Genomic DNA, 43,407 nt, shown 5'->3' with positions numbered 1-43,407 from the left:
CGGGCCATGCCCGGCGATGCTTCGCGGAAATCCGCCGGGCATGGCCCGGCGCGACCCCGTTCCGGCCTGCCCTCAACCGCCCGGGAATGCCTGGCGCAGTTCGTCCACCAGCACCCGCTCGTTTTCCGAATAGTCGATCGGCACCGATACCAGGTGCACGCCGCCCGCGTTGAACGCCGCTTCCAGGGTGGGAATGAACTGTTCGATGGCGCTCACCTCATGGCCCTGGCAGCCATAGGCCTGTGCGTACTTGACGAAATCCGGGTTGCCGAAGGTCATGCCGTAGTCGGCGAAGCCGTCCACCGCCTGCTTCCAGCGGATCATGCCGTAGGCGCCATCGTTGAGGATCAGCACCACCAGGTTCAGGCCGAGCCGACGTGCGGTCTCCAACTCCTGGCTGTTCATCATGAAGCCACCGTCGCCACACACCGCCAGCACCCGCCGCTGCGGATACAGGATCGAGGCCATGATCGCCGATGGCAGGCCCGCCCCCATCGTCGCCAGCGCATTGTCCAGCAGCAGCGTGTTGGCGACCTGGGTGCGATAGTTGCGCGCGAACCAGATCTTGTACATGCCGTTGTCCAGCGCCACGATGCCGTCGGCCGGCATCACCTTGCGCACGTCGTGTACCAGCCGCTGCGGCGTGAAGCCGGCCTCCTCGGCGCGGTCGGCGATGTGGTCCAGGATCGTCGCGCGCAGCGGCAGCAGCGCATCGGCGTTGGTCACCTTGCCTTCGATGCGGTCGGCCAGCAGGGTCAGCGAACGACCGATATCGCCGATCACCTCCACCTGCGGGAAATACACCTGCTCCACCGCCGCCTGCGCGTAACCGATATGGATGACCGTCGGGCCGCCCGGATGCATCACGAACGGCGGCTTCTCGGTCACTTCATGGCCGATGGTCACGATCACGTCGGCCTGGTCGATGGCCATGTGCACGTAATCGCGCTCGCTCAGTGCCGCCGTGCCCATGTACAGGCCCGAGCCCCCGGCCACCGCGCCCTTGCCCATCTGCGTGGTGACGAACGGAATGCCGGCGCGCAGCACGAACGCCGACAGCGCCTCGCTCGACTGCGGCCGCGAGGCCGCCGAGGCGATCACCAGCAGCGGGCGCTTGGCGTCGCTGATGATCTGCGCCGCGCGGTCCAGCGCGCCCGGGCTGGCGATCGGACGGTCGACCGCATGCGGCGGGATCAGCGCGACCCCGTCCACCTCCATCGCGGCGATGTCTTCGGGCAGCTCCAGCAGCACCGGGCCGGGTCGCTCTTCCTGCGCGGTACGGAACGCCTCGCGCACGATGGTCGGGATCGTCCGCGCCGAGACGATCTGCCGCGCGGACTTGGTCAACGGCTTCATCGTGCTGACGATGTCCACGATCTGGAAGCGCGCCTGCTTGCTGGCGACGATGCCCTTCTGCCCGGTGATCATGATCACCGGCCACGCCCCCAGCAGCGCGTAGGCCGCACCGGTGGTGAAATTGAGGGCGCCCGGGCCGAGCGTGGCCAGGCACACGCCGGGCTTGCCGGTCAGGCGGCCGTAGGTGGCGGCCATGAACACCGCCGCCTGCTCATGGCGGGTGATGACCAGCTCGATGCTGGAATGGCGAAGCGACTCGACGACGTCGAGGTTCTCCTCGCCGGGAATGCCGAAAATGCGCTCGACGCCCTCGTTTTCGAGTGCGGCGACGAGCAGGTCTGAACCCTTGGACATGGAATGACGTCCTTCTCGCTGGACTTGATGATGGATCGTTGCAGGTAAGGAGGATGCCCGGCGTCAACGCCGGTCGAACCACACCGTCTGCGCGTTGACGAATTCGCGGATGCCGAAATGGGAGAGCTCGCGGCCGAAGCCACTCTTCTTTACGCCACCGATCGGCACACGCGGGTCGGAGGCGGAGAAGCCGTTGACGAACACGCCGCCGGTCTGCAGCCGGCGCGCCAACTGCATAGCACGGGCGTGGTCGCCGCTCCACAGGTTGCCGCTGAGACCGAATTCGCTCTGGTTGGCCAGTTCCACCGCATGGTCGGCATCGCGGGCACGGCTGATCGACGCCACCGGCCCGAAGGTCTCGGTATCGAAGGCCTGCATGCCCGGCTCGACCCCGGCCAGCACCGTCGGCGCATAGAAACTGCCCGGGCGATCCAGCTGCTTGCCGCCCACCAGCAACTGCGCACCGGCATCCACCGAGGCACGCACCTGGGCATCCAGCTGTTCCAGCAGGTCCTGGCGGGCCATCGGCCCGATGCGGTTGCCCGCCTCGCGGCCGTCGCCGATCGTCAATGCCTGCACCTTGCCGCTGAACAGCGCCACGAAACGCTCGTAGACCGCCTCCTCGACGATGATGCGCTTGCCGGCGATGCAGACCTGCCCGGTGTTCTGGAAACGCGAGGCCACCGCCGCGTCGGCGGCAGCCTCCAGGTCGGCGTCGGCCAGCACGATGAACGGGTCCGAGCCGCCCAGTTCCAGCACCACCTTCTTCAGCGCCTGCCCGGCCTGGGCGGCGATGCTGCGGCCGGCGGCCACGCTGCCGGTCAGGGTCACCGCGGCGATGCGATCGTCGGCGATGGCCGCACTGGTGCCCTCGCGGCTGATGTTGGCGGCGATGAAGGTACCCTCCGGCAGGCCGGCCTCGCGCCAGGCGGCGTCCAGCAGCTTGGCGGTACCCACGATGTTCTCGGCCGGCTTCAGCAGGAAACCGTTGCCGCCCATCAGGATCGGCACGGCGGCGCGCATCACCTGCCAGTACGGGAAATTCCACGGCATGATGCCCAGCACCACGCCCAGCGGCAGGTAGGACACATACGCCTTGTCGTCGGCAACCTGGGTCGGTTCGTCACGCAGCCACTGCGCACCGTTGTCGGCGTACCAGTCGCACAGCACGGCGCACTTCTCGATCTCGGCCAGCGATTCGGCGTGGACCTTGCCCATTTCGGCCGTGGCCAGCGCCGCCAGCGCATCGCGGTCGCGGCGCAGCACGGCGGCCATCGCATGCAGCACGGCAGCGCGCTGTTCCAGCGACTGCGCGCTCCAGGCGGCAAAGCCGGCCTGGCCGCGATCAAGGATCACGTCCAGCTCGGCCCCGGTGATGAACGGATGGCTGGCGATCTGCTGGCCGGTGGCCGGATCACGGGAAATGGCGGGGGGTACGGCGGGGAAAGCGGACATGCAGGTCTCCTGTCGTCTCGACAACGGGCCGGCGACCCGTTTCCTGATCACGAATGTGGACTCGTTGTCGCAGGGTAACAAGGCATCCACTCATCCTGTGACCCGGACTTACCTGCCTGAACAGGTGTTCTGCCGGGCTGCGCCCGGCACCCGCAGAAGCGTTGAAGCAACAGCCGGAGCAACAGCAACAGCAAAAGCTGGGTTCCAGTGGGATGGCGTGGTGGATCCGGTGGCGGGGGACGCCGTGAATCCGTCCATGGAGGCTTGGTCGCCGCATCCATGCGGCTCACACCCCCGCCACCGGACCCACCACGCCTTCGACAATCTCCCGCGATCTGCAGTAGATCCAAGCCATGTGTGAATGACTTTCTCCAATCGATTCGATGATTCCGAATGAAGAAATGAAGAAATGAAGAACAGCCGAGCACGGCTCGGCTCAACAGATCGCAGGAAACTGTCGAAGGCGGGGTACTGTGGGTTTGCGGGGTGTGAGCCGCAGGATGCGGCGACCAAGCCTCCATGGACGGATTCACGGCGTCCCCGCAAACCCACAGTACCCCGCCATCCCCAGGAAGCCCGCGGTTGCTGTTGCTCCGGCTTTTGCTGTTGCTTCAACGCTTCTGCGGGTGCAGGGCGCAGCCCTGCCGATACCCCCTACTTGCGTGGCAGGTAGGTCACCAGCGACAGGTCATGCCGGCTTTCCGGCACCAGCGCCACATATTGCAGGTCAAGCAGGCCACGGGTGGGGTGATTGAGCCGCTTGGCGCCTTCGTCGAAACGGCGTACATCGTGCTCCGGCCACCACTGGCGGAACTCCTCGCTGTGCGCGGCGATATCCTCGGCCAGCGCCAGGAAGGGTGCCTTGTCCGGTGCCTGCGCCATCGCCGCACGGAATCCGGCCAGCAGGCCACGGGCCATCTCTTCCCAGTTCAGGATCAGCGTGCGGTACGGCGCATACAGGAACACCAGCCGCAGCGTGTTGCGTTCATGCGGTGCCAACTGGCTGTAATCGACGAACAGCTCGGCGATGGCCGGGTTCCAGGCCAGGATGTCGAAACGGGTATTGCGCACATAGGCCGGGATCGGCTGGATCGCCTCGACCAGTTGGCACAGGCCGTCGGTGACCGATTCATCCGGAGACTCCAGCGGCACCCCATAACCGGACAGGGCGAACGCATAGGCACGCTCGTCGTCGCTCATCCGCAACACCTGTGCCAGCCGTTCCAGCACTTCGGGCGAGGCGCGCACTTCGCGGCCCTGCTCGATCCACGTGTACCAGCTGACACTTACCCCGATCGCCAGCGCTACTTCCTCGCGCTTCAGGCCGGGGGTGCGACGCCGCCCGGCCGGCAAGCCGAGCGTGGCAGGGTCGACACGGGCGCGGCAGGCCTTGAGGAAGCCGCCCAGTTCCTTGCGTTCACTCTCACTGCGCATCATCGCCCCGCCCTGCAGCTGTCAGCAGCGGTGGGGAACGCCATCGACGTCCCCCATCCGGTGGCCCGGGCAGCAGGCTTGACGGCTGCCACTGGCCTGGCCTCAGGCATCGATACGCTTGGCGCCAGCTTCCAGGCCGGACTTCAGGCTGGCCTCGATGAACTCATCCAGGTCGCCATCGAGCACCTTCTGCGTGTCCGTGCGCTCGATACCGGTGCGCAGGTCCTTGATACGGCTCTGGTCGAGCACGTAATTGCGGATCTGGCTACCCCAGCCGATGTCGGACTTGGTCGCCTCGAGGGCATCGCGCTCGGTATTGCGCTTCTGCACTTCCAGCTCATACAGCTTGGCCGCCAGCATCTTCATCGCGGTGTCGCGGTTCTGGTGCTGGCTGCGGCCGGTCTGGCACGCAACCACCGTATTGGTCGGGATGTGCGTGATGCGCACCGCCGACTCGGTCTTGTTGACGTGCTGGCCACCGGCACCGGAGGACCGGTACACATCGGTGCGCAGGTCCGCGGGGTTGATGTCGATTTCGATGTTGTCGTCCACTTCCGGCGACACGAACACCGAGGTGAAGCTGGTATGGCGGCGGTTGTCCGAATCGAACGGCGACTTGCGCACCAGGCGGTGCACGCCGATCTCGGTCTTCAGCCAGCCATAGGCGAAGTCCCCTTCGACGCGGAACGTGGCCGACTTGATGCCGGCAACGTCGCCACCGGACACTTCCATCAGTTCGGTCTTCCAGCCGCGTGCTTCGCACCAGCGCAGGTACATGCGCAGCATCATTTCCGCCCAATCCTGGGCTTCGGTGCCGCCAGCGCCGGCCTGGATGTCCACGAAGGCGTTGCAGTTGTCCATCTCGCCGGAGAACATGCGCTGGAATTCCAGCTGCTCGACGTGCTTCTGGAACTTGTCCAGGTCGGCAACCACCGCCAGCGCGGTGTCTTCGTCCTGCTCGCCTTCGGCCAGCTCCAGCAGTTCGGTCGATTCCACCAGGCCGTCAAGGATGTTGGCGATGCCACCAACGGTCTTGTCCAGCTGGGAACGCTCGCGGCCGAGGTTCTGCGCGTATTCGGGATTGTTCCAGACGTCCGGGTTTTCCAGCTCCCGGGTTACTTCTTCCAGGCGTTCTTTCTTGACGTCGTAGTCAAAGATACCCCCTGAGCGACACCACCCGATCGGTCAGATCGGCGATGCGCTGGCGGACAGGATTCAGCTCGAGCATGTCGGCGGTTTCGTGTTCGAAAAATGACCTCGAATTATAGCAAAAGCATCGACCAACGCGGCCCGGGCCCCTAGCGGCACCGCCCCCGGTGTGTCGGGCGACCCTTCCCCGGTAGTGACGGGCCATGCCCGTCACCCACCACCCGTCACCCACCCGTCACCCACCCAGCGCCTGCCGCAACACCGGCAACTGCCGCCGGCTGCACGGCACCCTGCCCCCGTCGGCCATGTGCAACAGGGCCTCCCCGCCTTCCAGCGGTTCGATCGAACGCAGGCAGGTCCGGTTGACCAACCAGCTGCGGTGGCTGCGCAGGAATACGTCCGGATCCAATCGCTGCTCCAGCGCGGCCATGGTGATGCGCAGCGGATAGTCATGCCCGCGCACCCTCAGGTTGACGTAATTGCTGGCGGCCTGGGCGTACTCGATGTCGGCCGTTGCCACCAGGAACTCCTTGCCCAGCTTGCGCACCAGGAAGTGCGCCGGGCGCTGCACCGCCTCCTCTGGCGGGCTGTCGTCGGGGACGGCCAGCAGGTGCGCCTCGCCCTGGCGTCGGCGCCCGAACCAGCTGAAGAAATGCTCGATCGCCACGAAGATGAAGAACGCACGCACGTCCTTTAGGTATTCATAGAGCAGGCGCGACGCCCAATGCGTGTCGTCGACATAGTGGTAGCCCAGTGCGGCATAGGCGGCGTGCCGAAGCGCCAGCATTCCGGTCACGTGGACCAGTGACCAGCCGACACTGGCCAGCAGGTACAACGGCAGGCGCCGCTTCCAGGTATCGGCATGCAGCGGCCAGCGTTGGCAGCCCCACCACAGCACGGGCAGGGTCAGCAGGATCAGGCAGACGCTGCTCAGTTCCCAGATCAACGGCTCCCACAACTCCAGGCCATCGCCGCGACGCTGCGCGTCCATGATCTCGACGAAGGCGTTGGCCACCGCGGTAACCAGCAGGATCGACGTCCAGACCAGCAAGCGCGTGGTGGGACGCCAGCGAGCGCGCGCAAGGGTCATCGTGTCGTCCATGCAGGGGGCCGAAGCGTGCATCAAGGTCGCATGGTAGCGGCCGCACCCCGTCCCCGGGCAACCGCCATTGGTCACTTTTTCCCGGGGTTCCGGCCCTCGGCCAGGCCCATCCCGGCGTGCCGCATGCACGCTGCAGGCCTGTTCCCGCACAGCCAGCGCCATGAACCGACGCCACGACATCGACGCACTCCGCGTATTCGCCTTCGCCCTGCTGATCCTCTACCACACGGCCATGGCCTACGTGGACGACTGGGGCTTCCACCTCAAGAGCAGCTACACCAGTGAATGGTTGCAATGGCCGATGCTGTTCGTGAACCGCTGGCGGATGGCGCTGCTGTTCCTGCTATCCGGTATCGCCATCGCCCTGATGGGGCCTGGACAGCAGATCGGGCGCTTCGTGGCAAAGCGAAGCTGGCGCCTGCTGCTGCCGCTGCTGTTCGGCATGTTCGTGGTCGTGCCTGTCCAACCCTACTGTGAGGCCGTCGCCAGTGGCCATGCCGCGCCTGGGTTCTGGGCCTTCCTGCTGCGCTATTGGCAGGTCAGTCCGTGGCCGCAGGACAGCTTTACCGGTTGGCAGTTCGGCATTACATGGAACCACCTGTGGTACCTCGCCTATCTCTGGGTCTATACCGTCCTGTTGGCGCTGCTGATGCCGTTGCTGGGCAGCGCGACGGTGCGGAGTGCCATGCAACGCTTCGCCTGCGCGCCGGCACTGGTGCTGGTCGGCGTGCCCAGCGTGGTGCTGTTCATCTGGGTAGCCTGGCTGGACCCTCGGTATCCTTCCACCGGCGCGTTGTTCGACGATTGGTACCAGCACGCCAAGTATGGCTCGGTATTCCTGGCGGGCTACCTGCTCGCCCGCCAGGCGTCCTTCTGGGATCGCGTGGTCGCGCTGCGCTGGACCACCCTGTGGATGGCCCTGGTTGCGATCAGCTGGTACTTCGGCATCCGCGTGCTCGGGCGGATGCTGGCGGAAGATTCCGCCCTGCGGCAGTGGCCGGACGCATTCTGGACCGCACAGGTGATGGCAAGCCAGTCGCTGTACCTGTGGGCGATGCTGTTGACGCTGCTGGGCTGGGCCAAGACCTGGCTGGACCGTCCATTCCGCTGGCTGCCGTACTGCACCGAGGCGATCTTCCCTTGGTACATGCTGCACCAGAGCCTGATCATCGTGTTGTTGTTCTGGCTGAAGCCACTGCAGTTGGGGCCTTGGTGGGAGCCTCTGCTGGTGCTGGCCGGGACGGTCGCCGGCTGCCTGCTGCTGCACGAACTGCTGATCCGTCGCATCCCGGTGCTGCGCCCCCTGTTCGGCATGCCGGCGCGCGGGCGTTCTTCGCGGACATCGCCCATTGCCATCGCCCAGGAAGGCGCGCGCGGGTAGTGACGGGCCATGTCCGTCACCGGCAGAAGCAAGCGGGTCATGGACCCGCTCTACCAGTCAACGCCAGCGAACGACAGCGCTTGGTCCGCGCGCTGCCATGCGCGACCATGGTCCACCCATTCGCTACAAGGATGTTCCATGCGCCTGCTTTCCCTCCTGCCGCTGTTGTTGTTGGCGCCACTGCCTGCATTGCAGGCTGCCCCCGCCACGGTCACCGGTGTGGCCTTCACCCACAACGACTGGACCCTGGCCTGCGACAACACCCGCACCTGTCGTGCGGCCGGTTACCAGCCCGACGACGACAGCGACAGCCTGCCGGTGTCGGTGCTGCTGACCCGCCACGGCGGCCCGGATCAACCGGTCAGCGCGGAGCTGATGCTGGGCCAATATGATGAAATCGTCCTGCCTGCGCGGTTGAGCCTGCAGATCGATGGCGCCGACCAGGGCCCATTGGACTACGACGCCGAGGCCGGCACCGCCACCTTGCACGCACCGCAGGTGGCGGCACTGCTCGCTTCGCTGGCAGGCACCCGCCGCATCGTACTGGCCGGCGACGACCAGCGGCAATGGACGCTGTCCGGCAGCGGTGCATCGGCCGTGCTGCTGAAGATGGATGAGTTCCAGGGCCGCCTGGGTACGCCCGGCGCGTTGATGCGCAAGGGCAAGCGCGCCGAAGCCTCGGTGCCGCCGGCGTTGCCGGTGCCGGTGGTGGTGCCTGGAAAGATCGTTGCCACCCGCCCAGCGGATGAAGCCCTGGCCGGCTCGGCCGCACTGCGTGCCGCATTGACCGCTGCCACCTCGGTCGACGACTGCCAGGCGCTCGGCCCGGGAGAAGGCCTGATGGCCGACGAGGGCCCGCAGGAAATCACCGTGAAGCGCCTGAGCGCGGACAAGCTGCTGGTCTCGATGCCCTGTTGGCGTGGCGCCTACAACGAGGGCAGTGGCTATTGGGTGGTCAACGACCGCGCGCCCTACCAGCCGGAGCTGGTCACCACCCTTGGCAATGAAGACGATGTGCGCACCATCAGTGCTTCCCACAAAGGGCGTGGACTGGGTGACTGCTGGTCCATGCACAGCTGGAGCTGGGATGGCAGCCGGTTCGTGCCGACCTCCACCTCCACGTCCGGCATGTGCCGGCTGGTCGCCGCAGGCGGTGCCTGGACCCTGCCAACGCTGGTGACCAAGGAACAGCACCGGTAATGACGGGCCATGCCCGTCACCGCCAGAAGCAGCGGGTCATGGACCCGCTCTACCGGGGGCTACAGCACCGTTTCGGTGGTGACGGGCCATGCCCGTCACCGCCAGAAGCAGCGGGTCATGGACCCGCTCTACCGGGCCAGGTGCGTGCAATGCTCCACGATCAACTGGATGGCGGTGCCGCCGCGGTAGTCGTCGCAGGCCAGGCGGTACGCGAGGTGCACGTTGCGCGACGGCGCATTGCCGGTCCAGCCACCGAAATGGATCGCGTTGAGCACCCCGGCGGTTCCAGGACGCCGCAGTTCCAGCTTCAGGTGGCGCTCTTTCAGCACGCGCCAGTTGGTCACTTCGAAATGCCCATCGAACAGCGGCTCCGGGAAACCCTGCCCCCACGGGCCCGCCAGGCGCAGCGCATCGGCATGGTGGTGGTCCAGTTCGTCCGCGCCCAGTTCCCCGTCGCTGAGTACCTGCTGCTGCAGCATCGCCGGATCCAGCAACTGCTGCACGGCGGCGACGAAAGCCGCCTCGAACCGCTGCAGCTGGTCGCCATGCAGGCTGAGGCCGGCGGCCATCGCATGGCCACCAAAACGCTCGATCAGGCCCGGCTGCTGCGCATCGACCAATGCCAGCGCATCACGGATGTGCAGGCCCGGGATCGAGCGCGCCGAGCCGCGCAGTGCATCGCCGCCCGGTTCCGACGGCGCGAAGGCCACCACCGGCCGATGCAGCCGGTCCTTCATCTTCGAAGCCACCAACCCGACCACGCCGGGATGCCAGTCCGCGTCGAACAGCACCGCCGCGACGGGGCGCTGGCCATCCTCGTCGAGCACCACTTTCGAAATCGCCGTCTCGGCATCATCGGTCATGGCCTGCTGCACGGCACGGCGTTCGGCATTGATCTGCTCCAGCGTCTGCGCGATGCCGCGCGCTTCGTGCGGGTTCTCGCTCAGCAGCAACGCGATGCCCAGCGCCATGTCTTCCAGCCGGCCGGCCGCATTCAAGCGTGGCCCCAGGGCGAAACCGATATCGGTGGACGTAAGCCGCGCCGCATCACGGCCGCTGGCCTCGATCAGTGCCTTCAGGCCGACGCAGCCCTGCCCCGCACGCAGCCGCCGCAGGCCGGCACTGACCAATGCACGGTTGTTGGCGTCCAGCGCCACCAGGTCGGCGACCGTCCCCACCGCGACCAGGTCGAGCAGCGTCGCCAGGTCCGGGCCCTTGCCATCGGCAAAGACACCCTCGTCGCGAAGATGCCGGCGCAGCGCCAGCAGCACGTAGAAAATCACGCCGACGCCGGCCAGCGACTTGCTGGGAAACGCGTCGCCCTCCAGGTTCGGATCGACGATGACATCGGCCGGCGGCAGCGCCGGACCTGGCAGGTGGTGGTCGGTGACCAGCACCTGCCAGCCCTTGGCCTTGGCCGCCGCCACGCCCGCATGGCAGGCAATGCCATGGTCGACGGTGACCAGCAGGTCCGGCTGCAGCATCGCCAGTTCTTCCACCAGCGCAGGCGAAAGGCCGTAGCCGTGCACCATGCGATTGGGTACCGCATGGGCGACGTTGCGTGCGCCAAGCATGCGCAGGCCACGCACGCCGACCGCGCACGCGGTGGCGCCGTCACAATCGAAATCACCGACGACCACGATGCGCTTGTCATCGGCGATCGCCGCCGCCAGCAGGTGCACGGCCGCGTCGATGCCGCCGAGCAGCTCCGGTGCATGCAGGCTGCCAAGCCGGGGCACGGCAAGTTCGGGGGTGGGTGCGCCACGGCTGGCATACAGGCGCGCGAGCAATGGCAGCGTGCCATCAGGCCAGGGCGCGACCTCTACGCTGGCGCGGCGGCGGATGGTGGGTGTATCGGATGGGGGGTGCGCAGCTTCGGCGGCAAGGGGCATCGGCAGCGCCGGTGGAAATGACCCAGGCATGATAGCGCGAGCCGGATACGGCAGCGCCCGGCGAGCGCAGCGGCGCGGCAAGCAACAGCCGCCGGGCATGGCCGGGCGCTACGGTTCGTGCAGCTGTCGCGGCTTCTTCCAGAACTTCCAGCGCTGCGCCCGCTCGAAGCGGAACTGCACGCCGTCCTCGAAATCCAGCACCAGTTCCTGCAGTTCGCCGCGCCGCAATGCGGCCAGCAACGGCTGGATCGCGTCGCTGCCCAGCAGTTGCAATGAACGCAGCTGGCGCAGGTCCACCAAGGCATCCACGGACTGTTCGCCGTCCAGCTGCACGCCCGCCGCCTGCGCCAACCCGCGCAGCAGCGCGTCGCGGCTGCGTACCTGGGCATGTGCCGTCTGCACCTTCGCAGGCAACCTGCCCGGGCCCCAGAACCACAATGAATTGATCGGCGCACTGCCCTGCGCCATGCGTTGCTGGTTCCACGGATGGGCATGCAGCACCACCTGGGCTTCGGTCAGCAACGCCCGCCATGGACGGCCTTCGGCGCCTGCAGGCAGGTGGGCGAACAGGTCATCGCCAAGCACTTCGTCCGGGCTGGCGAAAACAGGAAGCGCCATGTCCTCGGGCAGGCGCAGGTACCAGCGCGATGGTTCCGGGGCATCCAGCTGCAGGCCATGTTCGTCGAACACCGGCTGCAATGCGGGCAGCAACGCGGCGGCGTCCCGTGCATCCGGCCGCAGGGTGTCGCCGTGCCCCATCATGCGTGCGCCCTGCATGTCGGGCACCATATGGGCAGGATCGGCACGCAGCCAACGCTGTCCCAGTGCATCGCCCACGTCGAGCTGGCGGGTAAGCGCCGCCACCGGCAACGGCGAACCAACCTCGCCGTCAACGGTGAAATGACGTTGCAACTGTGCGTTCTCGCCGGCCTGGTGCACGCTGTGCACGGCCTGGCCGAACGCGCGGGCGACATCGGCCGGCAACGCTGCTGCAGCAAACCGGTTGCGTGTGGGCAGCAGCAGCGTTGCGCTGGCCATCGATCAGCCTGCGTAGCTGACGCTGACGATTTCGTACTCGCGCTGGCCGGCTGGCGCGTCGATGGTGATGCTGTCGCCTTCCAGCTTGCCGATCATCGCGCGCGCGACCGGCGACGAAATCGCGATCAGCCCCAGCTTGATGTCTGCTTCCAGGTCGCCAACGATCTGGTACTTCTTCTCTTCGTCGGTTTCCACGTCGGCCAGGATCACGCTGGCGCCGAACACCACCTTGGAACCCGCATTGAGCTTGCTCACGTCGATGATCTCGGCGTGCGACAGCTCGCCTTCCAGCTGCTTGATGCGGCCTTCGATGAAACCCTGCTCCTCGCGCGCGGCATGGTACTCGGCGTTTTCCTTCAGGTCGCCGTGCTCGCGCGCTTCGGCAATCGCGGCGATGACCTTCGGACGCTTGACCGACTTCAGCTGGTCCAGCTCTTCGCGCAGGCGCTGCGCGCCTTTCAGGGTGATCGGTGCTCTCATGCGTTCAGTTCCTTGTGCAGTTCCTGCAGCGACCAGACCGGGCCGGTACCGCGGAATTCCAGCGAATGCACCAGCGCCTTGGCGCCGGCAATGGTGGTCGAATAGGTCACGCGATGCTGCAGTGCCTCCCGACGGATCGAGAACGAATCGTTGATCGCCGCACGGCCCTCGGTCGTGTTGACGATGTAGACGATCTCGCCGTTCTTGATGGAGTCGACGATGTGCGGACGGCCCTCGACGACCTTGTTGACGACCTCGCAGTCCATGCCGTGCTGCTGCAGCCATGCGGCGGTACCGCGCGTGGCGACCAGGCTGTAACCACGCTCCAGCAGCGCCTTGGCCACCGGCAGCACGCGCTGCTTGTCCGGATCGCGCACCGACACGAATGCCTTGCCGACCGGCGGCGCCTTGATGCCACCGGCTTCCTGCGCACGCGCAAAGGCGGCGCTGAAGCTGCGGCCCACGCCCATCACCTCGCCGGTGGAACGCATCTCCGGCCCGAGGATCGGATCGACGCCCTGGAACTTGGCGAACGGGAAGATCGCTTCCTTGACCGAATAGTAATCCGGCACGATTTCCCGGGTGGCACCCTGCTCGGCCAGCGTGCTGCCGGCCATGCAGCGCGCGGCGATCTTGGCCAGCGGCATGCCGGTGGCCTTGGACACGAACGGCACCGTGCGCGACGCACGCGGGTTCACTTCCAGCAGGTAGACGATGTCCTGGCCATCTTCACCGGTCTGGATGGCGAACTGGGTATTCATCAGGCCGACGACACTCAATGCCTTGGCCAGCTCGACCACCTGGCGACGCAGCTCGGCCTGGGTCTGCGCCGACAGCGAGTACGGCGGCAGCGAGCAGGACGAATCGCCCGAATGCACGCCGGCCTCCTCGATGTGCTCCATCACGCCACCGATCAGCACGTTGCCCTGCGCGTCGGCGATGATGTCCACGTCCACTTCGACGGCGTTGTCCAGGAAGCGATCCAGCAGCACCGGCGAATCATTGGACACCTTCACCGCGTCGCGCACGTAGCGGGCCAGGTCGGACTCGCCGTACACGATTTCCATCGCGCGGCCGCCCAGCACGTAGCTCGGGCGCACCACCAGCGGATAGCCGATCTCGCGCGCCAGCAGCAGCGCTTCCTGGTCGTTGCGGGCGATGCGGTTCGGCGGCTGCTTCAGGCCCAGGTTGTCCACCAGTTGCTGGAAGCGCTCGCGGTCTTCGGCAAGGTCGATCGAATCCGGGCTGGTGCCGATCACCGGCACGCCATTGGCTTCAAGCGCACGCGCCAGCTTCAGCGGGGTCTGGCCGCCGTACTGCACGATCACGCCCTTGGGCTTCTCCAGCTCCACGATCTCCAGCACGTCTTCCAGCGTCAGCGGCTCGAAGTACAGGCGGTCGGAGGTGTCGTAGTCGGTGGATACGGTTTCCGGGTTGCAGTTGACCATGATGGTTTCATAACCATCCTCGCGCAGCGCCAGTGCAGCGTGCACGCAGCAGTAATCGAACTCGATGCCCTGGCCGATGCGGTTCGGGCCGCCACCCAGGATCATGATCTTGTCGCGGTTGCTCGGCGCTGCTTCGCATTCGTCCTCATAGGTCGAATACAGGTAGGCGGTGCCGGTGGCGAACTCGCCCGCACAGGAATCCACGCGCTTGTACACCGGGCGCACGTTGTGGGCGCGGCGCAGTGCACGCACGGCGGCCTCGTTGGTGTCGGTCAGCTGCGCCAGGCGCGCATCGGAGAAACCGGCGCGCTTGAGGCGGCGCAGGCGCGCGGCGTCCAGTGCATCGATGCCGGCGGCAGTGACCTCGGCCTCGGCCGCGATGATCTCTTCGATCTGGTCCAGGAACCACGGATCGATGAACGACAGCGCATGGATGTCCTCCACCCCCATGCCGGCACGGAATGCATCGGCGACATAGAACAGCCGCTCCGGGCCCGGGGCCTTGAGCTCGCGGCGCAGCGTCTGCAGGTCGTCCTCGTTGGCCAGGTCCAGCCCGGTCGGATCAAAGCCGACCTTGCCGGTCTCCAGGCCACGCAGCGCCTTCTGCATCGATTCCTGGAAGGTGCGGCCCATCGCCATCACCTCGCCCACCGACTTCATCTGGGTGGTCAGGCGCGAATCGGCGGCCGGGAACTTCTCGAAGGCGAAGCGGGGGATCTTGGTGACCACGTAATCGATCGACGGCTCGAACGAGGCCGGGGTCAGGCCGCCGGTGATCTCGTTCTTGAGTTCGTCCAGGGTGTAGCCGACGGCCAGCTTGGCCGCGACCTTGGCGATCGGGAAACCGGTCGCCTTGGACGCCAGCGCCGAAGAACGCGACACGCGCGGGTTCATTTCGATCACCACCACGCGGCCGGTCTGCGGGTTGATGCCGAACTGCACGTTCGAGCCACCGGTATCCACGCCGATCTTGCGCAGCACGGCGATGGAGGCATCGCGCAGGCGCTGGTATTCCTTGTCGGTCAGGGTCTGCGCCGGCGCCACGGTGATCGAGTCACCGGTGTGCACGCCCATCGGGTCCAGGTTTTCAATGGAGCACACGATGATGCAGTTGTCGGCGGTGTCACGCACCACCTCCATCTCGAATTCCTTCCAGCCCAGCACCGATTCCTCCACCAGCACCTCGGTGGTCGGCGACAGTTCCAGGCCACGGGTGACGATGTCGACCAGCTCTTCGCGGTTGTAGGCGATGCCGCCACCGCTGCCGCCCAGGGTGAAGCTGGGGCGGATGATGGTCGGGTAACCGACGCGGGTCTGGATCTCGATCGCTTCTTCCAGCGTATGCGCGACCGCCGCGGACGGGCACTCCAGGCCGATCTCGCCCATCGCCACGCGGAACAGCTCGCGGTCTTCGGCCATGCGGATGGCTTCGCGCTTGGCGCCGATCAGCTCGACGTTGTACTTCTCCAGCACGCCGTTGTCGGCCAGGTCCAGCGCGCAGTTCAGCGCGGTCTGGCCGCCCATGGTCGGCAGCAGCGCATCGGGCTTTTCCTTGGCGATGATCTTCTCGACCGTCTGCCAGTTGATCGGCTCGATGTAGACCGCATCGGCCATCTCCGGGTCGGTCATGATGGTGGCCGGGTTGCTGTTGACCAGCACCACGCGGTAACCCTCGTCGCGCAATGCCTTGCAGGCCTGCGCGCCAGAGTAGTCGAACTCACAGGCCTGGCCGATGACGATCGGGCCAGCACCGATGATGAGGATGGTTTTCAGGTCAGTGCGCTTTGCCATTTTCTTCTCTAGGTCGGTACAGCGTGACAAGGGGGAGTGATCGCACGCTGACGATCAGGAAATCTGTCCGGGGTCGAAGTCGATGTGGCATTCGCGCTGCAGCGCGCCGGCCATCCGTTCGCCCAGGTCTTCCGGCATCGCGCCATCGGCGCTGATGCCTGCGATGAAACGCTGGAACGCGGGCGTCCCCATGAAGCGGCCGATCTCCAGCTTGCTGGCTTCGCCCACCTGCGGAGCCTCGGTCGCGATGCCAGCCTGCTTCTGCGCGCTGGCCTGGAAGGTGCGTCCCATGTCGACGCCGGCGGGCGTGGCCATGAACTGCTTCCACTCGCCCATCAGCCCGGCGCCTTCATCGCCCATGCTGCCGGCGATCTGCTGCTGGAAATGCTGGTCCAGCAGCTGCCCGACCTGGCTGGCGGCACAGTCGCGACCCGCCGCATCCAGCGCCTGCAGGCCCGGTGCCACGCTGACCAGCAGCGCCGCACTGTCCTTGCCCAGCCGGTCCATGCCCAGCTGCTGCATGACCACCGCGATCTCCGACGGACTGGCCGGCTGCGCCGAAGCGACGCCGGCCAGCAGCAGCCCAGCCAGCAGTGCGGGGATGCGCATCAGGCGTTGGCCCCGGCCATCAGGGTCACGAAACGATCGAACAGCGGGCCGACATCGGTCGGACCCGGCGAGGCTTCCGGATGGCCCTGGAACGAGAACGCCGGCACGTCGATGCGCGCGATGCCCTGGTTGGTGCCATCGAACAACGAACGGTGGGTGACCCGCAGGGTGGCCGGCAGGGTCGCCTCATCCACCGCGAAACCATGGTTCTGCGAGGTGATCATCACCCGGCCGCTGTCCAGGTCCTGCACCGGATGGTTGGCGCCATGGTGGCCGTGGCCCATCTTGACCGTCTTCGCGCCGGAGGCCAGCGCCAGCAGCTGGTGGCCCAGGCAGATGCCGAAGGTCGGCACCTTCGCATCCAGGAAGCTCTTGATCGCCTCGATCGCGTAATCGCACGGTTCCGGGTCGCCCGGGCCATTGGACAGGAACACGCCGTCGGGCTTCAGTGCCAGCACCTCGGCCGCCGGGGTCTGCGCCGGCACCACGGTCACCGCACAGCCGCGCTCGGCCAGCATGCGCAGGATGTTGGTCTTCACGCCGAAATCGTAGGCCACCACCTTGTACTGCGACGGCACGCTGACGAACGCGTTGGCGTCCAGATCCAGCTGGCCCTCGTTCCAGCTGTAGGTCTTTTCAGTGGACACGACCTTGGCCAGGTCCATGCCCTTCAGGCCCGGGAACTTGCGCGCCGCTTCCAGCGCCTTCTCCACGTCGATGTCCCCTGCCATCAGCGCGCCGTTCTGCGCACCGCTCTCGCGCAGGATGCGCGTCAACTTGCGGGTATCGATGCCGGAAATGGCCACCACGCCACGCTGCAGCAGCCAGTCCTGCAGCGAGACTTGGCTGCGCCAGCTGCTGGGCCGGCGCGGCACGTCGCGCACGATCAGGCCGGCCGACCACACCTTGGACGCTTCGTTGTCCTGGTCGGTCATGCCGGTATTGCCGATGTGCGGGTAGGTCAGCGTGACCATCTGCCGGGCGTAGGACGGATCGGTCAGCACTTCCTGATAGCCGGTCATGGCGGTGTTGAACACCACCTCGCCGACGGACAGGCCGGGCGCGCCTACGGATTCGCCCTCGAATACGGTGCCGTCTTCGAGGACGAGGATTGCGGCTTGGGTCACGGAAATCTCACTTTGGCTACCGAGGGGTACCGAAGGTCACGCCTGCGCGCACGGTAAAAACCGGTTGCAAAAAAGCGCGGACGTACGGTTCAGGACCGGTCCGGCTGTCGTGTTTCGGCGAGTGCGAATTGTAGACGCATGCGGGGGCCGGCGCCAGCACCACGTTGCAGGACGTAACGCGGCGCCCGGCTGCATGCCCCGTGGTAGCGCCGACCCATGGTCGGCGAGCGCAGCGGGCCGTTTATTGCCGCCTCCGCCGAACATGGTTCGGCGCTACCCGCCCCCCGCCCACCCATTCAGCCGGCCAGCAGGTCCCGCACCCGGTAACTCCCCGCTGCCCGGCCGGCCAGCTGCCCGGCCGCGAACAGCGCGCCGCGGGCGAAGATGTCGCGGTTGCTGGCCCGGTGCACCAGCTCGATGCGCTCACCCAGCCCGGTGAACTGCACCAGGTGTTCGCCGACGATATCGCCGGCCCGCAGGCTGGCGTAGTGCGGCTGCGCCCCGCCCCGCCCGGCCGCCGCGCCCAGCGTCAGCGCCGTACCCGACGGTGCATCCAGCTTGCGCGTATGGTGCGATTCGACGATGTCGCAGTCCCAGCCGGCAAGGGCCTGCGCGGCACGCTCGACCAGTTCGTCCAGCACCGCCACGCCCAGGCTGAAATTGGACGCCCACACCAGCGGGATCTTCGCAGCGGCAGCGTCCAGCGTGGCGCGCTGCGCCTGGCTGATGCCGGTGGTGCCCGATACCAGGCCCGCCCCGCGCTCCACGCACAAGGACAGGATCGGATCAAAGCCTTCCGGCAGGCTGAAATCGATCGCCACGTCGAAGGCCGGCGCGCCGGACAGTTCGCTGGCAGCGAAATGCGGGACACCGTCCACCACCCGTTGTGCAGGCGAACGGCCGGTAAAGGCCGCGACCACCTGCAAGGTGTCGGTGTTTTCGGCAGCCAGCCGCAGCAGGGCCTGGCCCATGCGCCCGGAGGCACCGTGGATGAGCAATCGCAGGGGAGTCTGGTTCATGCAGGAAGGCTAGCTGCTGCCCGCGCGTTTGCACAGGGGGCCGCCCTGCCGGCCGCCGGGTTGCTACGCTGGTGCGTCCCTTGCCACGCTGGATGCGGTGTCCCGATGCAGATTTCCGAACAACTGGTGCTGGTCACCGGCGCCGCCCGCGGCCTGGGCCAGCACATTGCCCGCGCATTCGCCGCACAGGGCGCGCGGGTCATCATCAATTACCACCGCAGCGCCGACGCGGCCCATGCACTGGTGCAGGAGCTGGGCCCACGCACCCTGGCGGCGCAGGCCGATGTCACCGACAGGCACCAGGTCGATACCGCGCTGGCCCTTGCCCAGGCGCATTTCGGCCAACCGGTCAGCACGGTGGTGAACAATGCCCTGGCCAGCTTTTCGTTCAACGGCGACGCACGCGACAAAGCCGACCGCATCGGCTGGGCCAGCTTCCAGGCCCAGTTCGACGGCAGCGTACGCGGTGCGCTCAACACCGTGCAGGCGGCGCTTCCAGGCATGCAGGCGCAGCGCTTCGGACGGGTCATCAACATCGGCACCAACCTGTTCCAGAATCCGGTGGTGCCCTACCACGACTACACCGCCGCCAAGGCCGCGCTGCTCTCGCTGACCCGCACCCTGGCTGGCGATCTCGGCCCCGATGGCATCACCGTCAACATGCTGTCCGGCGGCCTGCTGCGCAGCACCGATGCCAGCGCCGCCACGCCAGAAGCGGTGTTCGACTACATCGCCGCCAATACGCCGCTGCGCAGCGTGACCACGCCGGCCGAATTCGCCGATGCCGTGCTGTTCTTCGCCTCGCCCTGGTCGCGCGCCGTCAGCGGACAGAACCTGGTGGTGGATGGCGGACTGGTAAGGGACTGATACGTCCTGCCCGTCCCGCGCTGCGGCCATGTCGAACCAACGCGGCTGCACATCCTGTTCACGGCCAGCGCCGACACTGAAGCAGCGCAGGCCTGCTGCGCGCAGAGGACCTGCCAGCCACTTCCCATGCGCATCGTCATCGCCGACGACCATCCCACCATCCTGGCCGGAATCGAAGCACTGCTCGGTCCGGCCCCGCGCCTGCAGGTGGTAGGCCGGGCCAGCAGCGTGGACGAACTGCTGGCGCTGCTGTCCACCACGCCCTGTGAAGCGGTGGTCACCGACTTTGCGATGCCCGGTGGCCGCAATGCCGATGGCCTGGCGCTGCTGTCGCAGTTGTGCCGCCACCCTGCCCGGCTGCAGGTGGTGCTGCATACCATGCTGGAACTGCCGACCACCCTGGCCCAGGCCCGCCGGTTGGGGGTGCGGCACATGGTCGGCAAAGCCGATGCCAGCGGACACCTGGCCGCCGCGCTGCAGGCAGCCGGCATCGGCGCGGAGTACTACTCACCGGCCATGCAGGCCTTGCTGGAGCGCGCCAGCGGATCGGGCAGCAACGTTGCCAGGCCGCTCACCCCCGGCGAACAGGAGGTGGTCCGGCTGTTCGTGTCGGGCATGACGGTCAATGCAATCGCCACGCAACTGCATCGCAGCAAACAGACGGTGAGCGCGCGGAAGATGAACGCCATGCGCAAGCTGGGCCTCACCCACGATGCCGAACTGGTCAAGGCCTGGTTGGACCTGCCCGCGGACACTCCGGGTGCCGCCAGCTGAAGGGTTCGGCCATATCCGCCGCGTCCTGTCGTACTGGTCCAGCCGGGCTGCAGACCCGTCCTGAAAACGGCCGGAAACGACCGGCGCCGCCCCTTTCGCCACTAGCCTGCGCAGCAACCCGATGCCCTGCAGGTCCAGACGATGCTGCTTCGCCCCGCCCATGCCCCGCGCCTGCTGCGCGCCATTGCCATGACCCTGCTGCTGGCGGCAGCGGGATTGCCGGCGCCGCCGTCAGCGGCGCGCGCCGATGGCCTGCCGGGCCACGCGTCCCTGCAAGCCGTCGGCCCGGTGCTGCCCGAGGCCATTCCCATGGCCTGGATGCACCCGATCGAGGTGACCGCGCCGGACGGCGAGGCACGCCGTTTCGCCGAACCGCTGTCCCGCTACCGGATCAGCAGCCCGTTCGGCCGCCGCACCCATCCCATCCGCGGGCGACGCCACCTGCACAGCGGCGTGGACCTGGCCGCACCGCGCGGCACGTCCGTACTGGCCATCGCAGCCGGCACGGTGGTGGACATCCAGCAACGCCAGACCGGTTATGGCTGCTACGTGGTAGTGGACCATGGCGATGGATATCGCAGCTGGTACGCCCATCTGCAGGCATTCGCGCCTGGCCTGCGGATCGGCAGCCGCCTGCTGCGCCACCAGCCCATCGGCCAGGTGGGCAGCTCGGGCGCAGCCACCGGGCCACACCTGCACCTTGAAATCCGCCACGACGAAGTGCCGCAGGAACCCTTGGCACTGCTGCATCCGGCACCACCGGAAGCACCGGCCACCATCATCGGCATCGCGCCGGCCTGGCGCGCCAATGCGGCACCGCCCTGACCGGCACCTGCCGGCAACCTGCGCCCTGCTATCGCTTCGGCGCCGTCGGCCCGCAGCTGTCGCAGCCACCACAGGCACCGCCGCTGCCGCCGGCTGGCGGTGCGATACGCCGGCCCATCGCCTGCAGCCAGCCTGCGCGGCCCGGCCGCAGCAGGCGCAGCGCAACCACGCCACGTGCCTTGCGCACCGTGCCGGGGAACTGCTTCTTCAGCACCACCCACGCGCTGGCCAGCACCGCCAGCGCCACCACCAGGTACTGCAGCAGCAGGCCGGCATCCATCAGCCGCCTCCCAGCGCCACGGTCACCTGGTAGGTGATCATTGCCGCGATGTAGGCCGCCGCGAACAGGTAGATCGTCGCAAAACCCATCTGCTTCCACGAGTTGGTCTCGCGCTTGATGGTGGCCAGGGTGGAGATGCACATCGGCGCGTAGATGAACCACACCAGCAGCGACAGGCCGGTGGCCAGCGACCAGCCGTCGCTGACGATCGGCGTCAACGCCGAGATCGCCGCATCGTCGTCAGGCGCCGACAACGCATAGATCGTCGCCAGCGACGACACCGCCACTTCGCGCGCGCCCATGCCCGGAATCAACGCGATGCAGATCTGCCAGTTGAAGCCCAGCGGCGCGAAGATCGCGGTCATCGCGTGGCCAAGCTGGCCGGCGTAGCTGTAGTCGATGGCCGGCATCGTGGCGTTTTCCGGTGCGCCCGGGAACGAGAGCAGGAACCACAACAGGATGGTCAGCGACAGGATGATGCCGCCCACGCGCTTGAGGAAGATCATGCCGCGCTCGTACAGGCCCACGGCCAGGTCGCGCGGATGCGGGATGCGGTAGGACGGCAGTTCCAGCATCAGCGGGTGCTCGCTCTTGTCGCGGCGCCACCGCTTCATCACCCACGACATCACCAGCGCGCTGAGGATGCCGGCGACATACAGCCCGAACAGCACCAGTCCCTGCTGGTTGAAGATGCCGACCTTCTCGTCGGGAATGAAGGCGCCGATCAGCAGCGCATACACCGGCAGGCGCGCCGAGCAGGTCATCAGCGGCGCCACCAGGATGGTGGCCAGGCGGTCGCGCGGGTCCTGGATGCTGCGGGTGGCCATGATGCCCGGCACCGCGCACGCGAAGCTGGACAACAGCGGGATGAACGAACGCCCGGACAGGCCGGCCGATGCCATCATCCGGTCCAGCAGGAACGCCGCACGCGGCAGGTAGCCGGATTCTTCCAGCGCCAGGATGAAGGCGAACAGGATCAGGATCTGCGGCAGGAACACCACCACGCCCCCCAGCCCGGCGATGATGCCATCGGTGATCAGGCTGGCCAGCGGGCCTTCCGGCAATATCGCGCCGGCCTGCTCGCCCAGCCAGCCGAACAGCGCTTCGATGCCGTCCATCATCGGCGTGGCCCAGGCGAACACCGCCTGGAAGATCAGGAACATCACCACCACCAGCGTCGCCAACCCGAACACCGGATGCAGCAGCCAGCGGTCCAGCGTGTCATCGACCTTCGCCGTGCGGGTGGGCATGCGCACGGAGGCGTCCAGGATGCCGCGCACGCGCACGTGGTAATCCCGCTCTTCGCTTTCCTTCGCCTCCACCGGCGCATCCAAGTGCGGCACCATCGCGTCCAGGCGCTCCACCAGTGCCTGCGCGCCATGCTTGCGCACGGCCACGGTTTCCACCACCGGCACGCCCAGCGCGCGCTCCAGCGCCGGCACGTCGATTTCGATGCCACGTCGCTGCGCGGCATCCACCATGTTCAGCGCCACCACCATCGGCTTGCCCAGCTCGCGCAGCTCCAGCGCGAAGCGCAGGTGCAGGCGCAGGTTGGTGGCATCGATCACGCACAGCAGCACGTCCGGTGCGGCTTCACCCGGATAGAAGCCACGGCACAGGTCGCGGGTGATCGCTTCGTCCAGGCTGGCCGGCTGCAGGCTGTAGGCGCCCGGCAGGTCCAGGATGGCGAACTCGCGGCCGGATGGCGCGCGCAGGCGCCCTTCCTTGCGCTCCACGGTCACGCCGGTGTAATTGGCCACCTTCTGCCGGCTGCCGGTCAACTGGTTGAACAGCGCGGTCTTGCCGCTGTTCGGGTTGCCCACCAGCGCCACGCGCAGCGGCATGTTCACGGCGGTGCTCATGCGGCCGCCCCCGGCACGCGGCCATCGGCCAGCGCACTGACCTGCACGCGTGCCGCCTCGCTGTGGCGCAGCGCAAAGCGGGTGAACCCGACCTGCACCAGCAGCGGCTCGCCACCGATCGGGCCGCGCGCCACCAGGCGCACGTCCTCACCCTTGACGAAGCCCAGCTCCCTCAGGCGGCGTGCGATGGCGTCGTTGGGGTGCGTGTCATGGACGGCTTCGACCACGGCGTTGGCTTGCAAAGGAAGATCGGACAGCGTCACTCGCGCACTTCTCAGTGAGTAAGAATGGTTATCAATTCTAACATCGCCGCGTCGCGTCATGGCCCATGACCGATGGCCCGCTATGATCCATACAGGTACCGAACGACTCCCCACGCATATGACCGAATCCCTGCTGATCGAGCGCTCCGGCGTGATCCTGACCCTGCGCCTGAACCGCCCGACGCTGCACAACGCCTTCGATGCCGCGCTGATCGCCGCGCTGACCGTGGCGCTGGACGAGGCCGGCCGCGACCCGGCCCTGCGCGCGGTGGTGCTGGCCGGCGCCGGCGCGTCCTTCTCGGCGGGCGCGGACCTGCAATGGATGCGTGGCATGGCCGCTGCCAGCGAAGCGGACAACCGCACCGATGCGCTGGCCCTGGCGCGCCTGATGCGGACCCTGGATGAACTGCCCAAGCCGACCATCGCCCGCGTCCACGGCGCGGCATTCGGCGGCGGCGTCGGGCTGGTGGCCTGCTGCGATATCGCCCTCGCCGCCGATTCGGCGCGTTTCGGCCTGACCGAAAGCCGGCTGGGCCTGCTGCCAGCGGTGATCTCACCCTACGTCGTGGAAGCCATCGGCGCGCGCCAGGCACGCCGCTGGTTCGCCACCGGCGAGCATTTCGACGCGGCCACCGCGCTGCGGATCGGCCTGCTGCACGACGTGGTGGCCGATGACCAGCTGGATGCAGCGGTGGCACGGCAGCTGGACCTGCTGGGCAAGGCCGGCCCGATAGCGGCGGCCAGCGCCCGCGACCTGGTCCGCCAGGCAGCCCGCAGCAGCGACCGCGATGCCCTGGACGCAGCCAACGCCGATCTGATCGCGCGCCTGCGGGTCTCGGCCGAAGGCCAGGAAGGCCTCGGCGCGTTCCTGGCCAAGCGCCCGCCCGCATGGGCCCGCGGCGACTGACCCCTCTCCGCACCGCCAGGCGCCTCGCCCCCGGGATACCTGGCAGGCGGCGCAGGGTTCCTCGTGGCCGCCATCATCGCGGCCCTCTCCACGACCAGGATGCTCCATGACCACCCCTGTTTCCCTTTCCCTGCCCTGCCACTTCGCCACCAGGAGGCGCAGCGATGACTGATTTCGTCCGGATCGTCGAAGTAGGCCCGCGCGACGGCCTGCAGAATGAAAAACAGGCCGTCAGCACCGCCGACAAGATCAGCCTGGTCGACCGCCTGTCGGCCACCGGCCTGCGCAGCATCGAGGCCACCAGCTTCGTCAGCCCGCGCTGGGTGCCGCAGCTTGCCGACGCCGCCGAGGTGTTCGCTGGCATCACCCGCCGCAGCGGCGTGTCCTACCCGGTGCTGGTGCCCAACGAACAGGGCTATGAACGTGCCCTCGCCGCCGGCGTGGAAGAAGTGGCGGTGTTCACCGCCGCCTCGGAAACCTTCAACCGCACCAACACCAACGCCGGCATCGACGAATCACTGGCCCGCTTCGAGCCGATCCTGCGCCGCGCCGGCGCCGATGGCATCCGCGTACGCGGCTATGTCTCCACCGTGCTCGGCTGCCCCTACCAGGGCGAGGTGCCAGTGGCCGACGTGGTGCGCGTCGCACGTGCGCTGCACGCCATGGGCTGCTACGAAATATCGCTCGGCGACACCATCGGCGTCGGCACGCCGCGCAAGGCGCGGCAGATGCTGGAAGCGGTGGCCGGCGAGGTGCCGATGGAGGCGCTGGCGGTACATTTCCACGACACCTACGGCCAGGCCATCGCCAATATCGCCGCCTGCCTGGAGGCCGGCGTGCGCGTGGTCGACAGCGCCGTGTCGGGTGCCGGCGGGTGCCCCTATGCGAAGGGTGCCAGCGGCAACGTGGCCAGCGAGGACGTGGTCTACCTGCTGCGTGGCCTGGGCCTGGAATCCGGCGTCGACCTGGAGCAGTTGGCCGGCATCGGCCGCTGGCTGGCTGCATTGCTCGGCCGGCCCACCGGCAGCCGCACCGGCAAGGCGCTGGAAAACGCATGAGCCGGTGCCGTTCGCGCGATGCCGTCGCCGCCCTGTCCGCCAACGCAGCGCACAACGGCGTTGCGCCGCCCATCCGCTAGAATCGCCGGTTCTTGAACCTGCAGGAACGTGCAATGCAGCTGTCTTCCGTGCGAGCCGTCATCACCGGCGGTGTATCCGGCCTGGGCCTGGCCGTGGCCGAACACCTGGTCAAACAGGGCGGCAAGGTCGCCCTGTTCGATCTCAACGATGACAAGGGCGCCGCCGCCGTGCCGGCACTGGGTGCCGGCAACGCCCGCTATTTCCGCGTCGATGTCAGCGACGAAACCGCGGTGGCCGACGCCATCGACCAGGCACACGGCTTCCTCGGCGGGCTCAACGTGGCGGTGAACTGCGCCGGCATCCTCGGTGCCGGCCGCGTGCTCGGCAAGGACGGCCCGATGCCGCTGGCCGGGTTCCAGGGCACGGTGATGGTCAACCTGGTCGGCAGCTTTAACGTGGCCAAGGCCGCTGCCAGCCGCATGCAGCACAATGACGTCGCCGACGACGGCGAGCGCGGGGTGATCATCAACACCGCCAGCATCGCCGCCTATGAAGGCCAGATCGGCCAGGCGGCCTATGCCGCCTCCAAGGGGGGCGTGGTGTCGATGACGCTGCCGATGGCCCGCGAACTCGCGCGCTTCGGCATCCGCGTCAACACCATCGCCCCGGGCATATTCTGGACCCCGATGGTCGATGGCATGCCGGCTGCGGTGCAGGAATCACTGGCTGCCTCGATCCCGTTCCCGTCGCGGCTAGGCAAACCGGAAGACTTCGCCAGCCTGGTCGCTTACATTCTGGGCAACACCTACCTCAACGGCGAGACCATCCGCCTGGATGGAGCCACCCGGCTCGCTCCGAAGTGATTCCCCCGGGCGCCGGGACGGCGCCCTCCCCAATCAATCGATACGAACATGAAAGCCAGCGATATCAAGAAGGGCAACGTCGTCGAGCACAACAACGGCGTCTACCAGATCCGCGACATCGAGCGCAGCTCGCCGCAGGGCCGCGGCGGCAACGTCCGCTTCCGTTTCATCATGTACAGCGTGCCGGGCGGCAACAAGCTCGACGCCAGCTTCGACTCCGATGACAACCTGCCGGAAGTCGAACTGCTGCGCCGCCAGTCCACGTACTCCTACAAGGATGGCGAAGCGTTCGTGTTCCTCGACGACGAGGACTACACCCCTTACACCCTGGATGCGGACGTGATCGGCGACGACGCCGGCTACATCACCGACGGCCTGGCCGGCATCTACGTGCAGGTGATCGACGACCAGCCGGTGGCCGTGCAGTTGCCGACCAGCGTGGTGCTGGAAGTCGTCGAAACCCCGCCGGAGCTCAAGGGCGGCACCGCGACCAAGCGTCCGAAGCCGGCCAAGCTCAATACCGGGATCGAGATCATGGTGCCGGAATACATCGCCAACGGTGAGCGCGTGCTGGTCAATACCGCCACCGGCGAGTTCGCCGGACGCGCGGACTGAGCCCGCTGCCGGGCAGCGCCGTCGCGCGCGGCCCGGCATTCCGCCTGGCATGGTTTGAAATTTCGCCGAGGATGGTTTGGCGTTCCGCCGAGCATGGCTCGGCGCTACCCGGCGTGGCGATTTACCTTGTCGCGCTGAAATTGCCGCAACCATGCAACTGGCGGGCGCCAACGGTGAGCATCGCCCTGGCCTCGAACTCGTGGCCGCTCATGTCGTCCTGGCAGGCCACGCGCTGGATGCTCAGCTTGATCGGCGTACCGTCCGCTGCCGTGCCCGTCCAGCCATCCGGACCCTGCGTCGGCGTCGCCACGTCATACGTGCTCTCGCCGTAATCCACTTCCACGTGCAGGCCGGGAAACTGCTCGTCGCCAAATACCGCCAGCCACCCCGGCTCGTTGCCGGTGGCGCGGAAAGCACCTGGCATGGCCTCTGCCGGCGGTGTCTCGACGGCAGGCGTCGCGGCAGCGGTCTCGGGCTGAGGCTGGGGCTGCCGGTCACCCGTTGGCTGGCAGGCAATGGCCAGCGCGACGATCAGCGCAGTCGGCAGAAGAAAAAGCGATGGGCGCATTGACGGCTCCTCGTCTTCAATCAACAACGAGCTAACCTAGCACTGCGCCGCCCAACACAGCGGGAACGGCCTGTACCACCCATTCAGTCTTCAGCGGCCGGCATCGGTGCTGCCTGTCGCCGGAGATGCTTCCCCAACACGTCCAGGTTCGCTTCCAGCTGCTCCAGCTCGTCGCGCTGTGCTTGCGGCAGCGACTGCCGCATGCGTTCGCGCAACTGCTTCCATGCCTGCGGCGAGTGTTCTGAAAACGCGGCCAGATGCGGCTGCAGGCGCCCCAGTTCCTCGCCCTGGGGCAGGCCATAACCACCACCTTCCAGCATCGCGCCGGGGCGCAGCCATTGCCCGGACTGCTGCAGCAATACCTGCAGGTTACGCGCGCCCTCGCTGTCGGGCTGCTTCAGCAATTGCCGCTTCAAACGGTCGCGTGCGCGCAACTCGGCCCGGCCGAATGCAGCCTGTTCCAACAGCAACAGGCCGGCGGTCGCGCGCATGCCGCCCTGCGTCAGCCACGGCGCGCGCGCCGATGCATCCAGCTTGATCCATGCAGCAGCGTCCTTCGCGGGCAGCGCCAGCTGCGCCTTCGCCGCCGCAAACAGGACCTCGTAATGCGTGTCGCTGGATTCGAAATAGAACCCGTCACGGATCGCCTTGGCACGGTCGTCCAACACCGACTCATCCAGCATGCCCAGCCGGCCCAGGCGCCGCCTCAGCCCGCTCGGCGAGAAGCGCTCGATACCGGGTTCCTGTAGCGCCGGCACGCCGGCCTGCAACAGCTTTGCGGTTTCCACCGCGCAGTTGTTGCTGACGAAGTAGTAACGTCCGTCGTAACTCCAGTGCACCTGCGCCGTACGCTCCAGCAGCCCGGCAATCTGCCGTGGCGACAACTGCAATGGAATCGATGCCAATCCGCGCTGTTCCACCTTGGTGTATTCGTCCACCACCTGTTGCAGCGGCAGCACGAACAACCGGGACGGATAGCCGCCGGTCAGCCCACGCCAGCTGGACAGCTCGACATCGCCGACGAAGGCACGGAACGACAATACGCGGTGCTGGTCCAGGTCCAGGCGACATGCCGGGCCCGGCTCGCGCCCTTCGCGGCAGATCACCAGCCGCAGCATGCTGTGGCCCCAGCGGCTCATCGCCACCTGCCCGCCTTCGGCGAACAGGTAATCCACTGCATGGACGCGCGCCGGATCGAGCTGCAGCAGTTCGACGGCACCTTCCTCGTCGCCAGCCTGCAGCAACGGCACGGTGCTCGCGCAGGAAACCGTCGGCGCGGGACGCGGCCCCAGCGCATGGTCCAGCCAGGCTGCCAGCGCAGGACGCCGGCAGGCAAAATCGTCGTCCAGCAGCCAGTGCTCGCTGTTCACCGCCAGGTACTCGGCCGCACTCTCCAGCTCATACGCATCCGGGCTGCGGTCGCTGAAATGGTTCGCGCTGCGCCCCAGCTTCCACGGTCGGCGCTGCCAGCCGGCCAGTTCACGCAGGCGCGGATCACGTGACCAGCGACCGGCCGGAGCACGGTCGGCGACATGCACCAGTTCGTGCACCAGCGCCGCCTGCAACCTGCGCAGGCCGGCATCGCCCTCGCCTGCCAACAGTGCGCGCTGCAATCGCAGCTGGCCCGCGAACGCCCGCCCCGCCACGTGGCCGGGAAGCGCGTCGGTCCAGTGCACCGGTACCTGCGCCGGCAGCGCATCGCGCAGGCCGCCCGGCAACCGCTCGGCCAGGCCCTGCACCACCGCCTGCGCCCGCGCGCGTTCGTCCTCGCCCAGTCCGGCCGGGTCGGAAACCAGTTCGGTTGCCTGCAGCACAGGCGCCACGCACAGCAGGCACGCCGCCAGCCACGCACGGCGTGCCACCGCCATCAACGTGCGAGCAGTGCCTGCGCCAACGCCAGGTCGCTCGCCTCGCGTGCAGCCACGTCACGCTCGCGCAGGTGCGCCAGCGCCGCCTGCAGGCGCACGCCACGGATCTGCCCCTCGCTGGCGACGAAGGCGGCCGCGTCATCGCGGGCAGCCAGGACCACCTTGTCATCGCCGGAGCTGCTGCCCGAGGAATTGGACGAAGCGCCTGACGCCGAGCCGGCCGAGGTGCCAGCGAAGCTGGAGGCACCGGCCGCCAGCGGCAGCGCCAGCAGGGCCAGCGCGAGCGGAGTCAGGAGAAGGGGCAATCGGGTCATCGGCGGTTACTCGTGAAAGGATCGTGCAGAGCGTAACCGACCATCGACATCAGCGGCATGTCAGCTGTCGAACACCTTGCCGGGATTCAGCCGGGCTTGCGGATCGAAGGCACGCTTGACCGCCTTCATCAGCGCGATCTCGGCCGCCCCGCGGGTGCTGCCCAGGTAATCCTTCTTGACCAGGCCGATGCCATGTTCGGCCGATATGCTGCCGCCGAAGCGCGCCAGCACCGCGGCCAGCAGCTTGGTCACGTGTTCGCATTGCTGCAGGAATTCCGCATCGCCGGTGTCATCGGGCTTGAGCACGTTGATGTGCAGGTTGCCATCGCCGATGTGGCCGAACCACACCACCTCGAAGTGCGGGTACGCCTCGCCGATCAGCGCCTGGGTTTCGGCCAGGAATGCCGGCATCGCCGATATCCGCACCGACACGTCGTTCTTGTACGGCTTGTAGCGCGCCACCGCCTCGGTGATGCCCTCGCGCAGGCGCCACAGTTGCGCGGCCTGTGCGTCGCTGGCACTGATCACCCCGTCGCTGACCCAGCCGTTGCCCATGCAGTCTTCGAACGCCGCCATCGCCGCCGCTTCCTGCGCCTCGTCGCCAGCAGCGAACTCGGTGACCACGTAATACGGATGGACCTCGTCGAACGGTGCCTGCGCGCCATGCGCCAGCACGTGGCGCAGCGCCTTGTCGGTGAAGAATTCGAAGGCCTGCAGCTGCAAGCGCGCGCGGAAGGCAGCGAACACCTGCATCAATACCTCGAAACTGGGGATCGCCAGCAGCATCACGTTGCTGGCCGGCGGCGGGTCGGTCAGCTTCAGGGTCGCCTCCACGATCACCCCCAGCGTGCCTTCCGAGCCGATCAGCAGTTGCCGGAAATCGTAGCCGCTGGAGTTCTTGACCAGGCCCTTGTTGAGCTCCAGCAACTCACCGTCGGCGGTGACCACCTTCAGCCCGGCGATCCACTCGCGGGTGTTGCCGTAACGGATCACCCGGATGCCGCCGGCATTGGTGGCGATGTTGCCGCCGATCGAACACGAACCGCGCGCGGCGAAGTCCACCGGATAGATCAACCCGTGTTCCAGCGCGGCGTTGTGCACCGCCTCCAGCGGCATGCCGGCCTGCACCACCAGCGTGCGGTCCACCGGGTCGTAGTCCAGCGCCTTGTTCATGCGTTCCAGGCTGAGCACCAGCTCGCCATTGGCCGCCACCGCGCCACCGGACAGGCCGGTACGCCCGCCGGAGGGCACCACGGCCACGTTTTCAGCGGCGCTCCAGCGCATCACCGCCTGCACCTGCTGCACCGTCGACGGCAACGCGATCGCCAGCGGCGCCGGGGTCCAGCGCCGGGTCCAGTCCCGCCCGTAATGCTCCAGGTCGGCGGCATCGGTCTGCAGCCGCAGGTCGGGGACGGCCTGGCGGAGCGAGGCAAGGCGGAGGTCGGTCATGGCATTCCAGCACGGCGCGGAGAACGGCAAAGCGTGCCAGTGCCGGTGCCCAGCGTCCAGCCCCGTCGACGCCTGCCGCGATGGCTACGGATGCAACCAATTGCGCAGTGCACCATCGCCCGTTCCATCTGGCATAGTGGTCAGCCCTTGTCCCCGCTGGCCGTGCCGTCCCATGTCGCCGAAGAAGACCTCTTACCCCAAGCAGGATATCCGCGTACTGTTGCTGGAGGGGGTCAGCCAGACCGCCGTGGATGTATTCACCGCGGCCGGTTACAGCCAGATCGAACGGCATTCCAAGGCATTGCCGGAAGACGAACTGAAGGCACGCATCGCCGACGCGCACATCGTCGGCATCCGTTCGCGCACCCAGCTGTCGGCCGACGTACTGGCCGAAGCCAAGCGGGTCATCGCGGTGGGCTGTTTCTGCATCGGCACCAACCAGGTCGACCTGGACGCGGCCGAACTGCAGGGCATCCCGGTGTTCAACGCGCCCTATTCCAATACCCGCAGCGTGGCCGAACTGGTCATTGCCGAAGCGATCATGCTGACCCGCGGCATCCCGCAGAAAAACGCCGAATGCCATCGCGGTGGCTGGTCGAAGTCGGCCGCCGGCAGCCATGAAGTACGCGGCAAGACGCTGGGCATCATCGGTTACGGCCACATCGGCACCCAGGTCGGCGTGCTGGCCGAATCGCTGGGGCTGCAGGTGATCTTCCACGACGTGGAAGCCAAGCTCTCGCTCGGCAACGCGCGCGCCGCCGCCAGCCTGGACGACCTGCTGGAACGTTCGGACATCATCACCCTGCACGTCCCGGAGACGCCGGCCACGCAATGGATGATCGGCGCCACCGAACTGGCGAAGATGCGCCGCGGTGCGCACCTGATCAACGCCGCGCGCGGCACCGTGGTCGACATCGGCGCGCTGGATGCCGCGTTGCAGTCCGGCCACATCGGCGGCGCTGCACTGGACGTGTTCCCGGCCGAACCGAAGGGCAACGGCGATGCGTTCGAGTCACCGCTGACTGCCCACGACAACGTCATCCTCACCCCCCACGTGGGCGGCAGCACGCTGGAAGCGCAGGACAACATCGGCGTCGAAGTGGCGGCCAAGCTGGTGCGTTACAGCGACAACGGCAGCACCCTGTCAGCGGTCAACTTCCCGGAAGTCACCCTGCCCGAACACCACGGCAGCCTGCGCCTGCTGCACATCCACCGCAACGTGCCGGGCGTGCTGTCCAAGGTCAACGAAACCTTCTCGCGGCACAACGTCAACATCGACGGCCAGTTCCTGCGCACCGACGCCAAGGTCGGCTACGTGGTGATCGACATCACCGCCAGCGAAGCCCAGGCCAGCGCCGTACGCGAAGAGCTGGCCGCCATCACCGGCACCCTCCGCACCCGCGTCCTGTACTGAAAAAAGGACGCGCCGCGCCGTCGCACCGAAACGCGCCATGCCGTAACGCCGGGACGCACCGCACCGTAGCGCCGGGCCATGCCCGGCGAGCGCAGCGGCACCGCAACCATCCGCCGGGCATGGCCCGGCGCTACAGAGCCCAGCGGTGGGCCATGCGCTGCAGGGAGGCGTCGGCCTGCGGGTCGTGGGCGATCTCCGCCACCGGGCGCCAGGCCAGGTCCAGCGATTCTTCGCTGACCACGAACGCCTCCGAAGCACCTGCACGGATCACGAAACGCACGTCGTAGTGCCAGTGTCCGGCCACGTCACCGCGTTCGGGAATCCAATGCTTGTCCAGGTCGAAGATCGCCGGGTCGTCCAGCACCAGCCCGGTCAGTCCGGATTCCTCTTCCGCCTCATTCATCGCCACGCGCGCCAGATCGTGATCGCCATCGGCATGTCCGCCCAACTGCAACCATCGGCCAAGCTTGCGATGGTGGGTCAGCAGCACCCGCGTCCCATCTGCGCTGACCAGCCAGGCGCTGGCAGTGAAGTGGCCGGCCACGCGTTCGCGTAAAAAAGGATCGACAGGATCATCCAACAATGTGCCGAATTCGTCAGCCAGTGCGCTTTGCATGGGCACTTCAGCGGCATGGGCCTGCAGCAGTTTACGCAGGCGATCATCAAGCACGGCAAGGGCTACGACAGTTTCCGACATGTCCGACACGTGTTCAGCAACGATATCGGCCATTATCGCCACAAAATGTTGCACATGCGGCTTGTGTGCACCCTTCAGCTTTGGCTAAGGTACAACGGGGCCTTCGCATGGCCTTCATCCACCAGACGTGCCGGCGGCAATGCATCGCCGGCCACTCATGATCATTTTAGGGAAGTACCGCATGCTGAAAGCTCTGTTGAGGGTCAAGCCGGTCGCGCCAGCCGGACACGTCGATGCCGGCGAACCCATCGAAGGCAGCCTGGACGGCGAAGCCACCCTGAAACGGACGCTCACGGCCAAACACCTGATCCTGCTGGGCATCGGCGCAGTCATCGGCGCCGGCATCTTCGTGCTGACCGGGCAGGCCGCAGCCAACCACGCCGGTCCAGCCATCATGCTGTCCTTCGTGCTGGCTGGCATCGCATGCGCCCTGGCCGGCCTGTGCTACGCCGAGTTCGCCGCGATGATGCCGGTCTCCGGCAGTGCCTACTCCTACTCCTACGCTACCCTGGGCGAGGGCATGGCCTGGTTCATCGGCTGGTGCCTGGTGCTGGAATACCTGTTCGCCTCGGCATCGGTCGCGGTGGGCTGGTCGGCGTACCTGATCAGCTTCATCACCACCACCCTGGACATGCCCTTCCCCGATGCACTCAGCGCGGCGCCGATTGCCTGGACCGGCCAGGAGTTCGTCAGCTCGGGCAGGCTGTTCAACCTGCCAGCGGTGCTGATCGTGGCAGCGGTATCGGGCCTGCTGTACGTGGGCATCACCCAGTCGGCCTTCGTCAACGCCATCATCGTGGCGATCAAGGTCACGGTGATCTGCCTGTTCGTCGGCTTCGGCGCGACCCATATCGACCCGGCCAACTGGACCCCCTTCATCCCGGAGAACACCGGCGTGTCCGGCGAGTTCGGCTGGAGCGGCGTGTTCCGCGCGGCGACCATCGTGTTCTTCGCCTACATCGGCTTCGATGCGGTCTCCACCGCCGCGGGCGAAACCAAGGACCCGCAACGCAACATGCCGATCGGCCTGCTGGGCTCGCTGGCCGTCTGCACGGTGGTCTACATCATCGTCTGTGCGGTACTGACCGGCATGATGCCGTTCCACCTGCTGGGCACCGACAAGCCGGTCGCCACCGCGCTGGAGCCCTACCCGACCCTGGTCTGGTTGAAGACTGCCGTGGAGATCGGTGCCATCGCCGGCCTGTCCTCGGTGGTGCTGGTGATGATGATGGGCCAGACCCGCATCGCCTACACCATCTCCCGCGACGGCCTGTTGCCGAAGCTGTTCGGCAAGGTGCACGCGCGCTTCCACACCCCGTACTGGAGCACGATCATCGTCGGCACCCTCGCCGCCGCGCTGGCCGGCCTGGTGCCGCTGAACGTGCTGGGCGAACTGGTTTCGATGGGCACGCTGCTGGCCTTCGCCACCGTCTGCATCGGCGTGCTGGTGCTGCGCTACACCCGCCCCGAGCTGGAGCGTCCGTTCCGCGTGCCGCTGGTGTGGGTGATCTGCCCGCTGGGCGCGGCGATGTGCCTGTTCCTGTTCTGGCAGGCGTTCGTGGTGCATTGGCACCTGTTCGTCGGCTGGACCATCCTCGGCCTGCTGATCTACTTCGGCTACGGCATGCGCAACAGCAAGCTCGCCAGGTCGCCATGATGCTTCGACGGGCCGGCACCTTGCCGGCCCGTCTGTTTCCACGCACGTTTCCCCGCAGGTCCCAACGGCCTGCCCGCACCGACAAGACCAACACACATGCTCAAGCAACTGTGGGCCACCAAGCATCCGCACGCCGCCCATGAAGACGCCAACGGGCTCAGCCTGACCCGCACCCTTGGCCCATGGGGGCTGACCGCGCTGGGCATCGGTGCGGTAATCGGCGGCGGCATCTTCGTCATCACCGGCCAGGCCGCTGCCAACCACGCCGGCCCGGCCATCATGCTGTCATTCGTGCTGGCGGCGATCTGCTGCGCGTTCTGCGCACTGGCATACGCCGAGTTCGCCGCGATGGTGCCGGTCTCCGGCAGCGCCTACAGCTACACCTATGCCACCTTCGGCGAGCTGGCCGCCTGGTTCATCGGCTGGATGCTGGTACTGGAATACGGCGTCTCCGCCTCCGCCGTGGCGGTCAGCTGGACAGGTTATTTCCTCAGCCTGCTCAGCCATTTCGACATCCACCTGCCCGCTGCATTCGTGAGCGCACCGCTGGATGGCCAACTGCGCCCCACCGGCGCCATCGCCAACGTGCCGGCCGCCATCCTGGTGCTGCTGCTGACCTGGCTGTGCTACGTCGGCATCCGCAAGTCGTCCGGGATGAACATGGCCATGGTGGTGTTGAAGACCGGGCTGATCGTGCTGGTCATCGTGGCTGGCTGGAAGTACGTTGACCCCTCCAACTGGACGCCATTCATCCCGGAAAACCAGGGCCCGGGCCAGTACGGCATGGACGGCGTGCTGCGCGGCGCGGCGATGGTGTTCTTCGCCTACATCGGCTTCGAAGCGGTCTCCGTGGCGGCGCAGGAATCGCACCGGCCGCAGCGCGACATGCCGATCGGCATGATGCTCTCGCTGGTGGTCTGCACCGTGCTGTACATCGCCATGGCCGCAGTGATGACCGGGCTGGTGCCGTACCAGCTGCTGGGCACCGATGAACCCGTGGTCACCGCCGTGGCCGCACATCCGCAGCTGGGCTGGTTGCGCGTGGTGGTGGAGATCGGCGCACTGGTCGGCCTGTCATCGGTGGTGCTGGTGATGATCATCGGCCAGCCACGGATCTTCATGATCATGGGCCGCGATGGCCTGCTGCCGCCGCTGTTCACCAAGATCCATCCGACCTACCGCACCCCGCACATCAACACGGTCATCACCGGCATCGGCATCGCCCTGCTGGCCGCGCTGTTCCCGCTGGACGTACTGGGCGAACTGACCTCGATGGGGACGCTGATCGCCTTCGCCGCCGTCTGCGCCGGCGTGCTGGTACTGCGCCGTACCCAACCGGACCTGCCGCGTCCGTTCCGCATCCGCGGCGCGTGGCTGGTGTGCAGCCTGGGCGTGCTGAGCTGCCTGGCCCTGCTGTCGGCGATGACAGTGCACAACTGGATGCTGATGGGCGTGTGGACGGCGGTCGGTTTCGCCATCTACTTCGGCTACGGTTTCCGCCACAGCCGCCTGCGCGGGAAGTAAAGCCCGCGACGACCCCGTGGCGCCCTGCGTGGTGAAAAACAAGCCGCCGGGCATGGCCCGGCGCTACCACCACGGCCGCCTGCGCGGGAAGTAAAGCGCGCAACCAACCCGTAGCGCCGGGCCATGCCCGGCGAGCGCCCTGCGCGGTGAAAAACAAGCCGCCGGGCATGGCCCGGCGCTACAATGTGGGCATGAACGCGCCTACTTTTCCGTACGATACCCAGCGCCTGAGTGAACTGGCACAGCTGCTGATCGACAACGTCCGCGAGCTGGCGCAGGCCGGCTGGACGCCGGCGACCAGCAGCAACTTCTCGCATCGCCTGGACGACCGCCACGCGGCCATCACCGTCTCCGGGCGCGACAAGGGCCGGCTGATCGAAGACGACATCATGGTGGTGGACTTCGACGGCAAGGCCGTGGGGCGTCCGCTGCGTCCGTCAGCCGAGACCCTGCTGCACACCCACCTGTATCGCCGCTTCCCGGAAATCGGCTGCGTGCTGCACACCCATTCCCCGGTGCAGACCGTGGCCTCGCGCCTGTACGCCGCGCAGGGCCACATCCGCCTGGAAGGCTACGAACTGCTGAAGGCCTTCGCCGGCAACAGTACCCACGAAATGGCCATCGACGTACCGGTCTTCGCCAACACCCAGGACATGGACGTACTGTCGGCACAGGTGGATGACCTGCTGGACCGACAAAGCCTGTGGGGCTATCTGATCGACGGCCACGGCCTGTATGCCTGGGGCCGTGACATGGCCGAGGCCCGCCGCCACCTGGAAGCCTTCGAATTCCTGTTCCAGTGTGAACTCGAACTGCGCAAGCTGCGCGGCTGAACCGGCACGCCGCGGACCAGATTCCACAATGGAATCTGGCCCCGTGCGCCGGGCTGCTACCCTATCCTTCCCCCGAAACGTTCAAGCCGACGCCATGAGCCGACTGCGCATCTACGACGATACCGCCCCGGAATCCCCGTTGCTGGATACCCAGGACGGTGACCGCATCACCACCGAGCTGCAGAAGATCGGCGTCACCTTCGAACGCTGGAAGGCCACCCAGCCGGTCGCCGCCGGTGCCAGCCAGGACGAGGTGTTCGCCGCCTACCGTGCCGACATCGACCGCCTGGTCGCCGAGCGCGGCTTCAAGAGCGTGGACGTGGCCTCGATCGCGCCGGACAACCCCAACCGCGCCGAACTGCGCAAGAAGTTCCTCGACGAACACTTCCACAAGGAAGACGAGGTGCGCTTCTTCGTCGCCGGCTCCGGGCTGTTCACCCTGCACGTGGCCGACAAGGTCTACGAGATCGAGTGCGTGAAGGACGACCTGATCGCCGTACCCGACGGCACCACCCACTGGTTCGACATGGGCGACGCGCCGAACTTCGTGGCGATCCGCTTCTTCACCGAAGCCGATGGTTGGGTAGGCCATTTCACCGGCACCGACATCGCGCAGAAGTTCCCACGCTACATTCCTACCCAGGCCTCCTGATCCATGCAGCCGCGCGTCATCCTCACCGACATCGAAGGCACCACCAGCAGCATCTCGTTCGTCAAGAACGTGCTGTTCCCCTATGCACGCAAGGCGCTGCCCGACTTCATCGCCACCCACGGCGACGAACCGCAGGTGCGCCGCTGGCTGGACACGGTGGCGGTGGAGATCGGAGGGGCCTGCCAGGACAGCCTGGTGGCCGAGACGCTGCAGGGCTGGATCGACCAGGACCGCAAGCACACCGCGCTGAAGGCGCTGCAGGGCATGATCTGGGAATCGGGCTACCGCAGCGGCGCCTACAAGGCGCACTTCTACCCCGAAGTTGCCGCCGTACTGGAAGGCTGGCACACCGCCGGACTGGCGTTGTACGTGTACTCCTCCGGATCGGTACCGGCGCAGAAGCAGTTCTTTGGTTTCAGCGAAGACGGCGACCTGACCGCGCTGGTGTCGGGCTGGTTCGATACCGAAGTCGGCGGCAAGCGCGAGGCCGACAGCTACCGCCGCATCGTGCAGTCCATCGGCGTGCCGGCCGGCGAGATCCTGTTCCTGTCCGACGTGGTGGAAGAGCTGGATGCCGCACGCGAAGCAGGCCTGCAGACGCGCCTGCTGGATCGGCTGGACGATTATCCCCTGCCACGCACCGGCGAAGCCACGCACGGCCACGACCGCGCAGAAAACTTCCAGCAGATAGCGTTTTAAAGGCGGCCCAGGCCCCCGGGCCATGCCCCACCGTTAGTGACGGGCCATGCCCGTCACCGCCGGCCAACCATCACATCGCCCAACGTCTGCACGCGCAACGCGGCGCGCAACGTATCGGCATCGGCATCGGCGTGCAGGCCGATCACCCTGCGCTCGCCTGGCAACAGGTCCAGCAGGTTGTCGTCCACCGTTGCAGCCAGCGCGCCAAAATCAATCCACGCGGCCCGCACCAGGCCGCGCGCCTGCAGCACCACGGCCCGTTCCGTGCCTTCGCCCTGGATGCCCGCTTCCAGCTGCCCGGGCAACAACGCCTGGTCGCGCGCCTCGACGAAATGCACCAGCTGGCGTGACAGTACGTGGCCCTCCTGCAGCAGCTCCACCACCACCAGCGTGCGCGCAGGATCGGCATCGCCGCGCAGCCGCGCATCGCTGAAACGCCCGACCTCCGTCGCCGAACCCGCCGCAAGCACCAACGCCTGCTCCTGCATGTCCAGCTGCCGCCCATCCACGTCCAACACCCGCAGCCGCCACTGCACCCGTTGCGGCCGAGGCGTATCGTTGAGCAGGCTGACGCGGGTGATTCCCTCGTCGCGCAGCGCTGCCACCGCCAGTTCGGCAAAGAAGCGACGCGCCTGGAAATGCAGCGGCTTCCAGTTCCCGTCATGGTCCAGGCCGGACCACGAGGCACCCGGCCACACGTCATTGAGCTGCCAGTACAGCGAACCCATCGTGTACGGACGCGATGCACGATGATGCAGCGCCGCCAGCGCGATGCCCTCGGCCTGCATCACCTGCCCCAGGTACAGGAACGCGGGGAAGTCCGCCGGCTCGCCGTAGCCGGCACGGATGTAATGCAGCAGGCGTTCGTTGCCCAGCCCCGCCATGAACTTCTGGTGCGCCTGGATCACCGGGCTGTCGATGCGCTGCCCGGCACGCGGCGCGATACGGTCGACCATCGCCTGCGACGGCCACGACTGCAGCCCGTACTCGGACATGAAGCGCGGCGTCTCGCGCAGGTACGCGCTGACCGGCAACGCCGGATTGCCCCATACCTGCCAGTAGTGCTTGTCGCCGCGCGTGGAGTCGTTGGCGGCCACATCCAGGTCGTTGCCCGGCGAGCTGGACCAGTACGGAACGCCCAGGCCTTCCTCGGCCACCACCTGGCGCAGGTCATGGCCGAACAGGTCCACATAACCCTGCCAGACCCTTGCCGCGAACGCGGGATCGGCCTGTTCCAGCTCGCGGCCATGGCCCCAGTCCTTCCAGGCCGTCTCTTCTTCGTTGTTGCCACACCACAGCACGATGCTGGGATGGTGGCGCAGGCGACGCACGTTGTCGCGCGCCTCGGCCACCACGCTGCGGCGGAACGCCGGATCGAACCCGGGCTGCATGCCACCGCCGAACATGAAGTCCTGCCAGACCAGCAGGCCCAGTTCGTCAGCCAGCTCGAAGAACGCCTCGTCCTCGTAGTAACCACCGCCCCAGTTGCGCAGCATGTTCATGTTGGCGTCGCGTGCGGCCGTCAGGATCGTGCGCAGGCGCGCCGCATCGACGCGCGCCGGGAACGCATCGAACGGAATGACGTTGGCGCCCTTGGCGAAGATCTCGCGTCCGTTGATGACGAAAGCAAAGCCCTGCCCGCCCTCCTCGTCCAGCTCACGGCGCAGTTCCACGCTGCGCAGCCCGATGCGTCGGCTGGCCTGCAGCGCGCGGCGGTCGCCGTCGCCCAACGACGCCTGCACCGTGTAGCGATCCTGTGCACCCTGCCCGGCCGGCCACCAGCGGCGCGGCTGGGCGATCCGTACCGGCACCTCGACGCGATGTTGCCCGGGTTGCAGCAGGACATCGCGCAGCACCCGCGCCACCCGGTGCCCTTCCGGGTCGCGCACCTCCAGCTGCAGCGGAACCGATACGGCCGGGCCGTCATGCTCCACGTCGACCAGCGCGGTCAGTTCAGCCGCATCGGCGTCCAGCTGGTCGGTGCGAACGGCCAGGTCGGTTACCCGTTGCCCGTCCCACGTTTCCAGCCTCACCGGACGCCATGCACCGGCGGTCACATAGCGCGGGCCCCAGTCCCAGCCGAAATGGTAGGCAGGCTTGCGCACGAAGTTGCCGACCATCGCGTCTTTCGGCTCGTCGCCATAAGGCGAGGGATAGTTGCCCGCGATCCTGTGCGGCATCGCCTGCACCGTGGGCAGCAGCGTGGTGATCGGCGAACGGAACACGATGCGCAGGGTGTTGCCACCCGCGCGCAGGCGGCCGTCCACGCGGCGGGTCCAGGTGCGATGGGCGTTGTCGGCGCGCAGCAGGGGCTGGCCGTTGAGCTCGACCTCGGCAAAGGTATCCAGGCCCTCGAACACCAGCTCCGCATGTGGCCGCGCCAAGGTGCCGGCATCGACGTCGAAGTCCGCGCGGTACTCCCAGTCCGCCAGCCCGATCCACTGCAGCCCGGCCTCCGGCGCACCGACGTAGGGGTCCGGGATCAATCCATGCGCGAGAAGATCGGTATGCACGCTGCCCGGCACCTGTGCGCTGCGCCAGCTGCTGGCCTCGGGGTGTTCACGTACCTGCGCGTTGCCCGGCAGCAGGCGGAATTCCCAGCGCGCGTCGAGCGGCGTGGCGAAGGCCAGCAATGGCGCCAGGCATGCCAGCAGGGTCATGCAGATGCGCAGGAAAGCGTGTTTGATCAGCATGGCCGTGCCCCTTCGATGTAGGTAGTGACGGGCCATGCCCGTCACCCACGCGCAGCGCGCAATGCCGCCGGGCATGGCCCGGCGCTACGGACGTACTACGTTCAGCACTTCGTAGCAGGCGCCCATCGTGTGGTAATCGACCTTGCCCGCCGGGCTCTTCTCGTCGCTGTACTTGCGGTTGTCCGCATCCAGGATGCGGAACCACGCGCCATGCACATGATCGACGAAATGGGCCCACGAATACGCCCACAGCCGCTCATACCAGTCCCAGTACACCGCCTCGCCGGTGCGCTTTGCCAACAGCGCGGCAGCCGCCAGCGATTCGGCCTGCACCCAGAAATACTTGTCGTCGTCGCACACGCCACCATCGGGATCGAAGCCGTAATACAGCCCACCGCGCCCTGCATCCCAGCTGCGTTCGACCGCCACGTCGAACAGGTGGCACGCCGTCGGCACCAGCCAGTCCGCCTGCACATGCCGGTCCAGGATCAGCAGCAGCTTGGCCCATTCGGTCTGGTGCCCCGGCTGGAAGCCCCATGGCCGGAACAGGTGCTTGGGATCGTCCAGGTTGTACTTCCAGTCGACGTTCCAGTCGCTGTCATAGTGCTCCCAGACCAGGCCATCGGCCTTGGCCGCCTGCCGTCGCGTCATGATGTCCGCCAGCTGCAGCGCACGATCCAGGTAACGCTGCTCGCCACTGGCCTCGAACGCAGCCAGCATCGCCTCGCACATGTGCATGTTGGCGTTCTGGCCGCGATAGCCGCTGAAGTTCCACTGCGCATCGGCTTCGTCGCGGTACAGGCCATGCTGCGGTTCGAAGAAGCGCCGCTCCAGCAGCTGCCAGGTTTCATCCATCCAGCCGCGCGCCTCCTCGATGCCCGCCTTCAGCGCGCAGCTGTAGGCCAGCAGCACGAACGCCACGCCATAGCAGTGGTTGGTGTCGTCCTCCACCTTGCCATCGCGCAGTGTCCACGCGTAGCCGCCGGTGGCAGGGTTGCGGTGCACCTCGCGCAGGTAGCGCACGCCATGCTGCACGCCTTCCAGGTAGGCCGCGTCGCCGAACTCGCGGTAGGCCATGGCGTAGTTGAAGACGAAGCGCGTGCTGCTCACCAGGTGGCGATGCGAGGCGTCGTACACGCTGCCATCGTCACGGAAGTAGTGGAAGAAGCCACCCTTCGGGTCGATGCAGCGCGGATGGTAGAACGCCATCGTGTCGGCGACGTGGCCGCGCAGGAACGCGGGGGAGCGGAAATCCGGGGTCTGGGTCATCAGTGCGATTCCTGTGGTTGCAGCAGCAGCGCATCGACTTCGCCGCGCGTGGGCATCGCGGCGAAGGCGCCCTTGCGGGTCACCGCCAGCGCGCCCACCGCCGCGCCGAAGCGCAGCACGTCGGTCATCGCGGCGACATCGGTACAGAATGCCGGCAGTCCGGCGGCATCCACGCCGCGTTCCACCAGCGCGGTCAGCAGGCCGCCAACGAAGGCATCGCCTGCCGCGGTGCTGTCCACCATCGGCACGCGGAAGCTGGCCGCCTGGCCATGGCCCTCGCGCGTGCGCCACTGCAACGGCGCGGCACCGTCGGTGACCACCACCCAGCGTGCCTGCGCGGCAAGCAGCCGCTGCAGCACCTGCTCTGCCCCGTCCGTGCCCAACGGCGCGGCCAGGAAATCCAGCTCCTCGCGCGACAGCTTGACCACGTCGGCCAGCTCCAGCGCCTGCCACAGCCACGGCAGCGGGTCGCTGCCTGCCGGCCACAACGCCGGGCGCAGGTTGAGGTCCAGGCTGACCAGCGCGCCTGCCGCGCGGGCCCGCCGCATGCCCTCGTAGGTGGTCCGTGCGATGTCCGCTTCGGTCAGGCTGTTGGAGCAC

General features: G+C 67.3%; 37 protein-coding genes and 1 pseudogene (1 of these 38 cut by a window edge). 15 read left to right on the top strand and 23 right to left on the bottom strand.

Annotation, left to right across the window (positions count from 1 at the left end; all coding sequences use genetic code 11):
- Window positions 1-72 precede the first annotated feature (72 nt).
- The 5 genes from H4O11_RS17630 to H4O11_RS17610 all read right to left on the bottom strand — a co-directional run bounded on the left by H4O11_RS17630 (window position 73) and on the right by H4O11_RS17610 (window position 6,838).
- Window positions 73-1,710, bottom strand: coding sequence for an acetolactate synthase large subunit (locus tag H4O11_RS17630; RefSeq protein ID WP_182341644.1), 1,638 nt, complete (start codon window positions 1,708-1,710; stop codon window positions 73-75).
- Between the two features lie 63 nt (window positions 1,711-1,773).
- Window positions 1,774-3,165, bottom strand: a complete 1,392-nt coding sequence (locus H4O11_RS17625) for an NAD-dependent succinate-semialdehyde dehydrogenase (protein WP_182341641.1) — start codon at window positions 3,163-3,165, stop codon at window positions 1,774-1,776.
- A 654-nt stretch (window positions 3,166-3,819) separates the two neighbouring features.
- A complete protein-coding gene (locus tag H4O11_RS17620) occupies window positions 3,820-4,602 on the bottom strand; it encodes a helix-turn-helix transcriptional regulator (protein ID WP_182341638.1) in 783 nt (260 codons plus the stop codon).
- A gap of 99 nt (window positions 4,603-4,701) precedes the next feature.
- A protein-coding gene (prfB, locus tag H4O11_RS17615) for a peptide chain release factor 2 (RefSeq protein WP_182341634.1) occupies window positions 4,702-5,827 on the bottom strand; the annotation gives its coding sequence in 2 pieces (ribosomal slippage) (window positions 4,702-5,751 and window positions 5,753-5,827; 1,125 coding nt in all).
- A 156-nt stretch (window positions 5,828-5,983) separates the two neighbouring features.
- Window positions 5,984-6,838, bottom strand: a complete 855-nt coding sequence (locus H4O11_RS17610; protein ID WP_182341631.1) for a LytTR family DNA-binding domain-containing protein — start codon at window positions 6,836-6,838, stop codon at window positions 5,984-5,986.
- Between the two features lie 172 nt (window positions 6,839-7,010).
- Between H4O11_RS17610 and H4O11_RS17605 the strand changes: the two genes are divergently transcribed.
- Together H4O11_RS17605 and H4O11_RS17600 are read left to right on the top strand one after the other, a co-directional pair.
- Window positions 7,011-8,231, top strand: a complete 1,221-nt coding sequence (locus H4O11_RS17605; protein WP_182341629.1) for an acyltransferase family protein — start codon at window positions 7,011-7,013, stop codon at window positions 8,229-8,231.
- A gap of 138 nt (window positions 8,232-8,369) precedes the next feature.
- Window positions 8,370-9,431: a DUF1176 domain-containing protein gene (locus tag H4O11_RS17600; protein ID WP_182341625.1), complete on the top strand. Its 1,062-nt coding sequence runs from the start codon at window positions 8,370-8,372 to the stop codon at window positions 9,429-9,431.
- A gap of 128 nt (window positions 9,432-9,559) precedes the next feature.
- Here H4O11_RS17600 and recJ read toward each other — a convergent pair whose 3' ends face one another.
- The 7 genes from recJ to dapB form a co-directional block, all read right to left on the bottom strand.
- A complete protein-coding gene (recJ, locus tag H4O11_RS17595) occupies window positions 9,560-11,323 on the bottom strand; it encodes a single-stranded-DNA-specific exonuclease RecJ (protein ID WP_182341623.1) in 1,764 nt (587 codons plus the stop codon).
- 108 nt (window positions 11,324-11,431) lie between these two features.
- Window positions 11,432-12,361, bottom strand: coding sequence for a phosphoglycerate mutase (locus H4O11_RS17590; protein WP_182341620.1), 930 nt, complete (start codon window positions 12,359-12,361; stop codon window positions 11,432-11,434).
- A 3-nt stretch (window positions 12,362-12,364) separates the two neighbouring features.
- On the bottom strand, window positions 12,365-12,829 hold the full coding sequence (greA, locus tag H4O11_RS17585; protein WP_461020719.1) for a transcription elongation factor GreA: 465 nt from the start codon (window positions 12,827-12,829) through the stop codon (window positions 12,365-12,367).
- Between the two features lie 8 nt (window positions 12,830-12,837).
- The gene (gene carB, locus H4O11_RS17580; protein WP_182341615.1) at window positions 12,838-16,080 is read right to left on the bottom strand and encodes a carbamoyl-phosphate synthase large subunit; all 3,243 of its coding nucleotides are present in this window, start codon (window positions 16,078-16,080) and stop codon (window positions 12,838-12,840) included.
- 54 nt (window positions 16,081-16,134) lie between these two features.
- Window positions 16,135-16,689, bottom strand: a complete 555-nt coding sequence (locus H4O11_RS17575; protein WP_182341598.1) for a hypothetical protein — start codon at window positions 16,687-16,689, stop codon at window positions 16,135-16,137.
- Complete coding sequence (carA, locus tag H4O11_RS17570) at window positions 16,689-17,816, bottom strand: glutamine-hydrolyzing carbamoyl-phosphate synthase small subunit (RefSeq protein WP_182341579.1); 1,128 nt, start codon at window positions 17,814-17,816, stop codon at window positions 16,689-16,691. Before carA ends, H4O11_RS17575 begins: the two co-directional genes overlap by 1 nt.
- Window positions 17,817-18,112: 296 nt before the next feature.
- A complete protein-coding gene (gene dapB, locus H4O11_RS17565; protein ID WP_182341565.1) occupies window positions 18,113-18,835 on the bottom strand; it encodes a 4-hydroxy-tetrahydrodipicolinate reductase in 723 nt (240 codons plus the stop codon).
- Between the two features lie 105 nt (window positions 18,836-18,940).
- Here dapB and H4O11_RS17560 point away from each other — a divergent pair, with 105 nt between their 5' ends.
- The 3 genes from H4O11_RS17560 to H4O11_RS17550 all read left to right on the top strand — a co-directional run bounded on the left by H4O11_RS17560 (window position 18,941) and on the right by H4O11_RS17550 (window position 21,301).
- Window positions 18,941-19,702, top strand: a complete 762-nt coding sequence (locus H4O11_RS17560; protein WP_182341562.1) for a 3-oxoacyl-ACP reductase — start codon at window positions 18,941-18,943, stop codon at window positions 19,700-19,702.
- Window positions 19,703-19,828: 126 nt separating this feature from the next.
- Window positions 19,829-20,476 carry a response regulator gene (locus H4O11_RS17555; protein ID WP_182341559.1) on the top strand — a complete coding sequence of 216 codons (648 nt, stop codon included), beginning with the start codon at window positions 19,829-19,831 and terminating at the stop codon, window positions 20,474-20,476.
- Between the two features lie 141 nt (window positions 20,477-20,617).
- A complete protein-coding gene (locus H4O11_RS17550) occupies window positions 20,618-21,301 on the top strand; it encodes a M23 family metallopeptidase (RefSeq protein WP_182341556.1) in 684 nt (227 codons plus the stop codon).
- A 28-nt stretch (window positions 21,302-21,329) separates the two neighbouring features.
- Here H4O11_RS17550 and H4O11_RS17545 read toward each other — a convergent pair whose 3' ends face one another.
- From H4O11_RS17545 to H4O11_RS17535, 3 genes are read right to left on the bottom strand one after another with little or no spacing between them, the layout of a single operon-like run.
- On the bottom strand, window positions 21,330-21,581 hold the full coding sequence (locus H4O11_RS17545; protein ID WP_182341553.1) for a DUF6587 family protein: 252 nt from the start codon (window positions 21,579-21,581) through the stop codon (window positions 21,330-21,332).
- Complete coding sequence (feoB, locus tag H4O11_RS17540; protein WP_182341550.1) at window positions 21,581-23,443, bottom strand: ferrous iron transport protein B; 1,863 nt, start codon at window positions 23,441-23,443, stop codon at window positions 21,581-21,583. Before feoB ends, H4O11_RS17545 begins: the two co-directional genes overlap by 1 nt.
- Window positions 23,440-23,706: a FeoA domain-containing protein gene (locus H4O11_RS17535; RefSeq protein WP_182341547.1), complete on the bottom strand. Its 267-nt coding sequence runs from the start codon at window positions 23,704-23,706 to the stop codon at window positions 23,440-23,442. The genes feoB and H4O11_RS17535 overlap by 4 nt, the downstream gene beginning before the upstream one ends.
- Window positions 23,707-23,824: 118 nt before the next feature.
- On the opposite strand from H4O11_RS17535, the gene H4O11_RS17530 reads away from it, so the two are divergent.
- The 4 genes from H4O11_RS17530 (at window position 23,825) to yeiP (ending at window position 27,170) form a co-directional block, all read left to right on the top strand.
- Complete coding sequence (locus tag H4O11_RS17530) at window positions 23,825-24,613, top strand: enoyl-CoA hydratase-related protein (protein WP_182341544.1); 789 nt, start codon at window positions 23,825-23,827, stop codon at window positions 24,611-24,613.
- Between the two features lie 164 nt (window positions 24,614-24,777).
- Window positions 24,778-25,671: a hydroxymethylglutaryl-CoA lyase gene (locus H4O11_RS17525; protein WP_182341541.1), complete on the top strand. Its 894-nt coding sequence runs from the start codon at window positions 24,778-24,780 to the stop codon at window positions 25,669-25,671.
- A gap of 113 nt (window positions 25,672-25,784) precedes the next feature.
- Window positions 25,785-26,555, top strand: a complete 771-nt coding sequence (locus H4O11_RS17520; protein ID WP_182341538.1) for an SDR family oxidoreductase — start codon at window positions 25,785-25,787, stop codon at window positions 26,553-26,555.
- A 48-nt stretch (window positions 26,556-26,603) separates the two neighbouring features.
- A complete protein-coding gene (gene yeiP, locus H4O11_RS17515) occupies window positions 26,604-27,170 on the top strand; it encodes an elongation factor P-like protein YeiP (RefSeq protein WP_182341535.1) in 567 nt (188 codons plus the stop codon).
- Between the two features lie 121 nt (window positions 27,171-27,291).
- Here the strand turns inward: yeiP and H4O11_RS17510 are convergent.
- From H4O11_RS17510 to H4O11_RS17495, 4 genes and pseudogenes are all read right to left on the bottom strand, one after another.
- A pseudogene (locus H4O11_RS17510) lies at window positions 27,292-27,588 on the bottom strand (hypothetical protein); the annotation flags it as partial.
- A gap of 233 nt (window positions 27,589-27,821) precedes the next feature.
- Window positions 27,822-29,606, bottom strand: a complete 1,785-nt coding sequence (locus H4O11_RS17505) for an Lnb N-terminal periplasmic domain-containing protein (RefSeq protein ID WP_182341532.1) — start codon at window positions 29,604-29,606, stop codon at window positions 27,822-27,824.
- Complete coding sequence (locus H4O11_RS17500) at window positions 29,606-29,920, bottom strand: DUF2388 domain-containing protein (RefSeq protein ID WP_182341529.1); 315 nt, start codon at window positions 29,918-29,920, stop codon at window positions 29,606-29,608. The genes H4O11_RS17505 and H4O11_RS17500 overlap by 1 nt, the downstream gene beginning before the upstream one ends.
- A 60-nt stretch (window positions 29,921-29,980) precedes the next feature.
- Window positions 29,981-31,369: an FAD-binding oxidoreductase gene (locus H4O11_RS17495; RefSeq protein WP_182341526.1), complete on the bottom strand. Its 1,389-nt coding sequence runs from the start codon at window positions 31,367-31,369 to the stop codon at window positions 29,981-29,983.
- Between the two features lie 172 nt (window positions 31,370-31,541).
- Between H4O11_RS17495 and serA the strand changes: the two genes are divergently transcribed.
- The gene (serA, locus tag H4O11_RS17490) at window positions 31,542-32,783 is read left to right on the top strand and encodes a phosphoglycerate dehydrogenase (protein ID WP_182341523.1); all 1,242 of its coding nucleotides are present in this window, start codon (window positions 31,542-31,544) and stop codon (window positions 32,781-32,783) included.
- A 130-nt stretch (window positions 32,784-32,913) separates the two neighbouring features.
- Here the strand turns inward: serA and H4O11_RS17485 are convergent, their stop codons facing one another.
- On the bottom strand, window positions 32,914-33,480 hold the full coding sequence (locus H4O11_RS17485) for an NUDIX hydrolase (protein WP_182341520.1): 567 nt from the start codon (window positions 33,478-33,480) through the stop codon (window positions 32,914-32,916).
- Between the two features lie 181 nt (window positions 33,481-33,661).
- On the opposite strand from H4O11_RS17485, the gene H4O11_RS17480 reads away from it, so the two are divergent.
- The 5 genes from H4O11_RS17480 (at window position 33,662) to mtnC (ending at window position 38,845) form a co-directional block, all read left to right on the top strand.
- A complete protein-coding gene (locus tag H4O11_RS17480; protein ID WP_182341517.1) occupies window positions 33,662-35,137 on the top strand; it encodes an amino acid permease in 1,476 nt (491 codons plus the stop codon).
- 96 nt (window positions 35,138-35,233) lie between these two features.
- A complete protein-coding gene (locus H4O11_RS17475; RefSeq protein WP_182341514.1) occupies window positions 35,234-36,661 on the top strand; it encodes an amino acid permease in 1,428 nt (475 codons plus the stop codon).
- A gap of 191 nt (window positions 36,662-36,852) precedes the next feature.
- The gene (locus H4O11_RS17470) at window positions 36,853-37,494 is read left to right on the top strand and encodes a methylthioribulose 1-phosphate dehydratase (protein ID WP_182341511.1); all 642 of its coding nucleotides are present in this window, start codon (window positions 36,853-36,855) and stop codon (window positions 37,492-37,494) included.
- 94 nt (window positions 37,495-37,588) lie between these two features.
- On the top strand, window positions 37,589-38,146 hold the full coding sequence (locus tag H4O11_RS17465) for a 1,2-dihydroxy-3-keto-5-methylthiopentene dioxygenase (protein WP_182341508.1): 558 nt from the start codon (window positions 37,589-37,591) through the stop codon (window positions 38,144-38,146).
- A 3-nt stretch (window positions 38,147-38,149) separates the two neighbouring features.
- Entirely contained in the window at window positions 38,150-38,845 is a 696-nt protein-coding gene (gene mtnC / locus H4O11_RS17460; protein ID WP_182341505.1) for an acireductone synthase, read from the top strand.
- Window positions 38,846-38,898: 53 nt separating this feature from the next.
- On the opposite strand, the gene H4O11_RS17455 is transcribed toward mtnC, so the two are convergent.
- From H4O11_RS17455 to H4O11_RS17445, 3 genes are all read right to left on the bottom strand, one after another.
- Window positions 38,899-41,505: a beta-mannosidase gene (locus H4O11_RS17455; RefSeq protein WP_182341655.1), complete on the bottom strand. Its 2,607-nt coding sequence runs from the start codon at window positions 41,503-41,505 to the stop codon at window positions 38,899-38,901.
- A gap of 117 nt (window positions 41,506-41,622) precedes the next feature.
- The gene (locus H4O11_RS17450) at window positions 41,623-42,807 is read right to left on the bottom strand and encodes an AGE family epimerase/isomerase (RefSeq protein WP_182341502.1); all 1,185 of its coding nucleotides are present in this window, start codon (window positions 42,805-42,807) and stop codon (window positions 41,623-41,625) included.
- Window positions 42,807-43,407, bottom strand: the 3' portion of a protein-coding gene (locus tag H4O11_RS17445; RefSeq protein WP_182341499.1) for a carbohydrate kinase family protein. The gene runs 395 nt beyond the window's last position; 601 of the gene's 996 nt are visible here — the last part of the coding sequence; the start codon falls outside the window, past its right edge; the stop codon is at window positions 42,807-42,809. Before H4O11_RS17445 ends, H4O11_RS17450 begins: the two co-directional genes overlap by 1 nt.

Source organism: Stenotrophomonas tumulicola, assembly GCF_014117215.1.
Classification (GTDB): Bacteria; Pseudomonadota; Gammaproteobacteria; order Xanthomonadales; family Xanthomonadaceae; genus Stenotrophomonas; species Stenotrophomonas tumulicola.
This window is presented reverse-complemented; position numbering and strand designations above follow the sequence as displayed.

Coding starts and splice junctions, on each gene's coding strand:
- dapB (WP_182341565.1), bottom strand. CDS start 18,835: ATGAACCAGACTCCCCTGCGATTGCTCATCCACGGTGCCTCCGGGCGC.
- yeiP (WP_182341535.1), top strand. CDS start 26,604: ATGAAAGCCAGCGATATCAAGAAGGGCAACGTCGTCGAGCACAACAAC.
- H4O11_RS17505 (WP_182341532.1), bottom strand. CDS start 29,606: ATGGCGGTGGCACGCCGTGCGTGGCTGGCGGCGTGCCTGCTGTGCGTG.
- H4O11_RS17560 (WP_182341562.1), top strand. CDS start 18,941: ATGCAGATTTCCGAACAACTGGTGCTGGTCACCGGCGCCGCCCGCGGC.
- H4O11_RS17485 (WP_182341520.1), bottom strand. CDS start 33,480: ATGTCGGAAACTGTCGTAGCCCTTGCCGTGCTTGATGATCGCCTGCGT.
- H4O11_RS17500 (WP_182341529.1), bottom strand. CDS start 29,920: ATGACCCGATTGCCCCTTCTCCTGACTCCGCTCGCGCTGGCCCTGCTG.
- H4O11_RS17590 (WP_182341620.1), bottom strand. CDS start 12,361: ATGGCCAGCGCAACGCTGCTGCTGCCCACACGCAACCGGTTTGCTGCA.
- H4O11_RS17530 (WP_182341544.1), top strand. CDS start 23,825: ATGACCGAATCCCTGCTGATCGAGCGCTCCGGCGTGATCCTGACCCTG.
- H4O11_RS17575 (WP_182341598.1), bottom strand. CDS start 16,689: ATGCGCATCCCCGCACTGCTGGCTGGGCTGCTGCTGGCCGGCGTCGCT.
- H4O11_RS17555 (WP_182341559.1), top strand. CDS start 19,829: ATGCGCATCGTCATCGCCGACGACCATCCCACCATCCTGGCCGGAATC.
- H4O11_RS17620 (WP_182341638.1), bottom strand. CDS start 4,602: ATGATGCGCAGTGAGAGTGAACGCAAGGAACTGGGCGGCTTCCTCAAG.
- H4O11_RS17520 (WP_182341538.1), top strand. CDS start 25,785: ATGCAGCTGTCTTCCGTGCGAGCCGTCATCACCGGCGGTGTATCCGGC.
- H4O11_RS17610 (WP_182341631.1), bottom strand. CDS start 6,838: ATGACCCTTGCGCGCGCTCGCTGGCGTCCCACCACGCGCTTGCTGGTC.
- H4O11_RS17625 (WP_182341641.1), bottom strand. CDS start 3,165: ATGTCCGCTTTCCCCGCCGTACCCCCCGCCATTTCCCGTGATCCGGCC.
- H4O11_RS17630 (WP_182341644.1), bottom strand. CDS start 1,710: ATGTCCAAGGGTTCAGACCTGCTCGTCGCCGCACTCGAAAACGAGGGC.
- H4O11_RS17480 (WP_182341517.1), top strand. CDS start 33,662: ATGCTGAAAGCTCTGTTGAGGGTCAAGCCGGTCGCGCCAGCCGGACAC.
- H4O11_RS17455 (WP_182341655.1), bottom strand. CDS start 41,505: ATGACCCTGCTGGCATGCCTGGCGCCATTGCTGGCCTTCGCCACGCCG.
- H4O11_RS17605 (WP_182341629.1), top strand. CDS start 7,011: ATGAACCGACGCCACGACATCGACGCACTCCGCGTATTCGCCTTCGCC.
- H4O11_RS17525 (WP_182341541.1), top strand. CDS start 24,778: ATGACTGATTTCGTCCGGATCGTCGAAGTAGGCCCGCGCGACGGCCTG.
- feoB (WP_182341550.1), bottom strand. CDS start 23,443: ATGAGCACCGCCGTGAACATGCCGCTGCGCGTGGCGCTGGTGGGCAAC.
- H4O11_RS17470 (WP_182341511.1), top strand. CDS start 36,853: ATGAACGCGCCTACTTTTCCGTACGATACCCAGCGCCTGAGTGAACTG.
- recJ (WP_182341623.1), bottom strand. CDS start 11,323: ATGCCCCTTGCCGCCGAAGCTGCGCACCCCCCATCCGATACACCCACC.
- mtnC (WP_182341505.1), top strand. CDS start 38,150: ATGCAGCCGCGCGTCATCCTCACCGACATCGAAGGCACCACCAGCAGC.
- H4O11_RS17465 (WP_182341508.1), top strand. CDS start 37,589: ATGAGCCGACTGCGCATCTACGACGATACCGCCCCGGAATCCCCGTTG.
- H4O11_RS17475 (WP_182341514.1), top strand. CDS start 35,234: ATGCTCAAGCAACTGTGGGCCACCAAGCATCCGCACGCCGCCCATGAA.
- H4O11_RS17495 (WP_182341526.1), bottom strand. CDS start 31,369: ATGACCGACCTCCGCCTTGCCTCGCTCCGCCAGGCCGTCCCCGACCTG.
- H4O11_RS17550 (WP_182341556.1), top strand. CDS start 20,618: ATGCTGCTTCGCCCCGCCCATGCCCCGCGCCTGCTGCGCGCCATTGCC.
- H4O11_RS17450 (WP_182341502.1), bottom strand. CDS start 42,807: ATGACCCAGACCCCGGATTTCCGCTCCCCCGCGTTCCTGCGCGGCCAC.
- H4O11_RS17600 (WP_182341625.1), top strand. CDS start 8,370: ATGCGCCTGCTTTCCCTCCTGCCGCTGTTGTTGTTGGCGCCACTGCCT.
- H4O11_RS17545 (WP_182341553.1), bottom strand. CDS start 21,581: ATGGATGCCGGCCTGCTGCTGCAGTACCTGGTGGTGGCGCTGGCGGTG.
- serA (WP_182341523.1), top strand. CDS start 31,542: ATGTCGCCGAAGAAGACCTCTTACCCCAAGCAGGATATCCGCGTACTG.
- carB (WP_182341615.1), bottom strand. CDS start 16,080: ATGGCAAAGCGCACTGACCTGAAAACCATCCTCATCATCGGTGCTGGC.